The 57671-nt window shown below is 37.6% G+C and carries 49 protein-coding genes and 2 pseudogenes (1 of these 51 only partly in view); 24 read left to right on the top strand and 27 right to left on the bottom strand.

The window, feature by feature from the left end:
* The 9 genes from EV694_RS06455 to EV694_RS06415 all read left to right on the top strand — a co-directional run.
* Positions 1-98: the 3' end of an HU family DNA-binding protein gene (locus EV694_RS06455; RefSeq protein WP_132690678.1), read on the top strand. Its footprint begins 175 nt before the window's first position; only the last 98 of its 273 coding nucleotides appear in the window; its start codon lies beyond the left edge, outside the window; its stop codon occupies positions 96-98.
* Positions 99-320: 222 nt separating this feature from the next.
* Entirely contained in the window at positions 321-2159 is a 1839-nt protein-coding gene (locus EV694_RS06450) for an ABC transporter ATP-binding protein (RefSeq protein WP_132690676.1), read from the top strand.
* Positions 2160-2168: 9 nt separating this feature from the next.
* Positions 2169-4352, top strand: a complete 2184-nt coding sequence (priA, locus tag EV694_RS06445; RefSeq protein WP_132690674.1) for a primosomal protein N' — start codon at positions 2169-2171, stop codon at positions 4350-4352.
* A 249-nt stretch (positions 4353-4601) separates the two neighbouring features.
* Complete coding sequence (gene carA / locus EV694_RS06440) at positions 4602-5741, top strand: glutamine-hydrolyzing carbamoyl-phosphate synthase small subunit (RefSeq protein ID WP_132690672.1); 1140 nt, start codon at positions 4602-4604, stop codon at positions 5739-5741.
* Between the two features lie 15 nt (positions 5742-5756).
* The gene (locus EV694_RS06435; RefSeq protein WP_132690670.1) at positions 5757-5945 is read left to right on the top strand and encodes a YqaE/Pmp3 family membrane protein; all 189 of its coding nucleotides are present in this window, start codon (positions 5757-5759) and stop codon (positions 5943-5945) included.
* Positions 5946-6076: 131 nt separating this feature from the next.
* Positions 6077-9271, top strand: a complete 3195-nt coding sequence (gene carB / locus EV694_RS06430; protein ID WP_132690668.1) for a carbamoyl-phosphate synthase large subunit — start codon at positions 6077-6079, stop codon at positions 9269-9271.
* Positions 9272-9396: 125 nt separating this feature from the next.
* Positions 9397-10398 carry an ornithine carbamoyltransferase gene (gene argF, locus EV694_RS06425; protein ID WP_132690666.1) on the top strand — a complete coding sequence of 334 codons (1002 nt, stop codon included), beginning with the start codon at positions 9397-9399 and terminating at the stop codon, positions 10396-10398.
* Between the two features lie 295 nt (positions 10399-10693).
* Positions 10694-11032, top strand: coding sequence for a P-II family nitrogen regulator (locus EV694_RS06420; RefSeq protein WP_132690664.1), 339 nt, complete (start codon positions 10694-10696; stop codon positions 11030-11032).
* A gap of 27 nt (positions 11033-11059) precedes the next feature.
* The gene (locus EV694_RS06415; RefSeq protein WP_132690662.1) at positions 11060-12355 is read left to right on the top strand and encodes an ammonium transporter; all 1296 of its coding nucleotides are present in this window, start codon (positions 11060-11062) and stop codon (positions 12353-12355) included.
* Between the two features lie 644 nt (positions 12356-12999).
* On the opposite strand, the gene treB is transcribed toward EV694_RS06415, so the two are convergent.
* From treB to ilvC, 3 genes are all read right to left on the bottom strand, one after another.
* A complete protein-coding gene (treB, locus tag EV694_RS06410; protein WP_132690660.1) occupies positions 13000-15288 on the bottom strand; it encodes a PTS trehalose transporter subunit IIBC in 2289 nt (762 codons plus the stop codon).
* 169 nt (positions 15289-15457) lie between these two features.
* Positions 15458-16378 (bottom strand): DUF5655 domain-containing protein, encoded by a 921-nt coding sequence (locus EV694_RS06405; protein ID WP_132690658.1) that lies wholly within the window; start codon positions 16376-16378, stop codon positions 15458-15460.
* A gap of 124 nt (positions 16379-16502) precedes the next feature.
* A complete protein-coding gene (gene ilvC / locus EV694_RS06400; protein ID WP_132690656.1) occupies positions 16503-17978 on the bottom strand; it encodes a ketol-acid reductoisomerase in 1476 nt (491 codons plus the stop codon).
* Between the two features lie 154 nt (positions 17979-18132).
* Here ilvC and ilvY point away from each other — a divergent pair, with 154 nt between their 5' ends.
* Together ilvY and rarD are read left to right on the top strand one after the other, a co-directional pair.
* Positions 18133-19008 (top strand): HTH-type transcriptional activator IlvY, encoded by an 876-nt coding sequence (ilvY, locus tag EV694_RS06395; protein WP_132690654.1) that lies wholly within the window; start codon positions 18133-18135, stop codon positions 19006-19008.
* A gap of 169 nt (positions 19009-19177) precedes the next feature.
* The gene (gene rarD / locus EV694_RS06390) at positions 19178-20047 is read left to right on the top strand and encodes an EamA family transporter RarD (protein WP_132690652.1); all 870 of its coding nucleotides are present in this window, start codon (positions 19178-19180) and stop codon (positions 20045-20047) included.
* A 337-nt stretch (positions 20048-20384) separates the two neighbouring features.
* On the opposite strand, the gene EV694_RS06385 is transcribed toward rarD, so the two are convergent.
* From EV694_RS06385 to EV694_RS06375, 3 genes are read right to left on the bottom strand one after another with little or no spacing between them, the layout of a single operon-like run.
* On the bottom strand, positions 20385-20813 hold the full coding sequence (locus tag EV694_RS06385) for a protein-export chaperone SecB (RefSeq protein ID WP_132690650.1): 429 nt from the start codon (positions 20811-20813) through the stop codon (positions 20385-20387).
* A gap of 12 nt (positions 20814-20825) precedes the next feature.
* Positions 20826-21191, bottom strand: a complete 366-nt coding sequence (locus EV694_RS06380; RefSeq protein WP_132690648.1) for a hypothetical protein — start codon at positions 21189-21191, stop codon at positions 20826-20828.
* On the bottom strand, positions 21184-21792 hold the full coding sequence (locus EV694_RS06375) for a hypothetical protein (RefSeq protein WP_132690646.1): 609 nt from the start codon (positions 21790-21792) through the stop codon (positions 21184-21186). The genes EV694_RS06380 and EV694_RS06375 overlap by 8 nt, the downstream gene beginning before the upstream one ends.
* A gap of 225 nt (positions 21793-22017) precedes the next feature.
* Here EV694_RS06375 and EV694_RS06370 point away from each other — a divergent pair.
* Positions 22018-23092, top strand: a pseudogene (locus EV694_RS06370) (IS1595 family transposase).
* Between the two features lie 12 nt (positions 23093-23104).
* Positions 23105-23485, top strand: a complete 381-nt coding sequence (locus tag EV694_RS06365) for a hypothetical protein (RefSeq protein WP_132690644.1) — start codon at positions 23105-23107, stop codon at positions 23483-23485.
* Between the two features lie 245 nt (positions 23486-23730).
* Here EV694_RS06365 and EV694_RS06360 read toward each other — a convergent pair whose 3' ends face one another.
* Together EV694_RS06360 and EV694_RS06355 are read right to left on the bottom strand one after the other, a co-directional pair.
* Positions 23731-24264 carry a YgjV family protein gene (locus EV694_RS06360; RefSeq protein ID WP_132690642.1) on the bottom strand — a complete coding sequence of 178 codons (534 nt, stop codon included), beginning with the start codon at positions 24262-24264 and terminating at the stop codon, positions 23731-23733.
* Positions 24265-24276: 12 nt separating this feature from the next.
* Positions 24277-25779, bottom strand: coding sequence for a helicase HerA-like C-terminal domain-containing protein (locus EV694_RS06355; protein ID WP_132690640.1), 1503 nt, complete (start codon positions 25777-25779; stop codon positions 24277-24279).
* Between the two features lie 225 nt (positions 25780-26004).
* On the opposite strand from EV694_RS06355, the gene rpe reads away from it, so the two are divergent.
* The 3 genes from rpe to trpS are packed head-to-tail and all read left to right on the top strand — an operon-like array spanning position 26005 to position 28394.
* Positions 26005-26688 carry a ribulose-phosphate 3-epimerase gene (gene rpe / locus EV694_RS06350; RefSeq protein WP_132690638.1) on the top strand — a complete coding sequence of 228 codons (684 nt, stop codon included), beginning with the start codon at positions 26005-26007 and terminating at the stop codon, positions 26686-26688.
* 17 nt (positions 26689-26705) lie between these two features.
* On the top strand, positions 26706-27386 hold the full coding sequence (locus EV694_RS06345; protein ID WP_132690636.1) for a phosphoglycolate phosphatase: 681 nt from the start codon (positions 26706-26708) through the stop codon (positions 27384-27386).
* A gap of 9 nt (positions 27387-27395) precedes the next feature.
* The gene (gene trpS, locus EV694_RS06340) at positions 27396-28394 is read left to right on the top strand and encodes a tryptophan--tRNA ligase (protein ID WP_132690634.1); all 999 of its coding nucleotides are present in this window, start codon (positions 27396-27398) and stop codon (positions 28392-28394) included.
* Between the two features lie 146 nt (positions 28395-28540).
* Here trpS and EV694_RS06335 read toward each other — a convergent pair whose 3' ends face one another.
* Positions 28541-29788 carry a radical SAM/SPASM domain-containing protein gene (locus EV694_RS06335; protein WP_165865505.1) on the bottom strand — a complete coding sequence of 416 codons (1248 nt, stop codon included), beginning with the start codon at positions 29786-29788 and terminating at the stop codon, positions 28541-28543.
* A 66-nt stretch (positions 29789-29854) separates the two neighbouring features.
* A complete protein-coding gene (locus EV694_RS10895) occupies positions 29855-29992 on the bottom strand; it encodes a hypothetical protein (RefSeq protein ID WP_165865504.1) in 138 nt (45 codons plus the stop codon).
* A 125-nt stretch (positions 29993-30117) separates the two neighbouring features.
* Between EV694_RS10895 and EV694_RS06330 the strand changes: the two genes are divergently transcribed.
* The 3 genes from EV694_RS06330 (at position 30118) to glpQ (ending at position 34417) form a co-directional block, all read left to right on the top strand.
* On the top strand, positions 30118-31380 hold the full coding sequence (locus EV694_RS06330) for an MFS transporter (protein WP_132690630.1): 1263 nt from the start codon (positions 30118-30120) through the stop codon (positions 31378-31380).
* Between the two features lie 434 nt (positions 31381-31814).
* Complete coding sequence (glpT, locus tag EV694_RS06325) at positions 31815-33260, top strand: glycerol-3-phosphate transporter (protein ID WP_132690628.1); 1446 nt, start codon at positions 31815-31817, stop codon at positions 33258-33260.
* Positions 33261-33337: 77 nt separating this feature from the next.
* Positions 33338-34417, top strand: a complete 1080-nt coding sequence (gene glpQ, locus EV694_RS06320) for a glycerophosphodiester phosphodiesterase (RefSeq protein ID WP_132690626.1) — start codon at positions 33338-33340, stop codon at positions 34415-34417.
* Between the two features lie 49 nt (positions 34418-34466).
* Here the strand turns inward: glpQ and zapB are convergent, their stop codons facing one another.
* The gene (gene zapB, locus EV694_RS06315) at positions 34467-34706 is read right to left on the bottom strand and encodes a cell division protein ZapB (RefSeq protein ID WP_132690624.1); all 240 of its coding nucleotides are present in this window, start codon (positions 34704-34706) and stop codon (positions 34467-34469) included.
* 174 nt (positions 34707-34880) lie between these two features.
* Between zapB and glpX the strand changes: the two genes are divergently transcribed.
* Complete coding sequence (gene glpX / locus EV694_RS06310; RefSeq protein ID WP_132690622.1) at positions 34881-35894, top strand: class II fructose-bisphosphatase; 1014 nt, start codon at positions 34881-34883, stop codon at positions 35892-35894.
* 76 nt (positions 35895-35970) lie between these two features.
* Here glpX and EV694_RS06305 read toward each other — a convergent pair.
* Together EV694_RS06305 and EV694_RS06300 are read right to left on the bottom strand one after the other, a co-directional pair.
* A pseudogene (locus EV694_RS06305) lies at positions 35971-36293 on the bottom strand (IS1595 family transposase); the annotation flags it as partial.
* Between the two features lie 90 nt (positions 36294-36383).
* Positions 36384-38534, bottom strand: a complete 2151-nt coding sequence (locus EV694_RS06300; RefSeq protein ID WP_132690620.1) for a FepA family TonB-dependent siderophore receptor — start codon at positions 38532-38534, stop codon at positions 36384-36386.
* 366 nt (positions 38535-38900) lie between these two features.
* On the opposite strand from EV694_RS06300, the gene cyaY reads away from it, so the two are divergent.
* Genes cyaY through recQ form a run of 3 tightly spaced genes read left to right on the top strand, consistent with a single transcriptional unit; the run spans position 38901 to position 41935 of the window.
* The gene (gene cyaY, locus EV694_RS06295) at positions 38901-39215 is read left to right on the top strand and encodes an iron donor protein CyaY (protein ID WP_132690618.1); all 315 of its coding nucleotides are present in this window, start codon (positions 38901-38903) and stop codon (positions 39213-39215) included.
* Between the two features lie 25 nt (positions 39216-39240).
* The gene (gene pldA, locus EV694_RS06290) at positions 39241-40095 is read left to right on the top strand and encodes a phospholipase A (RefSeq protein ID WP_132690616.1); all 855 of its coding nucleotides are present in this window, start codon (positions 39241-39243) and stop codon (positions 40093-40095) included.
* Complete coding sequence (gene recQ, locus EV694_RS06285) at positions 40085-41935, top strand: DNA helicase RecQ (RefSeq protein ID WP_132690614.1); 1851 nt, start codon at positions 40085-40087, stop codon at positions 41933-41935. Before pldA ends, recQ begins: the two co-directional genes overlap by 11 nt.
* A 118-nt stretch (positions 41936-42053) precedes the next feature.
* On the opposite strand, the gene EV694_RS06280 is transcribed toward recQ, so the two are convergent.
* The 6 genes from EV694_RS06280 to EV694_RS06255 all read right to left on the bottom strand — a co-directional run bounded on the left by EV694_RS06280 (position 42054) and on the right by EV694_RS06255 (position 47835).
* Positions 42054-43025, bottom strand: coding sequence for a carboxylesterase family protein (locus EV694_RS06280; protein ID WP_243645985.1), 972 nt, complete (start codon positions 43023-43025; stop codon positions 42054-42056).
* Positions 43026-43250: 225 nt separating this feature from the next.
* Complete coding sequence (gene hslU, locus EV694_RS06275) at positions 43251-44585, bottom strand: HslU--HslV peptidase ATPase subunit (protein WP_132690611.1); 1335 nt, start codon at positions 44583-44585, stop codon at positions 43251-43253.
* 47 nt (positions 44586-44632) lie between these two features.
* On the bottom strand, positions 44633-45163 hold the full coding sequence (gene hslV, locus EV694_RS06270; protein ID WP_132690610.1) for an ATP-dependent protease subunit HslV: 531 nt from the start codon (positions 45161-45163) through the stop codon (positions 44633-44635).
* 127 nt (positions 45164-45290) lie between these two features.
* On the bottom strand, positions 45291-46154 hold the full coding sequence (gene ubiA, locus EV694_RS06265; protein WP_243645983.1) for a 4-hydroxybenzoate octaprenyltransferase: 864 nt from the start codon (positions 46152-46154) through the stop codon (positions 45291-45293).
* Between the two features lie 7 nt (positions 46155-46161).
* Positions 46162-46926, bottom strand: coding sequence for a DeoR/GlpR family transcriptional regulator (locus EV694_RS06260; RefSeq protein WP_132690606.1), 765 nt, complete (start codon positions 46924-46926; stop codon positions 46162-46164).
* Between the two features lie 48 nt (positions 46927-46974).
* Positions 46975-47835, bottom strand: a complete 861-nt coding sequence (locus tag EV694_RS06255) for a rhomboid family intramembrane serine protease (protein ID WP_132690604.1) — start codon at positions 47833-47835, stop codon at positions 46975-46977.
* 72 nt (positions 47836-47907) lie between these two features.
* Here EV694_RS06255 and EV694_RS06250 point away from each other — a divergent pair, with 72 nt between their 5' ends.
* On the top strand, positions 47908-48276 hold the full coding sequence (locus tag EV694_RS06250) for a DUF5389 family protein (protein WP_243645982.1): 369 nt from the start codon (positions 47908-47910) through the stop codon (positions 48274-48276).
* 107 nt (positions 48277-48383) lie between these two features.
* Here EV694_RS06250 and pckA read toward each other — a convergent pair whose 3' ends face one another.
* From pckA to EV694_RS06210, 8 genes are all read right to left on the bottom strand, one after another.
* Positions 48384-49994, bottom strand: coding sequence for a phosphoenolpyruvate carboxykinase (ATP) (gene pckA, locus EV694_RS06245; RefSeq protein ID WP_132690602.1), 1611 nt, complete (start codon positions 49992-49994; stop codon positions 48384-48386).
* A gap of 293 nt (positions 49995-50287) precedes the next feature.
* Positions 50288-51544: a heme biosynthesis HemY N-terminal domain-containing protein gene (locus tag EV694_RS06240; RefSeq protein ID WP_132690862.1), complete on the bottom strand. Its 1257-nt coding sequence runs from the start codon at positions 51542-51544 to the stop codon at positions 50288-50290.
* A gap of 14 nt (positions 51545-51558) precedes the next feature.
* Positions 51559-53082, bottom strand: coding sequence for a uroporphyrinogen-III C-methyltransferase (locus EV694_RS06235; protein ID WP_132690600.1), 1524 nt, complete (start codon positions 53080-53082; stop codon positions 51559-51561).
* 41 nt (positions 53083-53123) lie between these two features.
* Positions 53124-53888, bottom strand: a complete 765-nt coding sequence (locus tag EV694_RS06230; protein ID WP_132690598.1) for a uroporphyrinogen-III synthase — start codon at positions 53886-53888, stop codon at positions 53124-53126.
* Between the two features lie 19 nt (positions 53889-53907).
* Entirely contained in the window at positions 53908-54837 is a 930-nt protein-coding gene (gene hemC / locus EV694_RS06225) for a hydroxymethylbilane synthase (RefSeq protein ID WP_132690596.1), read from the bottom strand.
* Between the two features lie 80 nt (positions 54838-54917).
* Complete coding sequence (gene nudC, locus EV694_RS06220) at positions 54918-55694, bottom strand: NAD(+) diphosphatase (RefSeq protein ID WP_132690594.1); 777 nt, start codon at positions 55692-55694, stop codon at positions 54918-54920.
* A gap of 365 nt (positions 55695-56059) precedes the next feature.
* Complete coding sequence (gene trxA / locus EV694_RS06215; RefSeq protein ID WP_424580052.1) at positions 56060-56413, bottom strand: thioredoxin; 354 nt, start codon at positions 56411-56413, stop codon at positions 56060-56062.
* Between the two features lie 107 nt (positions 56414-56520).
* Positions 56521-57633, bottom strand: a complete 1113-nt coding sequence (locus tag EV694_RS06210) for a methionine biosynthesis PLP-dependent protein (protein ID WP_132690590.1) — start codon at positions 57631-57633, stop codon at positions 56521-56523.
* Positions 57634-57671 lie beyond the last annotated feature (38 nt).

The following is a 57671-nucleotide window of genomic DNA, read 5'->3' as shown; positions in this document are numbered from 1 at the left end:
CTGGTCGTAACCCACAAACGGGTAAAGAAATCCAAATTCCAGCATCAAAAGTACCAGCTTTCGTTTCAGGTAAAGCACTTAAAGACGCTGTTAAATAATTTTATTTAAATTATTTATTCTCTTAACCCCGCTATGATGTGAGTAGTGGGGTTTTGTTTATTAAATAATTTTATCCCCCACCGCACTTAAACTTAAAACATCTCTCAGAGGGAATATTTTTGAATATTCCCTTGTTTTCGCCTATAATAGCAACAGTTTTTAGGTAGCCAAATTTCCACTGGCTACCTTTCTTATTGCAATGAATTTCAATAGGTTTCAATATGTTTAATAAAATTTTCTCTTGGTTTGAAAATCGTCTTAATGCTTATCCCGATCAACAAGCAAGTACGCCAGAGAAAAAACTATTTGGGTTTATTTGGTCTAGCTTGCAAGGTATGAAAGGCTGGATTTTGCTGTTGACCTTGATGACCGTTGGCATTGGGATTATGGAAGCATTGTTGTTCCAATTTATGGGAACATTGGTGAACTGGCTAACGGAATTTAGTCCGCAAACTTTATGGGTGGAGAAAAAATATGGCTTAATGGCAATGCTGGCGCTGTTGTTGCTAAGTATTGCTTGGCGTTTTGTGGCATCGTTAATCCGTTTACAAACCCTGCAAGGGGTTTTCCCTATGCGGTTGCGTTGGAATTTTCATCGTTTAATGCTTGGACAAAGTTTGAGTTTTTACCAAGATGAATTTGCGGGGCGGGTTTCTGCTAAGGTAATGCAGACGGCGTTGGCGGTGCGAGATACGGTGCTAACCATTGCGGATATGATGACTTATGTGGTGGTCTATTTTGTGACTTCTGGCATTGTATTGGTTAGTTTAGATGGTTGGTTAGTTTTGCCTTTTGTTTTATGGCTAGCTGGGTTTGTGGTGATTTTGCGTTTATTTATCCCCCGTTTAGCCAAAACCGCTGAGCGACAGGCAGACGCACGTTCTTTGATGACAGGGAGAATTACCGATGCTTATGCCAATATTACTACGGTAAAACTGTTTTCTCATGGTGCAAGAGAAGCAAGCTATGCCAAGCGTTCAATGCAAGAATTTATGGTCACTGTGCATGCACAAATGCGTTTAGCCACCTCATTAGATACGGTAGTGGGGGCGTTAAATGTCATGTTGATTTTATCTACCTCAATATTGGGGATTTGGTTATGGCAGCAACATAGCGTTGATGTAGGGGCGATTGCCACAGCGATTGCTATGGCGTTAAGAGTGGCAAATTTATCCCAATGGGTGATGTGGGAATCAGCCCGTTTATTTGAAAATATTGGTACGGTAAATGATGGTATGAATACCCTGTCTAAACCTCATTCTATTGTGGATAAAGCCAATGCCAAAGAACTCGAGGTCAATCAAGGGGAAATTCAATTTAACCATGTCAGTTTTGCTTATGATCCTCATAAACCTTTGTTGCAAGACTTTAATTTAACCATTAAGGCAGGGGAAAAAGTGGGCTTAATTGGGCGTTCTGGGGCAGGTAAATCCACTATCGTCAATTTATTGTTACGTTTTTATGAGGCACAAGCAGGGCAAATTACCATTGATGGGCAGGATATTACCCAAGTGAAGCAGGAAAGTTTGCGTCGTCAAATTGGTTTAGTCACGCAAGATACCTCATTATTACATCGTTCTGTGCGAGAAAATATTATTTATGGTCGTCCACAAGCCAGTGAAGAGGAAATGATGTTAGCGGCAACCAAAGCAGAGGCGGCGGATTTTATTCCCTTATTAACCGATGCACAGGGGCGAACTGGCTATGATGCTCAAGTGGGCGAACGAGGGGTAAAATTATCAGGTGGGCAGCGACAACGCATTGCTATTGCTCGAGTGTTATTAAAAGATGCCCCAATTTTATTGCTTGATGAAGCAACCAGTGCTTTAGATTCTGAAGTGGAAATCGCTATTCAACAAAGTTTAGATAAGATGATGGAAAATAAAACCGTTATCGCTATTGCCCACCGTCTTTCTACCATTGCTTCAATGGATCGCTTGATTGTGTTAGATAAAGGGCAAATTGTTGAGCAAGGTACACATAATGAATTATTGGCGAAAAATGGCTTGTATGCCAAACTTTGGGCTCATCAAAGTGGCGGTTTTCTTAGTGAGGATTAACGAAGATTAATGAAACTGATTCGTGTCGCCTTAGCCGTTCCTTTAATGCGTTGTTTTGATTATTTGCTTGATGAACAACAGACCTTAGCCATTGGTAGCCGAGTATTAGTGCCTTTTGGAGCACAAAAAAAAGTGGCGGTGGTGGTGGATTTTCCTTCCCAATCAGATTTGCCAAGGGAACAATTAAAGCACGTTATTGAGGTATTGGATCCACAAAGCCTGTTTCAGCCCACATTATGGCAATTACTTCTTTGGGCTGCCAATTATTATCAAGCTCCCTTAGGCGAGGTATTATTGCAAGCCTTGCCTGTCAAGTTACGGCAAGGGGAAAGTGCGGTGCCAAAAGCAAAAATTTTGTTAAAACTGACCGCACTTGGTGAGCAAGCCTTGCATAATGATATGTTGAAACGTGCGCCAAAACAGCGACAAGCCCTGCAACAATTAAGCCTTTCTCAAGATCATACTTCCATTAGCCGAGCCATTTTGCAGCCTTTAATCCAAAAAGGCTTGATTATTGAGGAACAACAACAGAACAAGGAACAATCTTGGCAACAGCAATTAGCGGATAAACCGCTGGTCAATCAGGATAATCGCTTAACCCTAAATAAACAACAAGCCTTAGCTATGAGCCAATTAGTATTTCAACAAGGTTTTGCGGCATTTTTGTTGCAGGGGGTAACAGGTTCAGGCAAAACTGAAATATATTTGCAGTTGATTGAAGAAATCCTCAAAAAAGGGCAACAGGTGTTAGTGTTAGTGCCTGAAATTGGCTTAACCCCACAAACCGTCCAACGTTTTCAAGCGAGATTTAATGTGTCGATTGAGGTGCTACATTCCCATTTAAACGACAATCAACGTTTGCAGGCGTGGCAACGAGTGAGAACAGGGCAAGCGGCGATTGTAATAGGTACACGTTCGGCATTATTTAGCCAATTTGTCAATTTAGGCTTGATTATTATTGATGAAGAGCATGACAGTTCTTTTAAGCAACAAGAGGGCTGGCGTTATCATGCACGAGATTTGGCGGTGCTTTATGCTAAACTCTGTGATATTCCCATTGTGATGGGATCGGCAACCCCAAGTCTTGAAAGCCTGAATAATGTGCAAAATGGTAAATATAAGGGCATTCAACTTACCCAACGAGCAGGGCAAGGCACAGCAGTTCAACAACAACTTATTGATTTGAAAAAGCAACCTGTGCAACAAGGGCTTTCTCATCAATTATTAACCCGTATGCAAGAACATCTGCAAAAAGGCAATCAAGTCTTATTGTTTCTTAATCGGCGTGGTTTTGCCCCTGTTTTGCTATGCCACGAATGTGGTTGGATTTGCCAATGTCGCCATTGTGAAAAGCCCTATACTTATCATCAACAGCCACAGGTTTTGCGTTGTCATTATTGCCATGCTCAACGTGCCATTCCTCATCAATGTGAGTCTTGTGGCTCAACCCATTTAATTACCACAGGCTTAGGCACAGAACAGCTTGAGCAAACTTTACAACAACGTTTTCCACAATATCATATTACTCGCATAGACCGAGATAGTACCGCGCGCAAGGGTAAATTAGAAGCGCATTTAAAGGATATTCAACAGGGCAAAAGCCAAATTCTTATTGGCACACAAATGTTAGCCAAAGGGCATCATTTTCCCAATGTGACTTTAGTGGCGATTGTCAATGTGGACAGTGCCTTATTTTCCCTTGATTTTCGTGCGGAAGAACGTTTAGCACAGCTTTATGTGCAAGTGGCAGGGCGTGCAGGGCGTGCGGAAAAGCAGGGCGAGGTCTTGTTGCAAACCCATTACCCTGACCACCCTTTATTACAAGCCTTATTAACAGGCGGTTATCCTGCCTTTGCCGAGCAAGCCTTGCATTTACGCTATAGTATGGGCTTACCACCGTTTTCGGCACAAGCCTTATTTCAGGCACGAAGTCGTGATAATCACTTGGCAGAGCAGGCTTTGCAACAAGTGGCGGATTATTTTCATCAACAACAACTGACTGGTTTACAAATTCTTGGGGCGATGCCTGCTCCTCATAGTAAAAAAGCAGGGCAATATCGTTGGCAGTTATTGCTACAACACCCTTCTCGCCAAGTCTTACAGCAAATTCTACAGCAATTTCATCAACAATCCTTTGATTTACTCAACAAAGTGCGTTGGTCGTTAGATATTGATCCACAAGAATTTGCATAATTATCTTGCATTAATTAAATAATTATTCATAATAAATGAATAATTAATCATTAAGTGAATTTGCTTGAAACTACTTGCTTGCTCCTTTAAAATGGACAAGTTTAGCGCAGCTAAATTTTTCAGACACGATTTAGTAATGATAAAAGAGCGGTGGATTTTTCCACAATTTTTTATGCGAAATTACTAGGTTGTGGTTAATGAGCATTCGTAAGTGTTCAACCAAACAAACAATATTTTTAGGAGTAATCCATGTCTGAACCTGCAATTTTAGTGTTGGCTGATGGCTCAGTCTTTCACGGCACATCCATAGGCATTAATGGCCATTCTGTCGGCGAAGTGGTGTTTAATACCTCTATGACAGGCTACCAAGAAATTCTTACCGATCCCTCTTATTATCAACAATTAGTCACCTTAACCTATCCCCATATTGGCAATACTGGTACCAACAACGAAGATGTTGAATCCGACCGAATTTATGCCTCAGGCTTAATTATTCGTGATCTGCCGTTACAACATAGCAATTTTAGAGCCAATGCCAGTTTAAAAGAGTATTTAATTGCTAATCAAGTGGTGGCGATTGCGGATATTGATACTCGCCGTTTAACCCGTTTATTGCGTGAAAAAGGGGCACAAGCGGGTTGTATTATGGCGGGCAATATTGATGAACAACAAGCATTAGCCCTCGCACAACAATTTGGCTCAATGGCAGGAAAAGATTTAGCACAACAGGTAACCCGTTCTGAACCCTATGTATGGCAACAGGGCGAATGGCAATTAGGGCAAGGGTTTAGTCAGCCTGATAATGCACAATATCATATTGTGGCTTATGATTTTGGGGTAAAACATAATATTTTGCGTATGCTCGCCCAACGTGGTTGTAAGATTACGGTTGTGCCAGCCAAAACCTCGGCAGAAGAAGTATTAGCCTATAATCCTGATGGCATTTTTCTGTCTAATGGCCCCGGTGATCCAGAGCCTTGCGACTATGCAATTAACGCTATTAAAACCCTATTAGCCAGTAAAAAACCGATTTTTGGCATTTGTTTAGGGCATCAATTATTAGGTTTAGCGGTTGGGGCAAAAACCAAGAAAATGGCATTTGGTCATCATGGGGCAAACCACCCTGTGCAAGATCTTGCGAGCCAAAAAGTATTGATTACAAGCCAAAATCATGGCTTTGAGGTTGATGAAGACAGTTTACCAAGCAATGTTAAGGTTACTCATCGTTCCTTATTTGATCATTCCGTACAAGGGATTGAATTAGTGGATCAGCCAGCTTTTTCGTTCCAAGGACACCCAGAAGCCAGCCCTGGCCCGCAAGATGTGGCATATTTATTTGATAAATTTATTGACTATTTAAAGCAAGCTAAAACAAAAACATTACCTTAATAAGGAGAGTATTTTATGCGTTTATTATTAGCAATCTTTTTACCTTGGTTATCATTTTTTACTATCGGTCGCCCTTTCGCTGGGATTATTTGTTTAATTTTACAAATTACAGTATTAGGTTGGATTCCAGCAGCAATTTGGGCGGCATATTCTGTAAGTCAATATCATACTGATCAGAAAATTAAACAACATTTTAATAAGTAATTATCGTTATTTAATAAAACTATTACCTGTTTTAGTCTGCTTATTTTGGTTATTACCCTTTGTAACAAAAGAAATCGTCATAACCTGAATAAGTGAAAGCACGAAGTCAATAAATTTAATAAGAGAAAATTATGCCAAAACGTACTGATATAAATAAAATACTGATTATTGGGGCGGGACCTATTGTGATTGGGCAAGCCTGTGAGTTTGATTATTCTGGGGCTCAAGCCTGTAAAGCCTTGAGAGAAGAAGGTTATCAAGTTGTTTTAGTCAATTCTAATCCTGCCACCATTATGACCGACCCGAATATGGCGGATGTAACCTATATTGAGCCTATCCAATGGCAAACCCTCGCCAAGATTATTGAGAAAGAGCGTCCTGATGCTATTTTGCCTACAATGGGCGGACAAACTGCATTAAATTGTGCCTTAGACTTAGCCAAACATGGCGTTTTGGCAAAATACCAAGTGGAATTGATTGGGGCGAGCGAAGATGCCATTGATAAAGCGGAAGATCGTGGACGCTTTAAACAAGCCATGACAAAAATCGGCTTAAATACACCAAAATCTTTTGTTTGCCATAGCTTTGATGAGGCTTGGGCGGCACAAGCGGAAGTGGGATTTCCTACTCTTATTCGTCCTTCTTTCACTATGGGCGGTTCTGGCGGTGGTATTGCCTATAATCGTGATGAATTTCAAGCCATTTGTGAACGTGGTTTTGATGCCTCACCTACCCACGAACTGTTAATTGAACAATCGGTGCTAGGTTGGAAAGAATATGAAATGGAAGTGGTACGCGATAAAGCGGATAATTGCATTATTGTGTGTTCCATTGAAAATTTTGATCCTATGGGCGTGCATACTGGCGACTCTATTACCGTAGCACCTGCACAAACCTTAACGGATAAAGAATATCAAATTATGCGTAATGCCTCTTTAGCGGTGTTGCGAGAAATTGGGGTGGATACAGGTGGTGCGAATGTTCAGTTTGCCATTAATCCAGCCAACGGCGAAATGATTGTGATTGAAATGAATCCAAGGGTAAGCCGTTCTTCTGCCCTTGCCTCAAAAGCTACTGGTTTTCCTATCGCTAAAGTGGCAGCGAAATTGGCAGTGGGTTATACCCTTAATGAATTGCGTAATGATATTACAGGCGGATTAATCCCTGCCTCTTTTGAACCTTCTATTGATTATGTGGTTACTAAAGTGCCACGTTTTGCCTTTGAAAAATTCCCTCAAGCGGATGATCGCTTGACCACCCAAATGAAATCGGTGGGCGAAGTTATGGCAATGGGACGTACCTTCCAAGAGTCTTTACAAAAAGCCTTGCGTGGCTTAGAAACAGGGATTTGTGGCTTTAATTTAATGTCTGAACAACCTGAAAAAATCCGCCAAGAATTGGCTAACCCTGGGCCGATTCGTATTTTATATGTGGCTGATGCCTTTGGGGCAGGATTTAGCCTAGAAGAAGTCCATCATTACAGCAAAATCGATCCTTGGTTCTTAGTGCAAATTCAAGATTTGGTGCAAGAAGAATTAGCCTTAGAACAACGCCAATTAGCAGATTTAGATTATCACGAGCTACGTCGTTTAAAACGCAAAGGTTTTGCCGATAAACGTATTGCTCAACTTACTCAATCTAGCGAGGCAGAAGTGCGAGCCAAACGCCATAGTCTCAATTTACACCCTGTGTATAAACGTGTAGATACCTGTGCGGGCGAGTTTTCCTCTGATACGGCTTACTTATATTCTAGCTATGAGCAAGAATGTGAGGCTCGCCCTAGTCAACGTAAAAAAATTATGATTTTAGGCGGCGGCCCAAACCGTATTGGACAAGGGATTGAGTTTGATTATTGCTGTGTACACGCCGCCCTTGCTTTACGTGAAAGTGGTTTTGAAACCATTATGGTAAACTGCAACCCTGAAACCGTCTCTACGGATTTTGACACGTCGGATCGCTTATATTTTGAACCATTGACCTTAGAAGATGTATTGGAAATTATCCACGTTGAACAACCTTATGGGGTAATTGTGCATTATGGCGGGCAAACCCCATTAAAATTAGCCAATGCTTTACATGAAAATGGCGTAAATATTATTGGTACTTCAGCGGATAGTATTGATGCCGCCGAAGATCGTGAACGTTTCCAACAAATTTTACAACAATTACAGCTAAAACAGCCTGAAAACCGTACCGCTCGTAACAGCCAAGAGGCGTTAGTATTAGCAAATGAAGTAGGCTATCCTTTGGTGGTGCGTCCGTCCTATGTGCTAGGGGGGCGTGCGATGCAAATTGTGTATAACGATGAAGAACTTAATCGCTATATGCAAGAGGCGGTGTCCGTATCAGAAGATAGCCCAATTTTATTGGATCATTTCTTAAATAATGCCATTGAAGTGGATGTTGATTGTATTTGCGATGGCGAACAGGTGTTTATTGGTGGCATTATGCAACATATTGAACAAGCAGGTATTCACTCTGGCGATTCCGCTTGTTCCCTACCGCCTTATTCCTTAAGTCAAGCAATTCAGCAAGAAATTCGCCGTCAAACCATTGCCATGGCAAAAGCCTTGCAGGTAGTGGGCTTAATGAACGTACAATTTGCGGTGCAAAATGAGGTGGTTTATGTCTTAGAAGTCAATCCTCGAGCTTCTCGTACTGTGCCTTTTGTGAGCAAAGCTACAGGCGTACCTCTCGCCAAAATTGCCGCCAGAGTAATGGCTGGCATTTCCTTGCAACAACAGCAGATTTATCAAGAAGTTACCCCGCCATTTTATGCGGTTAAAGAAGCGGTATTCCCTTTTATAAAATTCCCGGGGGTAGATACCATTTTAGGCCCAGAAATGCGTTCAACGGGCGAAGTTATGGGCATTGGAAAAACCTTTGCCGAGGCCTTTATTAAAGCTCAAATGGGCGCTGGCGAGCGTATTCCGAAAACAGGTAAGGTCTTTGTTTCTGTTGATGACAAGGACAAACCTCGCTTATTGGCAGTGGCAAAATCCTTGCAACAACAGGGCTATGGCTTATGTGCCACTTTGGGTACTGCTCAATATCTGCGTGATAATGGGGTAAGTGTACAAACGGTGAATAAGGTGCGTGAAGGTCGTCCGCATATTGTTGATGCCATTAAAAATGGCGAAATTGCTATGGTTATCAATACGGTAGGCAACTTGCCAGAATCGGTAACAGATAGCCATTCTATTCGCCGTAGTGCCTTGCAACAAAAGATCTTTTACCAAACCACATTGGCTGGGGCTGAAGCCCTGGCGGAAAGTGTACAATGTTTAGATCAATATGATGTGTACGCTATCCAACAGCTACATTAATTGAGATAGCCACTGTTAAGCAGTGGCTATTAAGGTTCTACTTGCGTTAAAAAGTAGAAGGATTATTTTTGGTAAAAATTTTCAAAAAAGAGACCGCCCTTTTTATCTAAAATAAGGAACATACTATGCCAATCAATCTTCGTAACCGTCATTTTTTACGTTTAATGGATTTTACTCCCCGTGAAATTCAATATTTATTAGATCTGTCAAGCCAGTTAAAACAAGCCAAATATACAGGCACAGAACAACCTCGTTTAACAGGTAAAAATATCGCATTGATTTTTGAGAAAACCTCAACACGCACCCGTTGTGCTTTTGAAGTCGCTGCTTTTGATCAAGGGGCAAAGGTATCCTATATCGGTCCAAGTGGTTCACAAATTGGGCATAAAGAATCTATGAAAGATACAGCTCGTGTGCTAGGACGTATGTATGATGGTATTCAATATCGTGGTTATGGGCAAGAATTAGTAGAAATTTTAGCCCAATATTCTGGTGTGCCAGTATGGAATGGACTAACCGATGAATTTCACCCAACTCAAATTTTAGCGGACTTTTTAACCATGTTAGAGCATGGCGAAGGAAAACGCTTAAACCAAATGAAAATGGCATATTTGGGCGACGCTCGCAATAATATGGGAAATTCGTTAGTTGAGGGGGCGGCGTTAATGGGCTTAGATTTGCGTTTAGTTGCTCCAAAAGCCTTTTGGCCAGAACAAAAACTGCTTGATGAGGTGGCGGAAATTGCCCGTAAAACGGGGGCGAAAATTACTTGCACTGAACAAGTTGAGCAAGGTGTCAAAGGGGTAGATTTCCTTTATACGGATATTTGGGTATCTATGGGCGAGCCTGAACAGGCTTGGCAAGAGCGGATAAACTTAATGAAACCTTATCAAGTAAATGCACAATTATTGCAATTAACTGAAAATCCAAAGGTAAAATTTATGCACTGCTTGCCCGCTTTCCACGATGAACATACTACCATCGGCAAACAAATGGCACAGCGTTATGGAATGAATGGCTTAGAAGTAACCGATGAGGTATTTGAATCCGAGGCTTCTATTGTATTTGATGAAGCGGAAAACCGTATGCACACCATTAAAGCAGTAATGGTTGCCACTTTAGGCTAAATTTTAATCAAAATCTCCTTTTTACCTTCCGATTTTGTCCCCTTTATCAAGGGGACAGTTGTATTTTTGCTGTCTTATTTTAAATTAAAACAATTTACCTCGTATTCATCTTTTAATTCCTTAAGATAAAACTTTTCTAATACAATCTTATTTTTTATAGTTTTTATATTTTCATATAAATTATTTTATAATTTTTATATAAATATATTGCAAAAATATTAATTATGATCTAATAATAAAACCACCTTATTAGAAAGGGTTCAAAAGAAAAAATACCATAATACAGGAGGATTTTATGAAACAACTTACTGCCATTATTCAACCTTTCCGCTTAGATGAGGTGCGTGATGCGCTTTATGACATCGGCATAAAAGGAATGACCATTAGCGAAGTCAAAGGTTGTGGACGACAAAAAGGGCATACTGAGCTTTATCGTGGTGCGGAATACACCATTGATTTTTTGCCAAAAATTCAAATTGATATTGTGCTAATGGATGAAGAAATTGATCCCGCGATTGAGGCGATTTGCTCCGTTGCCAAATCAGGCAAAATTGGCGATGGCAAGATTTTTGTAAAACCTGTTGATCGTATTGTACGGATAAGAACAGGTGAAATCGATGAAAGTGCGGTGTGATTTTAGCGAAAATTTGAGGAACTAATGATGAAAAAGACAATTTTACTCGCAACCCTATTATCCCCATCAATGGCATTTGCCCAATTAACTGATTGGATAAGACCTATGTCAGAATTAAATACCGGCGACACCACTTGGGTTACTGTTGCCGCTATTCTGGTATTATTTATGACAATTCCCGGACTTGCTTTGTTTTATGCGGGTATGGTGCGTAAGAAAAATGCCTTATCCACGATGGTACAAAGTTTCGCCATTTGCTGTCTCATTGCGATTTTATGGCTTTGCTTTGGTTATAGTTTAACCTTTACGCCAAACAATGCCCTTATTGGTGGCACAGAACGTTTCTTTCTAAACGGCTTAAATGTATTTACTGAACAAGAACAGCTTACCATTTACCCCGGTGCACCAACCATTCCTGAATCCGTCTTTATGGTTTTCCAAATGGCATTTGCCATTATTGCCGCCGCCATTATTACAGGGGCATTTGCTGAAAGGATTAAATTCTCGGCATTATTGGTTTTTGTAGGATTATGGTCATTATTAATCTATGTGCCTACCGCACACTGGGTATGGGGTATGGACGGTTGGTTAGCTCAAGATGGTGTATTAGATTATGCGGGCGGTACGGTAATCCATATTAACGCAGGGGTAGCAGGTTTAGTGGCTTCGATCTTGATTGGTAAACGTATTGGCTATGGGCGTGAAACCCTTTTACCGCACAACTTAATCCTTACTTTAATCGGTACAGCGATGCTTTGGATTGGTTGGTTTGGCTTTAACGCAGGTTCTGCTTTAGCCGCTGATGGACGTGCAGGAATGGCATTAGCCACCACCCAAATAGCCGCTGCCGCTGGAGCATTAACTTGGGTACTTATTGAAGTTTTATTAAAACATAAACCTTCCGCCTTAGGCTTAGCCTCAGGTGCGATTGCAGGATTAGTTGGTATTACCCCCGCAGCAGGTTTTGTGTCAGTACAAAGTGCGTTAGCTATCGGCTTGATTACCAGTGCGATCTGTTTTGTTGCGGTAACACGCTTAAAATATTGGTTAGGCTATGATGATACTTTAGATGCCTTTGGTATTCATGGTATCGGCGGTATTGTAGGGGCAATTTTAACAGGCGTTTTTGTTTCCAGCGATATTTCTGGCACAGACACCACCCTATGGTTACAAACAGAAAGCGTATTAATCACCATTGCTTATAGCGGTATAGGAAGTTTCATCCTCCTCAAAATCATTGATAAAGTCATTGGCTTACGTGTGGAAAAAGACGACGAACGTAAAGGACTTGACCTTAGCTGCCATGATGAGCGGATTGAGTGATGGTTGTTAAGTAAATAAAAGTTGATATTTGCTATTTAATGTTTTTACTGCTTGAAAGAGAATCGTCTCTTTCAAGTGGTTTGTTATAGCGACGATCAACTAAAATGAAAATATAGTTATGGTTTAAAAAAACAGGCTCACTAGACCCATTGATAGTTAATATAGTGAAATAACAAATCAAAAACGTTAAAGTGACTGACTAATTTCTTAGAAAAATAGTAAGTTTTCCTAATACTTGCCTAGGCTTTTGTCTAAATGATTTATTATTGTTTTCAATATTAACTCTATACCTTTATCAACTGCTTTAGAATCAGCGTCAAAAGCAGTTAAAAAGCTACTTCAGTTATTACGGCAGATAAAACTGGAATTCATCGACTGCCATATTTTTGCTGTGGACTTTATCTAATGGCTAGATTAAATGAGGACATTTAAAATGTTGTGTGTTCTTGTATTCTCAATGAATATAATGTCAGCGACACGGCAGCCTCGAACAAGCATTAAACGTATTTTATAGTCATCTCACTTTAAAATGATACAGCATTGATACGCCTCACTGTATTACTTGTACTTTATTCGGCGTACCGCCTCGTCTCATTTTAATTTGAAACGACCATAAAAAAGTGCGGTAACAATTTAAAAAGTTTTTATTCCTTTTGTTTTTCCTTACGCTTTTGCTCACGCACTTTCTGCACTTTTTGTTTTACACGCTCATCAATCACTTGGCGTTTATGCTGTTCTTGCTGGCGGCGTTTATCTAAAATCACGTCTTTATTTGTAATGATTTCAATTTTCTTCGGTGCTTTTTGCTCATCTTGTTTCGCTAATTGAAGAATATTCGCTTGCCCTAATGTTACTTGCTGTAAATCAGGTTGTAACCAAATATGCTCATTATTCGGAAAAACAATCGCAATTACAGTGGATAAATTGTGTTCTTTCAGTAACTCAAAATCAACTCGGCAGAGTTTATCTCCCGCTTTTACTTGATCACCTTGTTCAACGAAACAATCAAAGCCTCGTCCATCAAGAATAACCGTATCCAAACCAATATGGATAAGCACTTCTACACCATCTTTACCACGCAAACTATAAGCGTGTTTTGTTGGATAAGTGGCAATAACTTCAGCATCAAAAGGGGCGAGAATAAAACGCTCTGTTGGAATAATGGCAAAACCTTCCCCCATATATCCTCCAGCAAAACCTTCATCTCTTACTGCACCTAAAGGAATTACCCAACCAGAGGCTGGCGAAAGGAAAGGATATTGACGATATTGTTCTGCGGCGGCTGTCATCTTATGTTCCGCTGGTGGTAAATTTTCTTCCTCTTTTAAGAAATTTTCTTCAACTTCGGCATAAATCGAGGCAATATCAATATCATCTTCATCATCTTCACTCGGCGAATTTTCATGCTTTTCTTGTTTATTCGCACCTTCCTGTTGCTCAAGAGAACTTTGTTCTGACTCATCCTCATTATTTCTGTTTTGCATACCTGTGAGATCGTAACTGGTCAGTTTTTTTAAGCCAATGAAATAAGTGAGTATAAAAGAAATTGCACCACCAATAAGACCAGCAATAATCCAAGTAAACAAAAATTGTGGCTTAATTGATATAACACCAAGCACACCCGCAACGCCAATACTTAAGGCTTCAACTCCACCACTAATGGATATCATACAGGCTATTGATGTACCTATCATACCCGCCACCATTGGGAACACATATTTCAGGTTTACCCCAAAAATGGCTGGCTCAGAAACTGCAATATAACAAGAAATCGTGGCTGGGATATTAATTTGGCTCGCTTTCACATTTTTACGTTGTAAAATGGTCATAGCTAAAATAGCGGATGCCTGACAAATACTTGATAAGGCTAACAATGGCCAAATAGGTGTGCCTCCCTTACTTGATACCAAGGTTAAATCTATCGCTGTGGCAATTTGATGTAAGCCCGTTAATTGCACAGGCACAAAAACAAAACCAAAAATACCCGCAACCAGAATTTTATAATCTGAAGCAAAACCAGCCAAAATAATATCGGCTAACCAATTCCCTACCGCTAATCCAACAGGGCCTGCAATGGCTTGAGCAATAAGAATCGCTGGGATTAAAGACACAACAGGCACAACAATCATTGCAATTAATGTTGGCGTAATGGAGCGAAAGAATCGTTCTAAACTTGTGAGGACAAAGCCTGCTAGCATTGCAGCAACCACTTGTCCTTGGTAAGAATAGTTATACACTTTAAAATACCCAAAATCCCAAGACGAAACACGATCAATGGGAATATTGGCAATATCACTAACAGGAATAAAGCCCGAATAAACAAGGGAAAGCCCTAAAACAATTCCCAAAACCTGTGATGTTCCCATACGGCGACAAATCGACCAACAAATAAATACAGGTAACGCAGGAAAAATAATATTACCAATTAACACCAATAATTGATTTAATCCATGGAAAATCAATGAAATTTCCGCTAATGATTTACTCCCGCCATCAAAAAATTTAATAACCCCAATTAAATTCTGTAAACCTAAGGTAATCCCGCCTACAATTAAAGCTGGGATAACGGGGGCAAAAATATCTCCCAATGTTCCAATAATACGCTGTAAAAATGATTTTTCATTTTTACGTTCACGCTCACTGGTAATGATCGCTTCTTTTAGTTTTTCTGGTGTTGCATTAGGTAAATGAGTACATTGTGAGAACGCCTGAAAAAAATCAGCCACATCAGGCCCAATAATAATTTGAAATTGCCCTGCACGAGTAAATGTTCCTTTTACTGAATCAAGATCTTCAATTTTATCTGTTGCAACTAACCCTGTTTTATGCAATACAAATCGCATTCTTGTTAAACAATGGGTCACCGCAGCGATATTTTCTACACCACCCACATAATCAACTAATAATTTTGCATCATTTGTATATTTAGCCATAACTACCTACCTAAATAAAAAATCAGTCTGTTATTGTAACGAGAGAGGAGGGAATTGTGAATCATAGCAAGCCCTATAAGGATATTTGCCATAAAAAATGCGGTAAATTGACCGCACTTTGGGTTATTTATAAGTTTTATTATCCTATCATATTTATCTTTTACAAAAACTAAGCTAGTTTCATAATTACCTGCTTAATTAGACTCATAATATATTCTAAGTTCTCTGTATTTGATATTGTGAGATCATAATCACCATTGCCATTATGTCCAATATTTGAAATATCCCTTGTTAACTTCTTAGGATCATCAAGCTGTCCTTTCTTCATATTTATCCATATTTTTAAATTCTTTTTCTGTGGTAAAACATCAATAACATTTGTTTTAAGTTTAAATGCAATATACATTTTAACTGGGACAATTTCTATATTATTATCTAATCTTAAAACTTCATTTTTAAAAATATCATAAAGTTCTTTAATTTCTTCACTTTTACCCTCTAAATGATCATCTTCAGTATAAGTTTTTAATTCTTTATTTAGTTCACTAATACTTGAATGAGATTCAGTTTTAATTTGTTTAAAGCTAACGGCAGATTTTGTTTTCTTAATTTGATTAAATACTATAATATTATTCTCAAAACTTTTTATTTCCCATAATTCTATGGGTAAGTCTTTGAAATTGACTGCTTGACGTTGGTAATTATTGAATGAAGGGGCGATAAATAGTACTTTACTCTGAGAGAAATCAACACTATCACGTTTTAGATTTTTTCCTGTTTTCTCGTTATACTCAATAATAAATTCCGCTTTATTCTCAAGCATAATATTTAGATAAGAAATACCTTGATCAACAACGCTATCATTTTGATTACGTTTATATTCAATAATAACAAAAGATTGGGTTTCTGGATTAAAGGCTAGCGTATCAATACGATAATTTTTAATAGAAAATTCTGAGCAAACAAATTCCAACCCTCCTGTGAGTAAATTTAAATTATTCTCTACAAGAAACTGTATATCTTTTTCTTTACGAAAAGTTTTTTCTTTTAGTTCTAAAATGGTTTGCTGTTTTTGGTGAAATAATAACATAATTTTACCCTATTTAAATATTCTAATCCCTATCCTACTATTTATAGATAAAATGCTCAATCAAGCAAATAAGCCCCATTTGCCATAAAACAAATGGGGTTTAACTTAAAAACAACAATAAGAATTAACTAAATGAAATGCGTTTCATATCTTTCATATAACCACGCAATTCTTGACCGATTAACTCAATCGGGTGGTTGCGGATTGCATCATTAACATCACGCAAAGTAATGTTATCAATGTCTACCGTTGGGGTCGGTTCGCCCAAATCACCACGTTTTAAGGTTGGTAAAATTTCTTTGGCTAAAATTGGGGCGGCCACATTAGCAAATAAATAGTTACCATATTCAGCGGTATCTGAAATGACAACGTTCATTTCATATAAACGTTTACGCGCGATGGTGTTGGCGATCAATGGTAATTCGTGTAATGATTCATAGTAAGCGGATTCTTCATAAATACCGCTGGCGACCATGGTATCAAAGGCTAATTCTACCCCTGCTTTTACCATGGCAATCATTAATACGCCATTATCAAAATATTCTTGTTCGCTAATTTTGCCATCATATTTCGGTGCGTTTTCAAAGGCTGTTTTGCCTGTTTCTTCACGCCATGTTAATAAATTAACATCACCATTTGCCCAGTCTTCCATCATCACGCGTGAGAATTCGCCACTGATAATGTCGTCCATATGTTTTTCAAATAAAAAGGCTAATTTGTCTTTAATTTGTTCAGAAAGCTCAAAGGCACGCAATTTCGCACTGTTAGATAAACGATCCATCATTAAGGTAATACCACCTTGTTTTAAGGCTTCGGTAATGGTTTCCCAACCATATTGAATTAATTTTGCCGCATAGGCTGGATCTTTGCCATCGGCAACCATTTGATCATAACAAACGATTGAGCCAGCTTGTAACATACCGCAAAGAATAGTTTGTTCGCCCATTAAGTCTGATTTCACTTCCGCCACAAATGATGACTCTAATACGCCTGCACGATGTCCCCCTGTCGCTGCTGCCCAAGCCTTCGCAATGGCTAATCCGTCCCCTTGAGGATCGTTTTCTGGGTGAACCGCAATCAAGGTTGGTACACCAAAACCACGTTTGTATTCCTCACGCACTTCCGTTCCCGGGCATTTTGGTGCAACCATTACCACAGTAATATCAGGGCGAATTTGTTCGCCAACTTCAACGATATTTAAACCGTGTGAATAACCCAATGCTGCCCCTTGTTTCATTAATGGCATCACATCGGCGACGACTTTAGAATGTTGTTTATCTGGTGTCAGGTTAATCACTAAATCAGCGGTTGGAATTAATTCATCATAAGTGCCGACAGTAAACCCATTTTCGCTAGCACGCTGGAAAGAAGCTCGTTTTTCTGCAATGGCTTCAGGACGTAAGGCATAGCTGATGTCTAAACCTGAATCACGCATATTTAAGCCTTGGTTTAATCCTTGAGCTCCACAGCCCACAATCACAATTTTTTTACCCTTGAGAAAATTGGCTTCATCAGCAAATTCTTCACGTTCCATAAAACGGCAGCGACCTAATTGATCTAATTGTTGGCGTAAGTTTAAGGTATTAAAATAATTGCCCATAATCTATTGTCCTTATTGATTGAATAATATGGTTTATAACAAAAAGACGGATTGTCTTGTTCATTTTCTGTTTTAGTATAACCGCTTTTCTTTTTGCGTAAATTGATATTATTGCGATAGAATGTTGCAAAAATTGCAACAATAATATTTCACTATGGATTTCAAAGACCTCAAACTTTTCTTGCATCTTGCAGAAAATAAAAATTTTAGCAAAACCGCCAATCAATATTTTATGTCTGCCTCCACCCTTTCACGTCAAATTCAGCGTATGGAGCAAGAACTTGGCAAGCCTTTATTTTTTCGTGATAATCGCCAAGTGGCTTTGACGGAAACGGGAGAAAGATTTATCCCTTTTGCCCAACAACAATGGCAACAATGGCAACAATTTAAGCAAAGCCTGAGCATCAATCCACAACAATTAACGGGCGAGCTACGGATTTATTGTTCAGTAACCGCCGCTTATAGCCATCTACCTAATATTCTTGAACGTTTTCGTCAGCATTATCCAAAAGTTGAAATTAAATTAACCACAGGCGATCCTGCTCTGGCTTTGCATTATATTGATAGGGAGCAAGCGGATTTAGCCTTAACAGGCAAACCTCAGCAACTCCCTAGTCATATCCAATTTCAAGTGATTGATCATCTGACAATGGCAATGATCGCCCCACGAATTGCTTGTTTATCCACCCAATTATTGCAACAAAAACCCATTGATTGGCAAACAATCCCCTTTATTTTGCCAATGGAAGGACCTGTCCGCCAACGGATTGATCAATGGTTTCGCCAGCATAAAATTAAGCACCCTAAGATTTACGCAACCGTAGCGGGACACGAAGGCATTGTGCCGATGGTAGCCCTTGGCTGTGGGGTGGCGCTGTTGCCTGAAGTGGTGATTAAACATAGCCCAATGAATAGCCAAGTGTCTTTGCTTAATCTTGATTTAGCGGTAGAACCTTTATCTCTGGGAATTTGTAGCCAAAAACGCCACCTAAGCCACCCTCTGGTTCAAGCCTTTTGGCAGATATTATAGTGGCTGCCAATTTAAAATGAGGCAAGGCGGTGCTGAAGACAGTACAAAGCGTACGGTGAGGCGTACTAACGCTGTATCATTTTAAAGTGGAACGACTATAGCTCGTTAAAGCTAGGAAAAGGAAAAAAGTGCGGTATAATATTGAAAAATTTTTACCTATGAAACGATTATGTTAAAAGGCATTGTTAGCTCCCTTATCGCCTCTTCATTATTTGGTTATTTATATTATTTTTCTACCTTATTACAACCACTAACGGGCGAGGCAATTTTTGGTTATCGTATTGTTCTAACTTACCCTTTTTTACTGATAGCCATTTTTTTGTTTAAACAAAAAGCCATTTTTATCCAACACCTTCATAACATTCGCCAACAGCCTAAACTACTCGGTATTTATGCCATTACCAGTAGCCTGATTGGCTTTCAAATGTGGTTATTTTTATGGGCCCCCAATCATGGCAGTGCTTTAAGCGTATCCTTTGGGTATTTATTATTGCCCTTAGTTTTAGTTGCCACAGGGCATTTTCTCTTTGCTGAACCTATCTCAAAAATCAAACTGCTTGCGATTTTATTTGCAGGTATTGGGGTAATTAGCAATATTTTGCTCAAAGGGGGATTATCTTGGGAAAGTATTGTGGTCAGTGTGGGCTATACTACCTACTTTTGCCTAAGAAAACATTATAACATCGCCGATCTTGCCAGTTTTTGCATTGAAATGTTGTTATTATTGCCTATTTGTGGCTATTTTATTTACCAGTCAGATTACGTTACGTTATACCAAGCAAACCCTGACTTAATCTATTTATTACCGCTATTAGGTTTAATTAGCGGATTAGCTTTAATTACCTATATTTTAGCAAGTGCATGGTTACCGATGAATTTGTTAGGTTTATTGGGGTATGTGGAAACGATTTTAATGATTGTGGTTGCCTTTATGCTTGGGGAGTCGCTTGATGCTAAAAGTTATCCATTATTAATAGGATTATCCCTTGCTATGCTATTGATTATGTTAGATGGTGTGTATCGTTTAAAAGGGCGGTAAGAAATAACACTTTTTGTCCATTACACCGCTTGTAATAAAATAAAGATAACTTGGAAAGAATCTTATCTGGAGCTATTAATGAAGTTAAGACTAATTATAAAATAGCTTATACAAATGTAAGGCTAATAGCTAAGCTACAAAACATTGTTAAAAACAGATTAATATTTTTGGAATGAATTGATTTAATCCTAAATATCACGCTATTTTATTAAAATCTTAAATTACATAGTTGTTAATCATCATTTTTTAAATTATTAGCAACTATTTTGTCCATAATACCTAAAATAGTGGAATGAAAAAGTTGCCAAAAGAAGTGGTTTTTACGATAATTGCACTACTACTTTTGGCTATTAACAAAGTTGTATGTTGGTAAATTTATAGCATTATACCCAGCATTAACAAAATAATTACATACAAAAGCTCTTAAATATGGATAAGCTATAGCTGGTGCATTTACTATTGGAAATCTTGAGTTTCTGAAATCATCAGAAATTTCACTCTCACATTTAAAATGAGCCACAAATTTTAAGGAAAATATACCAGCTTTTTCAGTTACAATATCTGAATCAGATATTTGTAAGTCAAATAGTATAAAAAAAGTCTTCTTATCACTTTCCGGATAAATAGGGGAAAAAGATAAACTATTCTTAAATTCATCTGAACAATCAATATCTTCAGAAATTGCTTCTAGCTTTGTTATTATACTTTCGGAGGGTTCAAATATAGTTTTTATAACCCTATAATCATAAAATTTAATTTTATTCATAATATTATTACTCTAAGCAGCAATTGCATATTGTTCGTCATTTGCTGCAATACTATAATTATTACTATACTCATTAATAACATGAGGCTCTTCAATAAAACTAATAGTATTAGTTCCATAATTTTCTTTTAAGAGTATATTCTTTTCTGTAAATAATTCTACAAGAAAAATCTCATCAATATCATTTTTAATTTCATTAGAATGAATAATTTGATTATCATTGATAAATGTAATGCTTTCATCAAACAATTCATTTGGCAAAGGAACACAATGACAGTTTTCCGTAATATTATCAAACATTAGATCCATTTGATTCCATTCATCATCGGACATTTTAACTAAATCATTTAACAATTTTTTATAATAAAGCTCATCCATTATTGCACTCCTGTATCTCACATATTTGATGTTTAGGATTAGAATCCTTTTTAAATTCAAATACGCATAGTTGGTTTCTTGTTATAGCAAGATTTTCTCTCGACAGAGATTTATTTTCCTTTTGCATAAAAGGAATAGAGTTTGCCCAAAAATCAGGATCTTCTTTTTTTAACACGCATCCTGTATCTGCTGCTAACACTGCTATTCCCCTAAAAATATCATCTGGTTTTTTTTTCAAAAAACTAATTATATGAGCAACAGTTCTTATGTTTTTATGTGGTTCTTTTCTCTGTTTATATGCCTGTTCTATGGTTTTTGCTACTTGTGCAAGATGTTTCAAATTTTTTGTATCTCTTAAGTCAAAAATATCTTTTTCATCATTGAATGTTAGATAAAATTTAGATACTGCATACCTTTCAAACTTCCTGATCTTTCCCCAATCTTTCGCGTGATCATCATCCAACCAAAAATAATACCCTTGTGTAAGCCACTGTTCTTTAGATTTACTTTTAAAAGGAATTATATTTTCAATATCTTTACAATTTTGTAAGTCTTTAAGAGGGCAAGTATGCCAAGCTTCCTTTACGTAATTTTTATTCATAGAATAAAGTAATTGAGTAATAAGTAAAATTTATTCTCACTATAAGAATTTTTAAAAATTTAAAAACCTAAAAAATAAGAGTTTAAACTCTTATTTTTTAGGTTTTCCAAATAACGTTGCTTCTTGGATTATACCGATATAATGAAATTTGTCAACCAGATTTCTTTGTTTCTTCAAAAAAACATTTAGAAATTTCAGAGTTTTTATAAAGGGATTTTTGTTTCTATGGCACAGCATTTTCGGTTATTAGCGGCAGCACGCCAGCTATCTTCGGATAGCTTGGTGTGTTTGTCTGATGCCGAGATTTTTGCCTTATTGAAACAGGCTCGTTGGGGAAATGTGAATGATTTCAAATGATGTCATTTGCCCACACTGCCACATCCGCCACCATGCTTACTTCATTTCTACTCGCTAACAATGGCAATGCAAACACTGTTGTTATCGTTTTTCCATTACCGCAGGCACGATTTTTCAAGGTACAAAACTGCCTTTGTGTAAAATTATATTGGCTATTTTCTATTTTGCGACTGAAAGCAAGGGATTATCCGCCATTGCCTTATCACATAAACTCAACGTGCAATATAAAACAGCTTGGGTGCTTTTACATAAATTCAGGGAAAGTTTAGAAAAAACCAAAGATTTAACACCACTGAATGGCGAGGTTCATATTGATGGGGCTTATACCAACTATTACATTCGTCCTAAAAACTTTCGCCATAAACGTATTGATAGACGAAAAAAGTGCTATCAACGTACAGATAAATCTTGTGTATTGGTATTTCGCCAACGAGCCGCCAATCAAGCCATAATAAAAGGGGCTGACCGTAGTATCGTTGCTTTAGTGAAAGAGGAAAATACGCAAGATATACTCAATTTAACCCAACGCTTAGTCAAGCCGAATAGCAAAATTTATGCCGATGAAAATCCTGCCTATGATGATTTAGCCTTTCATTATGATTTATGGCGAGTCAATCATTCACAAGCATATTGTTCGATTGACGGCATTACCAATAACCTTGCCGAATCCTTTTTCGCAAGGCTACGGCGAGCGATAACAGGTATCTATCACAAAATGAGCAATAAATACCTGATGCGCTATGCCAATGAAATAGCATGGCGAGAGGATAATCGCCGAAAAAGCGTAAAAGAGAAATTTGAGCGACTTTTAACTTGTTGCTTAAATACCTTGCCATCACGAGAGTTTACAGGGTATTGGCAAGGTAACAAAAAAGGTGATGCGGTGTTTGGCTTGGCAAGCCTCACCGCTTCGAATGATCGACACTACTTAAAGATAGCCTAATAAGGAAACATGATGAAAACATTGATTTTGATTTATACTTTGGCAGTGATTTTTATCTACCAACGATTAAAACAATTACCGCTTATGCACTCTATGATTGCAGCTTTGATGATTTTCTTGACGAGTAAAGGACTGGCGTATTTCTACCCTGATGTATTGAGTATTCAAATTATTAACATTGTTAATACCGTTCTTTTTATGCTTGAGATGACGGTGCTGTTTATCGGTATAATATATCACTTTGGCTACCTTAAAATAAAAATCAGCAATCAAGCTCAATTTGATTCATTACCCCTCATGCCAACGTTCGTGCTTTACCCAAGAATACTGTTATCTCCCTCAGAAACAGATATTCACGATGATTTTTGGCAACAGTACAAGAATCTCAAATAACCATGCTTTTTAAACTAACTTGCGGTAAGGGTAAATCTCGCTTATCCGCCAGTTATAAACGATTTATTGTGGGAAAGATCTTGCCAGTCATAAAGCATTAACAAAAGCGATTTCAACTAAAAAGCCTTTAGCGTATTATTGCGCTAAAGGCTTTTGTTTTTTACGGTTGATAGATTGATTTTTAACTTTGTGCAACTGCTACATAATACTGCATTTTTGTCCATTACACCCACTTTTTTATGCACTTAAGCAATATGGCGACAACGTACCATTCGCACAATGGTAAGTACATTCACACTCATAACCGTTAATTCTAATAATACGCCACCAATAGAACCAATCAAAATATTATTGATGAGCCAACATAATGATCCCATTAACATAAGTAAACGCATTTTTATGCCACTTAATAAGAACAAGGCTAAGGTACCAGAAGTAGAGCCAATAATAGGTAATAAGCTAAGAAAAGACGTGGCGGAATAACCCCCAATGGCAATCATGATAGCAACAAAAGAAAAGGCAACATAGGGAGAACAGACAAAAATGGATAAGAAAGTTCGGCAACTTGAAATAAAGGAAGTAAGGGCAGAAATCTGTGCGTCTAATAAGAAGAAATGTAAGGTATAAATGATACCGAGAAGCACCATATAAATTTTTAATTTCCTGTCGTTACGTTGCCAAAATACCAAAATGCCTAGCAAAAAGGCAACGATACCTAGCCATTGAGCTAAGGGCAAATTGACAACATAGTCTATGGGATCTTGCCAAAAGGTTGCCATTGTTTCTTCAACCTATTTTTTCAAGGCACCCAAAATACCACGCATAATTTGCTTGGTAATTTGATTACGCAAATTACGTCCCACTGATTTTGCCACGCTACTGACCACTTGTTCTGTTACCGTTAATTGTTCGCCACGCTTTTTCTGCCCAAAAATCAAGCGATTTAACCGCCCCATAAAACCCTCTTCCGCTTGCTGTTGAGCCTGTTCCGCTTGTTTTTCCGCGACTTCAGCTAAATTAGCCTGTTGCTGTAAAATCTCAAAAGCAGATTCATTATCTACTTCATCACGATAAACAGGGTAAAGTTCATCATCTCGCACCCAAGCCTGACGTTGCTCGGCGGTTAATGGAGTAAGCTGACTTTTCGGTGGATAAATATAAGCACGCTCTACAGGTTGTGGCATACCTTTTTCATCTAAAAAGGACACCAAGGCTTCACCCACCGCTAGTTGCGTAATGGTTTCGGTAACATTAAGTTGCGGATTGGAACGAAAGGTTTCTGCGGCGGCTTTAACGGCTTTTTGATCTCTTGGTGTAAAAGCGCGCAAGGCGTGTTGGATACGATTACCTAATTGCCCTAATACTGTATCAGGTAAATCAAGGGGATTTTGCGTGACGAAGTAAATTCCAACACCTTTAGAACGAATTAAACGCACCACCTGTTCCACTTTATCCACCAATACCGCAGGTGCGCCATCAAAAATAAGATGGGCTTCATCAAAAAACATCACAAAACGAGGCTTATCAAGATCGCCCACTTCTGGCAGTTGTTCAAATAATTCCGACATTAACCATAATAAGAACGCACTATACATTTTCGGCGAATTAATTAATTTCTCTGAATTTAAAATATTAATTACGCCCTGATCACCTCTTGTTTGTAGCCAATCTTCCAAATTTAACGCAGGTTCGCCAAAAAGATGGGTTCCCCCTTGATTTTCTAGGGTTAATAATGCTCGCTGAATCGCCCCCACACTGGCAGCAGACACATTACCATATTCAAGTTGATAACCTTTACTCTTTTCCGCCACATGCTTAAGCATCGCTCGTAAATCTTTCAAATCAATTAATAGCAGCCCTTGATCATCAGCCACCCGAAAAACCAAATTGAGCAAGCCCTCTTGGGTTGCATTTAAATTAAGTAAACGAGCTAGTAATAAAGGTCCCATTTCAGAAATCGTGGTGCGTAAAGGAATCCCCGTTTCGCCAAAAACATCCCAAAATGAAACGGGATAACCTGACAGGTAATTTTCGCCACCAAGTTGAAATTGCTCAATACGCTCGGCAATTTTTCCCTTTAATTCCCCTTTTTGCACTAAACCAGATAAATCGCCTTTCACATCCACTAAGAAAACAGGCACACCATTATCACTAAAGGCTTCCGCCATTTTGCGTAAACTTACCGTTTTTCCTGTCCCCGTTGCCCCAGCAATTAAACCATGTCGATTGGCCATTTTAGGGTTAATAGCGAGGTTTTCACCTTGGTGGGTTTGGGCTAGAAAGTATGGGGTCATAGGTTAATCCTTAATGAAAAATGATGATTAAAATTTTGTCGTTATTATAACGCAAAATAAGAAATATTGAGTGACCATTTTTATTCAATATGAATGTTGAGAGAATTATTGTTTTAAACGATTATAGAAATAAACTTATTACAAATAATCCCTTTCCTTTCTGCTTACCCCATAAACGTGTTATGATGATAACCAATTTGGCTTATTAATCTAAAGGAATTGGCTATGAAAGAATATCTTATTGCTCCCTCAATTTTATCCGCAGATCTTGCTCGTCTTGGCGAAGATGTTGAGCGGGTATTAAAGTGCGGTGCAGATGTAATCCATTTTGATGTTATGGATAATCATTATGTGCCTAATTTAACCTTTGGTCCAGCGGTTTGTCATGCGTTGCGTGATTATGGTATTACAGCGCCTATTGATGTGCATTTAATGGTAAAACCTGTGGATAGAATTATTCCTGATTTTGCCAAAGCTGGGGCAAATTATATTACTTTTCATCCAGAAGCGACGGAGCATATTGATCGTTCTTTACAGTTAATTCGTGATTGTGGTTGTAAGGCGGGATTGGTGTTTAATCCTGCTACTCCATTAAGTTATTTGGATTATGTGATGGATAAGGTTGATGTGATTTTGTTGATGTCAGTCAATCCGGGCTTTGGTGGGCAATCTTTTATTCCAGCGACCTTAGATAAATTACGCGAGGCACGCCAACGCATTGAGCGTAGTGGTTTTGATATTCGTTTAGAAGTGGATGGTGGGGTAAAAATTAATAATATTGCAGAAATTGCTCGAGCAGGGGCAGATATGTTTGTTGCAGGTTCTGCGATTTTTGATCAGCCTGATTATCAAGCCGTTATTGATCAAATGCGTAGAGAGTTAGCCAAGGTTGAAGGCGAGATTATTTAGTGTTAAGGAATGAGAAAATGAAGAAACAATTTAAATTAATTGGTTTTGATTTAGATGGTACATTAGTTAATAGCTTGCCTGACTTGGCATTATCAGTAAATTCTGCGTTAGCTGAGTTAGATTTACCTACAGCTGAAGAAGACTTGGTATTAACTTGGATTGGTAATGGTGCTGATGTATTGAGTGCAAGAGCGTTAGCTTGGGCTTCGGAGCAATCAGGTAGAACATTAACCCCTGAGCAAATTCAGCACTTCAAGCAACGCTTTGGGTTTTATTATGGTGAGAATTTGTGTAATGTTAGTCGGCTTTATCCCCATGTGAAAGAAACCTTAGAGCAATTACATCAGCAAGGTTATCTATTAGCTGTGGTAACGAATAAACCCACTAAGCACGTTAAACCAGTATTAGCCGCATTTGGTATTGATCATTTGTTTAGTGAGTTATTAGGCGGACAATCATTACCAGCGATTAAACCGCACCCTGCGCCACTTTATTATTTATGCGGTAAATTTGGTTTATATCCGAAACAAATTCTCTTTGTGGGTGATTCTAAAAATGATATTTTAGCCGCCCATAGTGCTGGTTGCCCTGTGGTGGGATTAACCTATGGCTATAACTATAATATTCCTATTGCAGAGTCACATCCTGATTGGGTAATTGATGACTTTGCACAACTTCTCTCAATTATTAATGACTAAGGAAAGAAAATGAGCAAACCTATTGTATTTAGCGGAGTGCAACCTTCAGGCGAACTCACCATTGGTAACTATATGGGAGCGTTACGTCAGTTTGTAGCTATGCAAGATGATTATGATTGTATGTATTGCATTGTGGATTTACACGCCATTACGGTACGCCAAGATCCTGCGGCATTGCATAAAGCGAGCCTAGATGTACTTGCTTTATATCTTGCTTGTGGCATTGATCCGAATAAAAGTACGATTTTTATCCAATCTCATGTACCAGAACATACACAACTTGCTTGGGTGCTGAATTGCTATACGTATTTTGGTGAAATGAGCCGTATGACGCAATTTAAAGATAAATCAGCACGCCATGCCAATAATATTAATGTGGGATTATTCACTTATCCAGTTTTAATGGCAGCGGACATTTTGTTATACCAAGCAAATCAAGTGCCAGTAGGAGAAGATCAAAAACAGCATTTAGAAATTACTCGTGATATTGCGGAACGCTTTAATAGTCTTTATGGCGATATGTTTGCCATTCCCGAAGTGTTTATTGCAAAATCAGGGGCAAAAGTTATGGCATTACAAGATCCTGACAAAAAAATGTCTAAGTCTGATGATAACCGCAATAATGTGATTACCTTATTAGAAGATCCAAAATCTGTGGCGAAAAAAATTAAACGTGCCGTAACTGATTCTGATGAGCCCCCTGTTATCCGTTATGATCGTCAAAATAAACCGGGCGTTTCTAATCTTATTGATATTTTGCATGGTATCACAGGTCAGCCTATCGCTGAGATTGAAGCGGAATTTACGGGAAAAATGTATGGACATTTAAAAACCGAAGTGGCAGAAAAAGTTTCCGAAATGTTGACCGCACTTCAAGAAAAATTCTGGCACTATCGTAATAATGAAGCACTATTAAACCAAATTGCTGCCGAGGGAGCAAAAAAAGCCAGAGAACGAGCGAAACAAACCTTAGAAAAAGTTTACCAAGCTATTGGTTTTGTTAGTTAATGGCCTGTATAAGTATAGGGCTTTTTATACCCTTTAATTTAGGTTAACGCTCATAATTAAACAAAGTAACCCAAAAAATCAGCAAAAAAGACCATTTATTCTAAGATAATGGTCTTTTTTCATTTTTATTTTAATTGACTATATATTTATAATTTATTTAATTTTATAACTTCTAGTTTATCAGTGTACTTGGGATTATATAGTGCTTTTGTATACTGATCCTTTATTTCTTTAGGAAGTAATGGTAATATTTCTTTTTCAAAAAAAGGTGAGAGCTCACAGCATATAGGATCTATAGTATATATTTTTCCATAATATGATTGGCTATTTGCTCTACACCCTCCATGAGAAATAAACTTATATTTACAATTTTTACATGGCAAGTCGTCAATTTTTAATTGGGAAAATTTATTGAAATTACTATTTTCCATGAACGAGCTTGACGATAAGGGCTTATCGTTAATATTAAATATTTTATCGCCATCATACCTCAGAGATGGGCAAAAGCGAATATCTCCATCATTTTCAGATATAATACTGCCAAATTGATAACCACAAGGGTGATAGTTATTATTCGCAACCATAATCCCTTTTGTTAATATTCCCTTTCTAAATAATTGTACTATATTAAGATCTAGCTTTTTGGTCCAAGAGTAATTCTGTATATAATGTTTTATAATTCTTTGGTAATTCCATTTTGCAATTTCTATCCATGAATCATAGTTTCTAATATTTTTATTATTAATACTTCTTCCACTTATAAATAACTGGTCTATTTGCCATCTATCAATATTCATCGATAAAAATTTTCTATACATATTATAAAGCTCATATGCAGTTTCTCTATTAGATACTACGGTATTTACCGTTGTGAAAATTCCATATTTTCCTATTAGTTCTAGCTTTCTTAATATGGAATAGTACTTTATTGGTTTTCCTTGATTATTTTTCCTAATTTTTCCATGAGAAATAAATCCATCTAGACTGATACCTATTCCAAAAGTTATTGGTTTATAATCTTTCTTATAGAAATTTAATATCAAATTTCTGAAAAAGTGTTTAGTTTTTATTTTTGCGATCCAGTTTAGAATATCTTTTGATATTGCTAATCCGTTAGATATAAAGTAAATATTGGTAAATCCAACATCAAAAATATATTTTAATATTTCTCTAGAGTCAGGTCTTGTTAGAAATTCTCCTCCTGTTAAAGTTATTCTCTTAATATTATATTTTTTAGATATTTTTATTATATTCTTTATTATATCAATAGAAGGATGAGAGAAACTATTATCTGATGAGACATAACAGTGTTCACATCTCATATTACAATATTTCGTAGTTTCTAAATGAAGCCGGTGAGGAGTATCAAGTCTTTTGACATAGGTATTATTCATTTCTATCCCCATTTATTGAAGTAGTAATAGTAGCCAAGAATCACTTGACTACTATGCTTATATATTTTACCAATCAAAACCGCCGAATCCGTCTCCCCCTATATCATCATGGCTATCTACCAAATGTCCATTTAAACAGCAATGTACTCCGAAATGATGATGAGGAGATGTTATTGATTTGGTTACATTTGATAAGAATATCATAGTATCCTCCTATAACTCAGGTTTAATAGAGAATAAATACTATTAAAATAGTATTTGCCAAATAACCATATTAGTAGTATGGTTATTTATATAACATAGTTTTCTTGACGTAAGGAATTTGATCTATGTCAAAAGATAGAGCTTTTAGTTTTAAAATATTAGGGATAAATTTCTGGCGATATAGATTGGCTTTTGTGATAACCACTATAGGCAATATGGCAGTTTCTATTGCAATAACTTGGTGGATTATTGATTTTTATCACAAAGCGATTTATGTAAGCTATGTGATGATTCCTTCTGTTATTGTTGCAATTTTAACAAATTTTCTTCTTGCCCCATTAGGTGATAAATTTGATCGGAAAAAGATTATAGAAATGGGCTTAATGATTCAATTTTTTTCTTGTTTTATTATTTTATTACCTCAGCTTTTAGATCAACTTAGCCTTTCTTTTTTCATCGTCTTTTATCTTTTATTTTCTTTAGGTGGTGGTATTGTAAGGGTTGGTAGTATGGGATTTATTGCCAATATTGTGAATAAATCACATCTTTTATTGGCAAATAATATGATTATGCGAATAAATGCGCTAGTCAGTATATTATCTGGGGTAATTGGTGGAGTATTATTTTATCAATTTGGCTTACTCTATGCGTTTTTATTATTAATGTTATTACAAATTATTGCATTAATATTAATTCATCGTATTAATATTCTTTTTGAAAAAGAAGGACACAGAAAAAATAAGATAAATTGGCTTATTGGAGATCTCTATCAAGGTATTCAATATACATTAAAAAGTAAGATATTAAGCAGTCTTTTTGTGTATAGTTTAATTGTTGGACTCGCCTTTGGACCGATGCAATTAATTATTATTTATCTTATTAAGATCAAGTTTGAGTTAAACGCTTTTTCTTATGGTATCGCAATGTCATTTATGGCAATAGGTGTTGTTTTTGGTAGTTTAATTTATCATAAAGTCGCTAGTATTTTTCAGTTAAAAAGCCGTTTTGTCTTTTTTTCTTCCTACCTTTTTTGTGTTGCTTTTATACTATTAGGCTTATTTAATTATTTAATCATTTTTAGTATTTCATTATTGCTTATTGGTATGGCAAGAAATTGGATAAATGTTACAGTAGATACAAGATTATTAACGGCATTACCTGATAAAATAAGAACTAGAGTACTCGCCAATATGTCATTTTTTGGTAATATCAGCGTACCTATAGCAAATTTATTCACAGGTTTTATTTTAGATAATAGCCATATTTTTATTATTTTATCTTTTAATTGTATTATGACTTTACTCGCTTCTTGTGTATTTGTTTTTAATCAATCCGTGATTAGGTTTATTGATTTAGAGGATGAGGATTATACACAGTTTCTTAAATAATAAAATAGATAAGGTAAATTAGTTATTATAATAAATTTTGTGGAATAGAAGTAGATTAGTAGTTATGATACTACGAATACAGTGTGATATTTAAGGATAACCTACTTCAATCCATTTTCTTTTATTGTTGTAGCCTATTGAATTACTAACCCAATACGACTATACAAAGCATGTTAATGCCCTATATAAGTATAGGGCTAATTTAAGCTAACGCTCATAATTAAACAAAGTAACCAAAAAAATCAGCAAAAAAGACCATTTATTCTAAGATAATGGTCTTTTTTGTTATTTTTCGCTCAAATAACATAACTATATTGTGATTCTTGTCACATTTAATCAACAAACTTTCCCTTCCATTTTATTTTTATGCTATCTTGCTCTCGCAAAATTACCTTATTTTACGTTTTATAAACTACATTTTATTGGAGATATTTATGTTTGGTCCATTCAAACCAGCTCCGCATATTGCGCAGCTACCTGCTGATAAAATAGATTCCACCTATAAACGCTTGCGTTGGCAAGTGTTTGCTGGCATCTTTTTTGGTTATGCAGCTTATTATTTCGTTCGTGCTAACTTTGATTTAGCTCAGCCCGGTTTAATTGCCTCAGGAATGTATAACAAAGCCGAATTGGGGATTATTGGTACTGGAGCAGGTTTAGCTTACGGTTTATCAAAATTCTTTATGGCTTCTCTTTCTGACCGTTCGAATCCGAAAGTCTTCTTACCATTTGGTCTATTATTGTCAGGTTTATGTATGACTTTAATGGGCTTAATGCCTTGGGCAACATCAGGTATTTTAGTGATGTTCACCTTAATCTTCTTAAATGGTTGGTTCCAAGGTATGGGGTGGCCACCTTGTGGACGCACAATGGTGCATTGGTGGTCTAAATCAGAACGTGGTTCAATCGTCTCTATCTGGAACTGTGCTCATAATGTGGGGGGTATGGTACCGGGTATGATGGTGTTATTAGCTGGAGCAATTTATTACTCTACTCATGGTGTTGAAGCGACCGCAAAAGATATTTGGCAACAAGCCTTATATTATCCGGGCATTGCCGCAATGATTGCCGCTGTACCTATCTACTTCTTAATGAAAGATACGCCACAATCTTGTGGTTTACCAGCGATTGAAAAATGGCGCAATGATTATCCAGAAAATTATGATGAGAAAAAATCAGAGCAAGAGCTTACCGCAAAAGAAATTTTTGTCACTTATGTCTTAAAAAACAAATTATTATGGTATATCGCCATTGCAAACGTCTTCGTCTATTTAATCCGCTATGGTGTATTAAAATGGTCGCCAGTTTATTTAAGCGAAGTCAAACATTTTAATATTAAAGGTACAGCTTGGGCTTACACCATTTATGAATTAGCCGCAATTCCGGGTACCTTATTATGTGGTTGGGTGTCAGATAAAATTTTCAAAGGCAAACGTGGGGTAACAGGTTTTGTATTTATGATCTTAACTACGATTGCGGTTGCAGCACTATGGCTAAATCCAGCAACACCTGATAATGAAATTGCTCAATATGCAGGCCATGCTTGGTATGAAAATCCATATCAATTAACAGACTTCATTTTAATGACTACAATCGGTTTCTTAATCTATGGTCCTGTAATGTTGATTGGTTTACACGCTCTTGAACTTGCACCGAAAAAAGCGGCAGGTACATCAGCAGGTTTCACAGGCTTATTTGGTTATCTTGGTGGTACAGTTTCTGCCTCTGCAGTTGTGGGTTGGGCTGCCGAGCATTACGGCTGGGACGGCGGTTTCTATGTAATGATTGGTGGTGGAGTAATCGCCGTCTTACTGATGTTAATCGTTATGATTGCAGAAGGTAAACATAAAGCCAAACTTGAAGATCATTATGGTAAATAATTAACCAAACAATCAAAAGGAAGAATAACAATATTCTTCCTTTTTTACTGTATAAACCTTAAATTACGGAGAAACTAATGAAATTAAAAACATTGGCAATATTGACCGCACTTACAACACTAACAGCTTGTACTCATCAAATGAATACTATGAATAATCAAGAAAAACTAGTGATCGCACATCGTGGTGCGAGTGGTTACTTACCTGAGCATACCCTTGAAGCAAAAGCATTAGCTTTTGGGCAACAGGCGGATTACTTAGAACAAGATCTTGTTATGACAAAAGATAATCATCTTATTGTCATTCACGATCATTTTTTAGATGGGCTTACCGATGTGGCAAAAAAATTTCCTAAACGTCATCGCCAAGATGGGCGTTATTATGTAATGGATTTTACCTTAGCAGAAATTAAGTCTCTAGAAATGACAGAAAATTTTGCTATCAAAAATGGCAAACAAGTTCAAGTTTATCCAAATCGTTTTCCAATGTGGCAATCCCATTTCCGTATTCATACTTTTGAAGAAGAGTTGGAGTTTATTCAAGGCCTAGAAAAATCGACTGGTAAAAAAATCGGGATTTACCCAGAAATTAAAGCACCTTGGTTACATCATCAAGAAGGCAAAGATATTGCATTAGCAACCTTAAAAGTGCTAAAAAAATATGGTTATACTGATAAAAATGCACCTGTTTATTTACAAACCTTTGATTTTAATGAATTAAAACGAATTAAAACAGCGCTTTTACCACAACTTGCTATGGATATTAAACTCGTACAATTAGTGGCTTATAATGATTGGCAAGAAACGCAAGAAAAAAATGCTCAAGGACAGTGGATTAATTATGATTATAATTGGATGTTTAACCAAGGTGCAATGAAAGAAATTGCAAAATATGCTGATGGTGTCGGCCCTGCTTGGTATATGTTAATTAATGATAAAACTTCACAGCCAAATCATATTATCTATACACCAATGGTTGCTGATATTGCCACTACAGAACTTGAGTTACACCCTTATACGGTTCGCCAAGATGCTTTACCTACATTTTTTGCTAATGTAGATCAGATGTATGACGCTCTATTAAACCAAGCTGGTGCAACAGGCGTATTTACGGACTTCCCTGATACGGCGGTGAAGTTTTTAGGTAAGAATAATTAATTATTAAGAAAAATAAAACCTCGTAGTGGAACGAGGTTTTTTAATTATATTAAACGTTATCAATTTTACCCAATAATGAACGCAAACGCTCTTGCCAATTTGAATGTTCATTTTTCAGGCTTTCGTTTTCACGACGTAAGTTGTCATTTGTTTGTTGCGTTTCATTTTTCTCTTGTTCTAACGCTTGAATTTTTTCATTTTTTTCTTCAAGTTCTAATTGAAGTAATTGGATGGTTTCAACAGCTTGTTTAATTTTTTCTTCAAGTTGATCTAAAATTTCTAATGACATTGCGATATCCTTTGTTAATACTTTGAAAAATTAATGACTTATTCTACCGCACTTTGGCAATGGAATTAAAGAATAAAATAAAAATTTTACTTTTCCTGATTATCAGGATGACGCAAACGTTTGCCAAATGTTAAAATAGCCGACAAATTAATCATTGAAGATAAGGATAAAACTATGAATAGAGCATTAGCCATTGAATTTTCACGTGTTACTGAAGCCGCTGCCCTTGCCAGTTTTGCTTGGCTAGGGAGAGGTGATAAAAATGCAGCGGATAATGCTGCGGTGAGTGCGATGCGTTTAATGTTAAATCTTATTGATATGCAGGGAACTGTGGTTATTGGCGAGGGAGAAATTGATCAAGCGCCGATGCTTTATATTGGTGAAACCTTGGGAACGGGAAAGGGCGAAGAAGTAGCGATTGCGGTAGATCCTATTGATGGCACAAGAATGACAGCAATGGGGCAAGCGAATGCGTTATCAGTGTTAGCCGCAGGGGGAAAAGAAACTTTTTTATCTGTCCCTGATATGTATATGGAAAAACTGGTGGTTGGTCCGCAAGCCAAGGGCATGATTGATTTAAATCTGAGCTTAGAGCAAAACTTGCGTCGTGTTGCCTCAAAAATGGGGAAATTGCTTTCTCAGTTGAATGTAATGGTGCTGGCTAAACCCCGTCATGAGCAAGTGATCGCTCAAATGCACGCTTTAGGGGTAAGGGTTTTTGCAATTCCTGATGGCGATATTGCGGGTTCGGTATTATGTTGTTTGCCAGAGGGGAATGTGGATTTATTATATGGTATTGGTGGAGCTCCTGAGGGGATTGTAGCTGCAGCGGCTGTGCGTGCTTTAGGTGGTGAAATGCAAGCAAGGCTGATACCTCGCAATCAGGTTAAAGGTGATACCCATGAAAATCAGCAAATTGCTCAGCAAGAGATTGCTCGTTGTCAGCAAGCGGGAGTAGAGGTTAATCAGGTGTTGAAATTGGAACAGTTGGTGCGTGATGATAACCTCGTTTTTGCGGCAACAGGGATTACTAATGGAGATTTACTAAAAGGTATTCAACGTAAAGGCAATTTAGCCAGTACGGAAACCTTAGTGATTCGTGGACGTTCTCGCACAATCCGCCGTATTCAATCTACCCATTATCTTGATCGTAAAGATGGAGCATTATATCGTTTGATTAATGTGTAAAAATTTTCTGAAAATAGACCGCACTTGGGAGGGGATTATGCTTTTTTGTACTCCAAAGTGCGGTAAATTTTAGATAGGTGTAAACAATACTATCAAGTTTTACTTTTTCTCGAATAATCGGCAGTAATATCGCTGATTTTGTATTAGGGACAACAACGGTATAAACTTTATACTATTATTATTCAAAAGCCCGAATACAGCGACTTTACTTGCTGTGCTACATCTTAGTTTGCCCTACAAGCGCCACTGATAAATGAATAAGCGTAAGCGATGAAAATAAAAGACTGCTGCATTTTTATTAACATTCACGAGTTCAGCGGCTGTTCGTGCCGTAATGCCTGCCATAAAAAGTTCAATAAGTTTGTATTGTTTATACGGACTTAGACGACTTTTTCTCATTGGACTATTGTATCCTAAGTAGGAAATTTGTCAGTTATCTAGTCAATCCCTTAAAATAATAAGGCTAGTTACCTATCCCTTCATCTAATATTAGAACGAAACCGTTACCCTTCCATAATAAGCACGTCCTGGTTCGTTATAAGTACTTGCTCCATCGTTTGCACGATAAAGTTTCTTATTGAATAGGTTTGAAATTCCTACACGAACACTGAGGTTTTTATTAAATTGATAGCCCGTATTCCAACCCACCAAAGTATAAGATCCCACCACTCTTGTGGATAAGCCATTTCTACTTTCAGTATTATTTTCAGCATACTGACGAGGTTTTTGGCGACCGTAGAAAGTGGCATTAAGCTGAGTATCCCATTTTTCATTAATTTGCCAATCTAAGAAAGTATTAATGGTATATTTTGGAATAATGGATAGTGGGTTACCTGTCGATTTATCTTTACTCTCAATCATATAGGTAAAGTTATTTGTCCAAGTTAATACATCACTAATCAATGGAATGGTTAAGTTCCCTTCAAGCCCTGAGACTACCGCTTTAGGGATATTTTCCCATTGTAATAAATTGTGTCCATTAACGGTTTCTAAAATGGTTGTTCCTGCTGCAATTTTATTACGATAATCATTGTGGAAATAAGCTAAAGAGGCTTTCCAGTCAGCATAGCTATATTCTAAACCGATTTCTTTATTCCAGCTGGTTTCAGGTTTGAGATTGGCATTTCCCATTAAATAACAAGATGTAATAGAACCTGATGACTGTAATGGACAGCCGTTACCACGTGTGTAGAGTAAATAACCCTCGGTGCTTTGATAGAGATTTGGTGCTTTATATGCCTGAGCAATCCCTCCTTTCAGGGTAAGATTATCGGTAATATAGTAGAACGCATTTAACGCAGGACTGATTTTACTACCTGAACGGCTATTATGGTCAAAACGTAAAGCCGGAATGAGATTAAATTGATCGCTTATTAAGATATTATCTTCAATAAAGGCAGAAAAATTATCTTGTGATTGTTTGCCTCGACTAACCCCTGTATAACGAGTGAAATTAGCCCCCGAAGCTAAGGATTGTCCCGCTATAGAGGCTGGATCATCTAAACTATCGTGGCTAAATTCAGCGCCGAGTGTCACAACATTAGGTACGGCTAAATGAAAAGGAATACTGGTTTCAAAGGCTAAACGTGAGGTTTTTAAGACACTATCTAAATATTCATCAGAATTAATACGCCCCTCAGGTCCACCAGCCAATGCCTCTTTTAAACGGCTATTGGTGGTGCGATCAAATTGTGCGACAAATTTGGTTGTTCCCCAATCCCAATCACCATTATGGGTAACCGCATAGCTTTGGCGATACATACGATTGGTTTCGGATTTATAGAGTTTTTCTGCATCAGAAACAGACATATTGCTGTTTTGTGAGTCGCCCGCAAAAATATTCCCCTGACGACTGTAACTGATATCTAAATCTACCCGTTGGCGAGGATCAATTTTCCAACTTAATTGCCCTGCAATATCTTTGTTTCTTACCCCTTCTCGTCCTGCGATAATCGTACTGTCGCTGCCATTAATATCTAACGCATCAGCCTGAGTTTTATTCCAATTACCATATAAACGGAAATAGAGTTTGTCTTGAGCTAGAGGTCCAGAAAGATTGAAGCCCACACGATTGGTCGCACCCTCTTTACTATCCTCAGGTTGGTTAGTGTAATAAGTAATTGAACCTTTAAATTCATCAGTTGCTTTCTTAGTTATGATATTGACTACACCACCCATAGAGCCAGATCCATAACGGGCTGCCGCAGGGCCTCTTAAAACTTCGATAGATTCAACATCTTCTACAGGTACCCAATTTGAATCCCCTCGAGTATCACGTTGCCCACGCCAGCTATAACGCACAGAGTTACGTGAAGTAATTGGGCGACCATCAACTAAGATTAAGGTATTTTCAGGTCCCATACCACGTATATCAATTTGACGAGCGTTTCCTCTCTCACCATTAGCTGAGTTACTGGTTAAGTTCACACCCGGCATTTTACGCACTAAATCCGAAACATCATTAACCACCGCCACTTTTTCAATTTCTTTGGCTGGTAATTGGCTTACTCCCAGAGATTGTTTTAGCTGTTGTTCAGCGGTAACGGTAATTTCTTCTAATTGTGTGCTTTCTTCGCCATAAGCAAAGGGCGTTGTCGCCAGCAAAATGGCAACGGACAACTTACTTTTTGTCAATTTCATATAGTCATTTCCTTAAGTTTTGGGTGATTCTTATAAAAAATTGAAATAACATTATCACTAATAAGAGTTATTCTCAATACTTTTTCAAGAATTATTATCATTTGAAGTATTTTTGTTTTTAGTCAATACATTAACAAATGCAATTAATATATTGATTTACTTTTTTAGTAATAAATTCTATTTATTTTTCATTATTTTGTGTTTTTATGAAAACTTGTGTTGATGAAAAAGTGCGGTACGTTTTGAAAAAATTTTTTCTTTTTTTGAAAATTAAAATTCTAGGCTATTGATGAATTTTTACTGCATAGTTAGCAAAAAATCACTATAATCTTTGCCAATTTTTGGTAATGACGATGAGGAAAGAAAATGAATTTAGCAGAATATCATAACAATATTGAAAAAGTATGGGCGGAGATTGAGCAACAATTAGAGGCTCAAGATTGTGATGTGGATTGTGATACACAAGGGGCGGTATTTTCCATTACCTTTGCGGATCGCAGCCAAATTATCATTAATAAACAAGAACCTATGTTAGAACTTTGGTTAGCTAGCCGCTTAGGTGGTTTACATTTTGCTTATCAAAATCAACAATGGATTAATAGTGATGGCGAAACCTTTTGGCATTGTTTGGAACAAGCCTGTGCCGCCCATGGTGAAACTGTCAAATTTATCGCCGCTTAAATGACGATAGTCAATAGGATCTTTTATGCGAAAAACATTAGCCTTATTTTTACTCGTATTACTCAGCCCCTCCTTATTGTTTGCCAATAGTGCGGACAATGGCTGGCAACCTTATAAAAGTAAAACAGAATTATTATTGTTGCCTCGTTCAGATAATATGATTGGATTAACCGCCTATGATCAAAATTATTTAATGGAAACCTTTTCCAATGGAAATTTCTATGATCAAAAGGATATGAAACATGATGAAGTGAAATTTCAAATTAGTTTAGCCTTACCTATTTGGCGGCATATTTTGGGTGAAAATTCGGTATTGGCAGGCTCTTATACGCAACGTTCTTGGTTCCAGTTAAGTAATACAGCAAATTCCTCGCCATTTCGTGAAACCAATTATGAACCGCAACTTTTTCTCGCTTGGGCAACCAATTATACCTTGCCTTTTGGTTGGACATTAAATGATGTGGAAACAGGATTTAATCATCAATCCAATGGTAAGAGCGATGAACAATTAAAATCTCGCAGTTGGAATCGCTTATATGCTCGTGCTTCTGCCTCAAAGGGAAACTGGATTGTGGAAATAAAACCTTGGTGGCGTATTCCTGAAAAATCTGAAGACGATGATAATCCTGATATTACGCATTATCGTGGTTACTTTGATTTGTCTGTGGGTTATCAATATCACAAACATCAGATCAAATTTACGGGGCATTATAACCCTCGCTATAATAAAGGCGGATTAGAAGTGGCGTATAGTTATCCTATTACCAAATATATCCGTTTTTATACGCAATATTACGGCGGTTATGGTGAATCGTTAATTGATTATAATCGCAATATTCAACGTATTGGGATTGGTATTTCATTAAACAATGTCTTCTAATCAAGAAACAGCGCAAAGTGCGGTGCAAAATCCAAAAATTTTTGCAAAAGACACCGCACTTCAAGTGTTACAACAGGTATTCGGTTATCAATCCTTTCGCCAAGGGCAACAAGAGGTTATTGAAGCAACATTAGCGGGGCAAGATAGCCTAATCATTATGGCGACAGGCAATGGAAAATCCCTTTGTTATCAAATCCCAGCCTTATGTTTTTCGGGATTAACGCTCGTCATTTCACCATTGATTTCCTTAATGAAAGACCAAGTGGATCAGCTTTTGGCAAATGGTATTGAAGCGGATTACCTGAATTCAAGTCAAACCTTTGAACAGCAACAACAGGTGCAAAATAAAGCCATTTCAGGTCAACTAAAATTGCTTTATCTTTCCCCTGAAAAGGTGATGACGCAAAGTTTTTTCCATTTTATTTCACAATGCCAAGTGAGCTTTGTCGCCATTGATGAAGCCCATTGTATTTCCCAATGGGGGCATGATTTTCGTCCAGAATATAGCCAACTTGGTGGACTCAAAGGCTGTTTTCCCCATATTCCCATTATGGCATTGACCGCAACAGCGGATAAAACCACCCGACAGGATATTTTACAGTTATTAAAATTTCAACAACCTCATTTATATATTGGCAGTTTTGATCGTCCCAATATACGCTATACCCTTGTCAACAAATATAAGCCTATGGAACAAATTTGCCGTTTTGTCCAACAACAAAAGGGCAAAAGTGGCATTATTTATTGTAATAGCCGTAAAAAAGTAGAGAAATTAACAGAAATTCTACGTCAACGAGGCATCGCCGTAGCAGGTTATCATGCTGGTATGGAAAATCAGGTAAGAGAGCAAGTACAGCGGGCTTTTCAACGTGATAATGTACAGGTTATTGTGGCAACTATCGCCTTTGGTATGGGGATCAATAAATCTAATGTGCGTTTTGTGGCACATTTTGATCTCCCTCGTAGCATTGAATCCTATTACCAAGAAACAGGGCGAGCAGGGCGTGATAACCTCCCTGCCGAAGCGGTATTATTCTATGATCCTGCCGATTATGCTTGGTTACAAAAAGTATTATTAGAAAAGCCCGAAACAGAACAACGTCAAATTGAGCAACATAAATTACAAGCTATGGGCGACTTTGCCGAATCACAAACTTGTCGCCGTTTAGTGTTATTAAATTATTTTGGCGAAAATCGGCAAACGCCTTGTCAAAATTGTGATATTTGCCTTGATCCACCGAAAAAATATGATGGGCTAATTGACGCACAAAAAGTCCTTTCTACCATTTACCGTCTTGAGCAACGTTTTGGGATTCACCATGTTATTGCGGTATTGCGAGGATTACAAAACCAAAAATTGAAAGGCTTTGGACATGATCAACTAAGTGTATTTGGAATTGGTAAAGAATATTCGCAAGAATATTGGGTTTCAGTTATCCGCCAATTAATCCATTTAGGCTTAGTACAACAAAATATCGCTCACTATTCTGTGTTACAACTTGCAGGTAATGCACGAGCAGTTTTGCGTGGCGACGTGGCGTTAGAATTAGCTGTACCACGTATTTCCGCTAAAATTACCCCAGCATTAACCAATAAACCTACCATTAACAACTACAATAAAGATTTATTTGCCCGTTTACGTTTTTTACGCAAACAAATTGCCGATCGCGAAAATATCCCACCATTTGTGGTATTTAGTGATGCCACCTTACAAGAAATGGCAAAATTCTATCCTACCAATGATGCAGAAATGCTACAAATTAATGGCGTTGGACTAAGAAAATTAGAACGCTTTGCTCGCCAGTTTATTCCGATTATTCAGGAATATAAATCGGCATAATGTGAGTTTATGTGAAACTTTAAACGACAAACTGGTGGCTATCAAGCGGAAATCCATCGTATTCATGGGCAGATTTGGGGGAGGTAACGCCACCATTGAGGTGGCGATAACAGTAAAATTAATTTTTCTTCTGAGCAAGTAACCAATCCCTTACCGCTGGCAATAAATAAGCATAATCAAAAGAATACATATGATCACCAGCTTTACTATTTACCTCAATATTTTCTGGCAATACACTCCCTACGGTAAATTGCACAAAATTAATCGGATAGCCCTCGGCAATTAATTGCTCTACTTTGGCATTTTGTTCCACCTCTGGTAACTTAGCAGAAAATTCAATTTCGCCATATTTTACCCCGAGCTGATGAAATAATTGCCCTAATTCCGCCATCCCCTTTGAGGCTTTCGAATCACCTGCGGACACAATATAGAAGAATTTTTCTTTTGCCAAAGGTGTTAAGACATTCACGTCCCATTGGCTTCCCACAAACAATGAAGCCGCAAATAAATCAGGGTGAGTGGCATTAAAATAGAACGACATCATACCGCCCATAGATTGCCCTGTGGTATATAAACGATTACGGTCAATATTGTAACGAGAAACCACATTTTCTAATAAATCTAAGGTTGTTGCTACCTCATCAGAGGTTTGCCAATTATCATTTACCGCCGCCTGCGGCCCAGAATAAGCAGGAACAAGCACAAAGGTCGGTTGTTTATCTTGCACTTCATCGGTTGCCCAAATAATCCCTCCATAACCTTGCATTAAAGGTGCTTTAACGCCTTTCCCCACAGTGCTTGCGTCCGCCATAAACATCACCAAAGGATATTGTTGGTTAGGATCGTAGTTTTTCGGAATATAAAGGTTATATTCCATAGTACGCCCTGTTTTTTCATCTTTAAAACTTAATTGCTGAAAACGTGGGGCAATTTGCTCACGCAAGGTTAATAACTGCTGATCATAACTTTTATCAGCACCACCATATTGTTTTGACCAAGCGGGATTTTGATTATCCGTAGTCGGCGTATCTGCCAATACTTGCCCGCCCATTAACATGGCAATTAAAGCAAAAATAAGTGTTTTTTTCATCATACTTTCCTTCTATAAGAAATAAGTTTCATTGTGGTTAAAGGTTATATTTGTCCAAAGTATAACCTTTTATGCTTTAACTAATCTCGCTTGAGGGTAAATTTTTGTATAAGTCTTAATAAGGATAGTGCAAAACTTTAAAAAAACTAACCGCACTTATCCAATAAGTGCGGTCAATTTCTCAATAATTTTTTATGCGATAAACATTATCGCCGCCATAAGAAATTATAAAATAAAACGACTTAAATCCTCATTCTCAACAATAGTGCCGAGCGCTTCGCTTACATAATTGGCATCAATAAGGACTTTTTCGCCATTCATATCGCTAGCATTAAAGGAAATTTTATCCATTAAACGCTCCATTACGGTATGCAAACGGCGCGCACCGATATTCTCGGTTTTTTCGTTTACATGGAAAGCGGCTTCGGCAATTTTCGTAATAGCATCTTTGCTAAACTCAATATTAACGCCCTCGGTTGCCATTAACGCAATATATTGTTCGGTTAAAGAGGCATTAGGTTCAGTAAGGATACGCTCAAAATCCCCAACGGTTAATGCGGATAATTCCACGCGAATAGGTAATCGTCCTTGTAATTCGGGGATTAAATCTGATGGTCGAGCCACTTGGAATGCCCCTGAACAAATAAATAAAATATGATCAGTTTTTACCATTCCATGTTTGGTATTGACCGTTGATCCTTCCACTAAAGGCAGTAGATCTCGTTGCACCCCTTCACGAGAAACATCCGCACCAGAATGCTCCCCTCGGCGACAGATTTTGTCAATTTCATCAATAAAAACAATACCATATTGTTCAACCGCTTCAATGGCTTTATCCTTTAATTCTTCAGGGTTAAGCAATTTTGCTGCTTCATCATCAATCAATGCTTTTAAGGCATCTTTGATTTTCATTTTACGTTTTTTGGTATGCCCACTGGATAAATTCTGGAACATAGACTGTAATTGATTCGTCATTTCTTCCATACCAGGGGGTGCCATAATTTCAACACCCATGGAAGGGGTTGCGGCGACTTCTATATCAATTTCTTTGTCATCTAATTGCCCTTCACGCAATTTTTTGCGGAAAATTTGGCGAGTATGGCTATGATTATCCGTATCTTCTGCTTGTCCCCATTGATTTTTGGCTGGTGGTAACAAAGCATCTAAAATGCGTTCTTCCGCCGCTTCTTCCGCACGAAAACGGTTTTTCTCAATTTCCGTTTGACGCACTAATTTCATTGCACTGTCGGTAAGATCGCGGATAATGGAATCCACTTCTTTACCTACATAGCCCACTTCGGTAAATTTGGTTGCTTCTACTTTAATAAAAGGGGCATTGGCTAATTTGGCTAGACGGCGTGCAATTTCTGTTTTACCTACCCCAGTAGGCCCGATCATTAGGATATTTTTTGGGGTAACTTCATGGCGTAAGGCATCAGGTAATTGCAATCTACGCCAACGATTTCTTAAGGCAATCGCCACAGCACGTTTGGCATCAGCTTGACCGATAATATGTTGATCTAATTCTGAAACTATCTCTCTAGGGGTCATTTCGGACATTGTTTTTTCCTTTTATTTGCTAAACTTGTTAACTTATCCAATCAGGATTAATCATTAGGTAATTCTTCAATAGTGAAGTGGGTATTGGTGTAAACACAAATATCCCCTGCAATTTTTAGTGATTTTTCCACAATATCTCGTGCGGATAATTGGGTATTTTCCACTAAGGCACGTGCCGCAGATAAGGCATAATTGCCACCAGAACCAATGGCTAAGATTTGATCTTTTTCAGGTTGTACTACATCACCATTACCTGTGATAATCAATGATTCTTCCGCATCAGCAACGATTAACATGGCTTCTAAACGGCGTAAAGCTCGATCGGTACGCCATTCTTTGGCTAATTCCACCGCACTTTTTAATAAATGCCCTTGGTGCATTTCCAATTTACGCTCAAACAGTTCAAATAAGGTAAAGGCATCCGCTGTCCCACCAGCAAATCCTGCTAGCACTTTATTGTTATAAAGTCGTCTTACTTTGCGAGCATTACCTTTCATCACGGTATTTCCTAGGGAAACTTGCCCATCGCCACCTACAACCACTTTGCCGTTACGGCGTACACTCACGATTGTTGTCATACTTTTTCCTTTATTTGTTATATCATTTTTGATAAACAGATGATGTTTATCAAAATCATTACTGCGTTTATACGCAAATGGCTATAAGGGAATATATGGTTTCAGAAATAGAAATTTCAATGCAAGATTAATAAAAAATACCGAATAAAATGGCAATAAAGGTCAACATTCCAAAATAATTGTTATTTAAGAAAGCCTTAAAACAAGCCTCTCTGGCACGAGATTTGGTCATTTTACATTGATAAACAAAGCAACAAGCTGCAATGCCTAAACCAATGAAATAACTAAAATGTAACTTGGCAAGAATACCAATACTGATTAACAGTAATAAACTGATGAATTGCAATAATGCAATAATTTTATTGTCATATTGAGCAAATAAAATGGCGGTAGATTTTACCCCAATGCGTAAATCATCATCACGATCCACCATGGCATATTGGGTATCATAAGCGACCGTCCAAGCCATATTAGCAATAAACAATAACCAACATTCTAAGGGTAAATGCTCAATGGTTGCCCCATAAGCCATCGGAATAGACCAACCAAATGCCGCACCGAGAAAAAATTGAGGTAAATGTGTGTAGCGTTTCATAAAGGGGTAAATGATGGCTAACAGTGCCGCCACAAAAGATAACGCAATGGTATAAGGATTAAGAAATAGCACCAATAGAAAGGCAATAAAAATAAGCAGAAAGAATAATCCTTTCGCTTCTTTAGCGCTGGCTCGTCCCGTAGCAAGAGGGCGTTGTGAAGTGCGTTTGACTTTGCCATCAATATGCCGATCAGCATAATCATTGATCACACAACCCGCCGCTCGCATCACAAAAACCCCCAAGATGAAAATAATGAGCGTAGAAAGCGTCGGTAGCGCTTTGTTAGCAAGAAATAATGCCCATAAGGTTGGCCATAATAAAAGTAATGAGCCAATAGGGCGATCAAGTCGCATTAGTTGTGCATAAGCCAATAATTTATCTCGAGTAAAAGCCATAACAATCTTATTTCGCTTGGCAAAGTTTAAGTTGAACTTGATGATTTGCCATTAAGTCTATAACGCTTTGAGGCGGTGTGCTATCCGTAAAAATATAATCCACATCCGCCACAGAGCCTAATCTTACAATGGCTCGTCGGGTAAATTTAGAATGATCCGCCACCAAAAACGTGGTGCGAGCATTCTCAATGATCGCACGTTTTACTTGTACTTCATGATAATCATAATCCAATAATGAGCCATCATGATCAATACTACTGATCCCCAAAATCCCAAAATCTAAGCGGAATTGCGACATAAAAGCCACCGTCGCCTCGCCCATAACGCCCCCATCTCGGCGTAATGAACCCCCAGCCACAGTAATATCAAAGGTTTCATTTTGTCTAAGCAAATGTGCAGCATTGAGATTATTTGTAACAATACGCAATTTCTTATGATTTAACAAAGCATTAGCCACTGCCTCAGGGGTTGTACCAATATCAATAAATAATGATGCCCCCTCAGGAATCATTAAGGCAACCTGTTGAGCAATTAGATTCTTCTCAAGGGAGAAAAAATCTTTACGATCGGTGTAATCACTATTTTCTGAGCTAGACGGCGAGGCTGCCCCGCCATGATGACGGCGAATTAAATCTTGTTCAGCCAATTCATTTAAATCTCGACGAATGGTTTGTGGGCTAACCTTTAACATCGCCACTAATTGTTCTGTGCTTGCATAGCCATTGAGTTTTACTTGTTCAATAATTTTTTTATGGCGAATAGACTGTTTCATTCTTTACTTCCCAAGCCTTATTGATATTTCGTCTCATTCTATCTTAAATTACTCCATAGAGGTAGCTTTTAAACGTTGATAAAATAAGGTTATTCCCCCAGCGATAAGCCCACAAATCAAGCCACTAATATGTGCCGCATTGCCCACATTGATCCCTAACCAAGGCGCAACGAAACCACTGATAAGCCCAACAATAATCATTAATGTAAATCCCGAAGGCAAGATAAACCAAGATTGTTTAGCAAAACGATCAAGCACCAAAGCATACCCCATCAAACCATAAACTACCCCCGATAAGCCAAAGAATGCGGGACCATTCGCCCAATTTTGGGCAATACCAGAAAACAGGGCAAAACTCAAATATAGGACACATAATCGCCACCAACCTAAATTTTTTTCTATGATATGCCCAAGATAAATCCAAAAGGTTAAATTGAGTAATAAATGAGGCAAGGAAAGATGTACCAACGAATGAGAAATATAACGCCATAGTTGCCATTCCTCACCAGAATAAGCCGGATAATGCATAGCCAAAAAAATCGGCTCATCGCCAATAAAGAACGACAACAGATAAAGCCCAATACACACTAAACTGATCAACAACGTAAAAGGGGGACAATATTGCCACAAAAAATTTACCAAAAACAGACCGCCCTTTTTCTGAGAAACATTAAACCCAATATCCCCCGCCTGCCAACTGGCTTGTTCATAACGAGAATCAAAAGGGTTTTGCAAAAACTGCTCACGTTCTTGCAAAATATCCGCAAAATAAGGATTATCTTCCTCAATATAAAGGCGATCCCCTTGTTCTGTTTGTTCCAATATGAGTTCAATACCATATTTATTACGAATATAATCACGAAAATGCAAGGCTAATGCCCCAATCTCACTTTGTAATAATAATTTCATATCCTTCTCTTCTCAGATTTAACACAATATAGCCGTTTTAATACGCAGAATTATCGACGATTTATTGCTATAATGCCATACCTCATTCATACCGCTCAATCAGGATACAAAGACAATATGGAAAAAGATCAGATACCACAAGGTTTTCAACCCTTTACTTGGGGATTGGCTATTTATTGCTTGCCCATTTTATTATGGCCACTTGCTCTATTAATTTCCCCCAATCTCAGTAAAAATCCCTTATTATCCCCCGGGCAAGTTGATGGAATGTCAATATTTTTATGGAGCTATCCTTTTATTTTAGCCATCACTGCAAGGCTATTATTTAAACTCAGACAACATCGTCCACAATTGGCGAAAAATGTATTAATCCTATTAGGATTAGGCTTTTATTTAGCGGTAATTTATATTGTGGTTGTTGGTTTTGTTATTAACAGCTAAATAAAATGCGGAGAAAATTCTCCGCATATTCAATTATAACTCTGTCCCTCGCTATAAAATTAATAATACATATTCCCTATTATTTTTAAATAACTAAGAAGTATCAATTAAAGTTTCGGCCCCGCACTAACAAGCGCTTTACCTTCCTCATTTCCTGTATATTTTTCAAAGTTTTTCACAAAACGTTGCGCAAGATCTTCTGCTTTAGTTTGCCACTCTGCTGGATCAGGATAAGTATTTCTTGGATCTAAAATAGCAGAATCAACATTTGGCAAAGCATTTGGAATCGCTAAATCAAAAATAGGTAAATTTCCCATTTCTGCCTGCTCAATAGAACCATCTAAAATGGCATCAATAATTGCACGAGTATCCTTAATAGAAATACGTTTACCTGTACCATTCCAACCCGTATTCACTAAATAGGCTTCCGCACCAGAGGCTTGCATTTGTTTTACTAACACTTCAGCATATTGAGTCGGATGTAAGGTTAAGAACGCCGCACCAAAACAAGCTGAGAAAGTTGGGGTTGGCTCTGTAATGCCTCGTTCTGTACCCGCTAATTTTGCGGTAAAGCCAGAAAGGAAATAATATTTTGTTTGCTCTGGCGTTAATTTTGCCACTGGCGGTAATACCCCAAAGGCATCAGCAGTGAGGAAAATCACTTTCTGAGCTGGCCCAGCTTTAGAAACAGGTTTAACAATGTTTTTAATATGATAGATTGGATAGGATACGCGGGTATTTTCTGTTTTTGAACCATCCGCATAATCAACATCACCATTTGGTAATACCACCACATTTTCTAATAGGGCATCACGCTTAATCGCCCCATAAATATCAGGTTCATTTTCTGGCGATAAATTAATGGTTTTGGCATAACAACCCCCTTCGTAGTTGAATACGCCTTCATCGTCCCAACCATGTTCATCATCACCAATTAATTGACGTTTCGGATCGGTAGAAAGCGTTGTTTTACCTGTGCCAGATAAACCAAAGAAAATTGCGACATCACCTTTCTCACCAACATTGGCAGAGCAATGCATTGATGCAATACCTTGTAATGGTAAAAAGTAGTTCATCATTGAGAACATACCTTTTTTCATTTCACCACCATACCATGTTCCCCCAATCAACTGGATACCTTCCGTAATGTTAAAGGCAACAAAGTTTTCGGAATTTAAACCTTGTTCTTGCCAATTTGGATTGGTGACTTTAGAGCCATTCATTACTACAAAATCGGGTTTAAAATTCTCTAACTCTTCCGCTGAGGGACGAATAAACATATTGGTAACAAAATGAGCTTGCCAAGCAACTTCTGTAATAATACGTACCGCTAAACGGGTATTTTTATTTGCTCCACAAAAAGCGTCCACTACAAATAAACGTTTACCTGATAATTGTTGGGTGACTAAGGATTTTAAACTTTGCCAAGTTTCTTGGTTCATTGGCTTGTTATCATTTTTTACTTTATCACTTGTCCACCAAACTGTATTTTCTGTTTTTTTATCTAATACAATATATTTATCCTTTGGCGAACGACCTGTAAAAATACCTGTATCAACCGCAACCGCCCCCTGATTTGTTACCGTACCTTTTTCATACCCTTCCAAGCCAGGTTTTGTTTCTTCTTCAAATAGCAATTCATAACTTGGATTACGAACAACTTGTTTTACATTATAGATACCAAGATCTGCCAATTCGTTAATAATTACATCAGTCATAGATTACCTCTTTTGTTGAAAATTTAAATTTACTGTTGTTATTGTATGAAAATTTCTACCTAAAAAATGTTAGGTGGATCACTAAATGAAAAAATTAGGTAGGAAAATAAAGGGGTAATAGAGAAATTTGTGATTCAGATCAAAATATAGGTGTTTCAAATTAAAACAAGACAAAGTAGTACGCTGAACAAAGTACAAACAGTACAGTGAGGCCAACCAACACCATATTATCTTAAAGTGGAACGACGATAACAAAAAATTGCCCCATATATTTTCCTATGGGGCAATAAACATTATTTTTGTGTCAATATATTCTTATCCACATCGGGTTTATCCACTGTGGTAATTAACCCTTTTAAATTTTGGTGGTTTAAGCGTTGAATTGATTCATGGTCTTTGACTTGCTCAAAAACATAAGTTGCCATAGTAATATCATCGCTTAATACACATTCCTCTTTTTCTAGCAGAGCCTTAAATGCGTTAGCGGATTTTTCAAGTTGTCCTGCTCGCACATAAAGATATGCCAATGCACGCTGATATTGACAAATGCGTTGATTATGGTGGGTTTGCTTAAGTCGTTTTTCTAATAACTTAATCAATTTACCGCTTTCTGTTGGTTGTAGTTGGCTAATTTGTTGTAATAACAACGGCATTTCAGCACTTTCATCATTAAGTTTTTTCAATAACTCTAGGCTAAATTGATAAGCGGATTGATGATCATTACAGTCAATTAAACGGGTAATTAAAGCTAATTTGGCATAAGCATTATTACGCCGTTGACGTGATTGATGTTCCCACCATGTGAGCAACCCATCTTGTCCTTCTTCTTTGAGCTTTTCATCAAGTAAACCATCAATCACTTGATGCTCTAAATGCTCAAAAGCCTGCCCTGTGTATAAATTATAACGTTCTAATCTTGGTAAAATATTGTCTAAGGCTTGGTAAGCCGAAGATTGTAAATAAATATCTACAGCTAGTTTTAGTACTTCTGTATTTTTAGGCGACATCTCTAATAAGCTATCTACCGCACTACGAGCAGCAGCTAGCTTATGTTGCATTAGCATAATACGCGTACGTGCAATTTCAACCATCAGATTATCAGAGCCTGCAAGTTCTGTTGCTTTTATTAAATACCCATTTGCCGCAAATTCATCACCTTTTTGTTGGGCTGCTTCCGCTGCTTTCACAAAATTTAAGACAGGCTCAGCCGAATGTTTAGCATTTTTACCGATTAATTTTTCTGCTTTAGCATAATCTCCTTCGTCCATACGCATTAAACCTTCTAGGGTTTGTCGTTGGGCTTTTTGACGTTTACGTCGAGAGAACCAGCTATAAGTGCCTGAGCTTAATCGACAAAATCGAGTAATAATCCATTCTAACGCATAGATAATGGCTAAACTTAATACAAAGAAAATCACCAATGTGGTTATACTCATTTCAATGGTATAACTTGCTGTTTCGATTAAAACATAACCTTGTTTGCCCGCTAAATAAGGCCCTGCGATCAATCCTGCCAATAAGATAAGCATTAAAAATAAAACGCGTAACATCACTTATCCTCCTCTTATTCTACAGGTTGAGTATCATGCTCAGTAGCAACTGGCTCGGCACTTTTTTCCGCTTCTACTGGCTGAGATTGCTCATCTTCTGCTTCGCTATGTTGTGAGGTATTCTCGGATTGCTCCTGTTCCGTCAACGCATCTTGTTCTGCTTGCTCCTCTAAAATCAGTTTATCTGCTTGTTGATCGCTATCCTCTGTTAAGGCTTTATCCGCACGAAGCTCAATACGTTGCAAATTTTGCCCTTGACGATGTAATAACTCATCAAGCAAAGTAAGGCTACTTAATTTGGTCGGAACATCAACATAAATGGATTGCTCCATTAAGTTATCCACTTGCTGTAAGAAATCTTTTGCCGCTTCAGTGTTGGTATTAAAATAACTTCTGACCCAAGCTGCTACGGCTTCAAGGGATTGTTTATATAATTCATTTTGTTGACGAGGTACAGCTAAAATCGCAATCTGTAAACGTAAACGAATATTCTCTCGTAAATAAATATCCTGATTTGGTGCAAGCAAGGCTTTATCATTTTGTGATCTTGGGGTAATGCGAATAAAATGATTTAAAAAAGACACCGCACTTTTTTTCACATTTTCTTTCCAATCTAACATGGAATCAGATAATTGCACGTTATCTGTATTATCACCAAAATTCACATTTAAAATTTCTAATTCATCAATGTTATTGGCTAACATAGACAAACGCTGCATAATGGCATTTTGATCAATATTATTTACCGCTAATAACTGCTTAAGATCATCATTTAAGGCTTTACGCACCCCCACAACTCGAGCATCAGGCACTTGCTCAAGGCTTTGTGACGCCACTTGTAATAAGGCAATAGCGGTATCCACATCGCTATCTAACACCAATTTACGTAACGCATTATTTAGCAAGAAATCAGCCTCTGATAAAATCCAATCATTAGGCTCTGCTTTAATCACGTTATTGATCTTCGCCACTTGCTCTTGCAAACTTGTTAAAGATTGTTGTTCATCACGTTGACGCTGTACAAAATCTTCAACTTGATTACTCAAACCTTGATAATCTTGCTTTAATTGTGTTAATTCATCACGCAAGCTATCATCATTTTGTTGCTCAATCACTTGCGGTTGAGGCACAGATAAGGCAGCAATTTTTTGTTCAAGGTTCGCAACTTGCTGTTGCCCCACATAATAACCGCCAGCACCAACGCCTAAGGCAATTAAAATCGCCAGTAAAGCTAACCCTGTTCCGCCTTTTTTACTTGAACTCGTTGAACCTGTTGTTGTATCCCGTTTCCCCTCAGAAGTGCGGTCAGTTTTTGAAAAATTTTTTTGCGTATTTTTTTCCACATCATTTCCTTTATTATGGGTTGAAGTTTGGCTTACGGATTGTGCTGAACTCACATATTGAGAGGTATCCGACGTTGTGGTTACCTCTGGTGATATTGCGTTATCCACTTGTTTTGTCTTGCCATTTTCCTCCTTTCCTTTCTTATTAGTTGAAACAGAAGAGGGTTGTGAAAGGTCTTTTTTATCTGTTGTCATAGGCTACTCACTTATTTGAACATAAATCACAATACCATTTTTTATGCTATGTCATTTTGCATAGCAACAAGGGTTGAAAACAATGCCCTATTATTTGGTCTTTCAGAAACTAAAATATGCTGCCAACCTTGTTGGCGTGCAAGTAAAGCAATACGCTGGCTAATGGTAATCAATCTACAACCTTTTAACCAGCCTTGTTCCTCAAGAGGGACAAACTGCAATAATGCATTTAACATTTCACCGCTGGTAACGACTAACGCATTAATTCCTGCACGTTTCCACATACTCACTTGCTCAAGATTTTCATAAGCGATGGGTTGGCGTTGATAACATTGCACAATCTCTAATTGTGCACCACGCTGTTGAATTTGCTCAGGAAAAAGTTTTCGTCCCTCATTTCCTCGCAACAATAAAACCTGTTTTCCCACAATGTTATCGGTTTGCATCGCTATCAATGCAAGCAATCCTTCGCTATTTTGTTGTGCATAAGGATAGGTAACAGCAAATCCCGTAAGCTCACAAAAACGCTCAGCACTACTTTGTCCAACGGAAAAATAGTGCAAATCATTACGCCAAGCGAACCCTGTTGAAAGCAAACTCTGATGGGCATAGTCCACCGCATTTCTTGACACTACAACCACATAATCCTGCTTTTTCATCTGTGCCAATTTATGAGGCAAGGTATTTAATTGCTCACAGGCTTGAATATCAAAAAAAGGAAAATGCAATGAGGCAATGCCTGCTTTATTTAGCATATCCACTAACATTGCCCCTTGTTGTGCGGGGCGTGCAACTAATACGCCCATCTTGATCCTTTCCCCATCATTATTGATGTAACGCCGTTAATAACTTATCTGCCCCTTGCTGTAATAAGTCCTCAGCCACCTGTACACCTAATTCTTCCGCAAATTGCACCGCACTTGTTGCACAAGCACGAATAATTTGGCTGCCATCTTCCGCACCAACTAAGGCTTGCAAATAAAGCTGCTCATTCTGTAACACCGCATAACCCGCAATCGGCACTTGGCAACCACCTTGCAAACGGTGATTCATTGCACGCTCTGCAAGCACACAAGAATGCGTTGTAGGATCAGCCAAAGGGGCTAACAAGGCTTGCACTTGATGATCATCAACTCGGCATTCAATCCCTACCGCACCTTGACCTACTGCGGGTAAACAAGTTTCTATATCAAGAAATTCCGTAATCCGATGGGCTTCGCCCAAACGAATTAGCCCCGCAGAAGCCAAAATAATGGCATCGTAATCACCATTATCTAATTTCCCCAATCTTGTACCCACATTACCGCGTAAAGAACGAATAACCAAATCAGGACGCAAGGCTTTTAACTGGCATTGACGGCGTAAACTCGATGTACCAACCACCGCCCCCTCAGGCAAGTCCTCCAAACTCGCATAATGATTAGAAACAAACACATCGCGCGGATCTTCTCTCGGGCAAATTACAGCAAGCATCAAGCCCTCAGGGAAAACCATTGGCACATCTTTCATTGAATGTACCGCAATATCCGCACGATGTTCTAATAAGGCATTTTCTAACTCTTTAACAAATAACCCTTTACCACCAATTTTCGCCAATGGCGAATCTAAAATCACATCGCCTTTTGTGACCATCGGCACAAGCTCAACATTTAATTCAGGATAATATTGTTGTAAACGCTGTTTTACATAATTGGCTTGCCACAACGCTAATAAACTTTGTCGAGTGGCAATTCTTAAGGTCTTTTTATCAGTCATAGCCTATAATTTTGTGTCAAATATTTGCCCCTATCCTATCATTGTTAAGGCAAAAAGTCAGTTGAATTCACCGAGAATATTCATTCCTGTTGACATAATAAGAGGGTTTGTTCGATTAATTTACGAGCAATCGTGCCTTGTGGTGGTAAATTAGGTAAGGTTTCCTCTACTGAAAACCACCTCGCATCATAAATTTCTGTGGGTTGAATATTAATTTCCCCCTCGGCATAGTCCGCTAAAAATCCCACCATTTGAGAATTTGGAAACGCCCAAGGTTGACTAGCTACATAACGAATATTTTTCACTTTAATACTCGTTTCCTCAAAGATTTCTCGCGCCACAGCTTGTTCAAAGGTTTCCCCTACTTCCACAAATCCCGCTAAGGTTGTGTACATCAGGCTTTCTTTATGACGCTGATGACAAGCTAACAAAATCTCTTTTCCTCGCCGTACCGCCACGATAATTGAAGGACAAATCACAGGATAAGTACGAAAATGACATTGCTCACATTCCACCGCCCATTCATCTTGTGCCAGCCCTGTTTTATGCCCACATTTACCACAAAATTGATGGGTATTAAAAAAATAATTCAGCTCAATCCCACGACTTAATAAATTAAAGGTACGCTCAGGCAAATAAAGTAAATCACGCAGCGAAAAATAAGCTCGCCGAGAGTTTGGCTCCTCTGCCACCAACCAAAGGGGTTGATGTTCTAACTCACCAATAACCATGGCTTGTAAGCCCTCTAATTGAAACTCTTTGGCATAACCATAAGGTAATTTGCCATCAATTAAATGTAAATGAGAGCCTTGCGTGAGCAGCCAAAAGCCGCTGTCTGTTGGTTTAATTTTTTGCATAAGTATACTCTTAATAAATTAATTCTCTTTTACTTATAGTAAATAATAAAGTTATATTAAACTTACATACAGTATCTATCAAGAATCTACAGTTAGTTGTGATGAAATTTCATTTAGGTTTTCTTTAACTAAGAAAATAATGGAAATATATCGTGATACCGCCAATTACCTTATGTAAAACTAAATGGCTAATATTTTTAAATATTATAATGGTGTCAATCTAAAACAAGATAGTCGTGTCAATACAATTTTATTTAAAGTTAGACGGATATATAATTTAAAAGCGCGGTCAATTTTATAATCATTTCAATAAAAAAGCGTAGTTTTTATTAAACTACGCTTGTTATTAATAGCAATTATCTTAATTAAATATGCTGTTGCACAAAAGCAGCAAGCTGGCTTTTTGGTAATGCACCTACTTGCGTTGCAACCTCTTTTCCTTCTTTAAATAACATTAAGGTTGGAATACTGCGTACACCAAATTGTGCTGCAACCTGTTCATTTTCATCAATATTAATTTTTGCAATTTTGACTTTATCGCCAAATTCTGTTGCTAATTCATCAAGTACAGGGGCGATCATTTTACAAGGTCCACACCAAGGTGCCCAAAAATCTAATAAGACAGGAACTTCTGAACGTAATACCTCTTGTTCAAAACTTGCATCACTAATATGTAAAACTTCACTCATTTTTTCTTCCTTTGTTAGATTATCATTAATTACTCTAAAATAAGTGTAATAATCCTTTTTTCAAGAGTAATACCATTTTTCCTTATTAAGAATAATAACATAAGCAAAATCACAATGTCATAAATCGCTTTAATAGCTTATTTAAATTGTGCCAATGCTTGAGTTAAATCCGCTTTGATATCATCAATATGTTCAATTCCCACAGAAAATCGTAATAAACGGTTACATACGCCTCGTGCAATACGTTCTTGTTCAGGAATATCCATATGGGTTTGAGTCGCTGGATAGGTAATAAAACTTTCTGTGCCCCCTAGACTTTCGGCAAAAGTGATAAGTTTTAAGGATTTTAAGAAAGGAATTACCCAGCTTTCTTGTTGCAAACGGAAAGAGAGCATACCACCTTTGTTAGGATAAAGCACATCACTGATTTGTGGACAAGTTGACAAAAATTGAGCAATTTGTTGTGCATTTTGTTGATGGCGTTCCATTCTTAATGCCAATGTTTTCAAACCTCGAATAGTTAAATAACTGTCAAACGGCGACAATACTGGGCCCGCACCATTTTGGATATAAAATAAACGCTCAGCCAATTCTTGCCCTTTCGTTACCACTAATCCTGCTAATACATCATTATGTCCCGCTAAATATTTCGTGGCACTATGAATAACAATATCCGCCCCGTGCTCCATTGGGCGAAATAAAACTGGGGTAAGGAAAGTATTATCAACAATCAACAACAAATTATGAGCTTTAGCAATTTTAGCGATAGCCGCTACATCTGACTCTTCCATTAAAGGATTAGAGGGTGTTTCAATAAAAATCGCTTTAGTATTTGAATTAATGGCTTGCTCAATGGCGGTTAATGAGGTGGTATCCACATAAACAGGTTTAACGCCGTGGTTATTTTTGTAAGCAAAGTCCAACAGACGATAAGTCCCACCATATACATCACTTGAAATAATCCATTCATCTGGACTACGAAATAGGCTCATCACTAATTGAATTGCCGCCATACCCGATGAACAAGCAAAACCATTATCTCCCCCTTCTAATCTTGCAATCCCCTCTTCTAGTACCGTACGAGTGGGATTTTTAGTACGAATATAATCAAACGCATCAGCAGGAGCGACACCTTTAATATCTGTATGGCTATACGCTGTTGATAAATGAATAGGTGTTGCAACCGAACCCACACGAGGATCGGAACGATTACCTAATTGCACAAGTTGGGTATCTAATTGATAAGTCATTAATCTTTGCCTTTTATTCTGAAAACAATGTCGTTATT

The sequence above is a fragment of the Volucribacter psittacicida genome (genome assembly GCF_004339025.1).
In the GTDB taxonomy this organism is placed as follows: Bacteria; Pseudomonadota; Gammaproteobacteria; order Enterobacterales; family Pasteurellaceae; genus Volucribacter; species Volucribacter psittacicida.
The sequence above is the reverse complement of the archived record's forward strand: the minus strand, read 5'-3'. Positions and strand labels throughout refer to the sequence as shown.

Coding starts and splice junctions, on each gene's coding strand:
- EV694_RS06450 (WP_132690676.1), top strand. CDS start 321: ATGTTTAATAAAATTTTCTCTTGGTTTGAAAATCGTCTTAATGCTTAT.
- priA (WP_132690674.1), top strand. CDS start 2,169: ATGAAACTGATTCGTGTCGCCTTAGCCGTTCCTTTAATGCGTTGTTTT.
- carA (WP_132690672.1), top strand. CDS start 4,602: ATGTCTGAACCTGCAATTTTAGTGTTGGCTGATGGCTCAGTCTTTCAC.
- EV694_RS06435 (WP_132690670.1), top strand. CDS start 5,757: ATGCGTTTATTATTAGCAATCTTTTTACCTTGGTTATCATTTTTTACT.
- carB (WP_132690668.1), top strand. CDS start 6,077: ATGCCAAAACGTACTGATATAAATAAAATACTGATTATTGGGGCGGGA.
- argF (WP_132690666.1), top strand. CDS start 9,397: ATGCCAATCAATCTTCGTAACCGTCATTTTTTACGTTTAATGGATTTT.
- EV694_RS06420 (WP_132690664.1), top strand. CDS start 10,694: ATGAAACAACTTACTGCCATTATTCAACCTTTCCGCTTAGATGAGGTG.
- EV694_RS06415 (WP_132690662.1), top strand. CDS start 11,060: ATGAAAAAGACAATTTTACTCGCAACCCTATTATCCCCATCAATGGCA.
- treB (WP_132690660.1), bottom strand. CDS start 15,288: ATGGCTAAATATACAAATGATGCAAAATTATTAGTTGATTATGTGGGT.
- EV694_RS06405 (WP_132690658.1), bottom strand. CDS start 16,378: ATGTTATTATTTCACCAAAAACAGCAAACCATTTTAGAACTAAAAGAA.
- ilvC (WP_132690656.1), bottom strand. CDS start 17,978: ATGGGCAATTATTTTAATACCTTAAACTTACGCCAACAATTAGATCAA.
- ilvY (WP_132690654.1), top strand. CDS start 18,133: ATGGATTTCAAAGACCTCAAACTTTTCTTGCATCTTGCAGAAAATAAA.
- rarD (WP_132690652.1), top strand. CDS start 19,178: ATGTTAAAAGGCATTGTTAGCTCCCTTATCGCCTCTTCATTATTTGGT.
- EV694_RS06385 (WP_132690650.1), bottom strand. CDS start 20,813: ATGAATAAAATTAAATTTTATGATTATAGGGTTATAAAAACTATATTT.
- EV694_RS06380 (WP_132690648.1), bottom strand. CDS start 21,191: ATGGATGAGCTTTATTATAAAAAATTGTTAAATGATTTAGTTAAAATG.
- EV694_RS06375 (WP_132690646.1), bottom strand. CDS start 21,792: ATGAATAAAAATTACGTAAAGGAAGCTTGGCATACTTGCCCTCTTAAA.
- EV694_RS06365 (WP_132690644.1), top strand. CDS start 23,105: ATGAAAACATTGATTTTGATTTATACTTTGGCAGTGATTTTTATCTAC.
- EV694_RS06360 (WP_132690642.1), bottom strand. CDS start 24,264: ATGGCAACCTTTTGGCAAGATCCCATAGACTATGTTGTCAATTTGCCC.
- EV694_RS06355 (WP_132690640.1), bottom strand. CDS start 25,779: ATGACCCCATACTTTCTAGCCCAAACCCACCAAGGTGAAAACCTCGCT.
- rpe (WP_132690638.1), top strand. CDS start 26,005: ATGAAAGAATATCTTATTGCTCCCTCAATTTTATCCGCAGATCTTGCT.
- EV694_RS06345 (WP_132690636.1), top strand. CDS start 26,706: ATGAAGAAACAATTTAAATTAATTGGTTTTGATTTAGATGGTACATTA.
- trpS (WP_132690634.1), top strand. CDS start 27,396: ATGAGCAAACCTATTGTATTTAGCGGAGTGCAACCTTCAGGCGAACTC.
- EV694_RS06335 (WP_165865505.1), bottom strand. CDS start 29,788: ATGAATAATACCTATGTCAAAAGACTTGATACTCCTCACCGGCTTCAT.
- EV694_RS10895 (WP_165865504.1), bottom strand. CDS start 29,992: ATGATATTCTTATCAAATGTAACCAAATCAATAACATCTCCTCATCAT.
- EV694_RS06330 (WP_132690630.1), top strand. CDS start 30,118: ATGTCAAAAGATAGAGCTTTTAGTTTTAAAATATTAGGGATAAATTTC.
- glpT (WP_132690628.1), top strand. CDS start 31,815: ATGTTTGGTCCATTCAAACCAGCTCCGCATATTGCGCAGCTACCTGCT.
- glpQ (WP_132690626.1), top strand. CDS start 33,338: ATGAAATTAAAAACATTGGCAATATTGACCGCACTTACAACACTAACA.
- zapB (WP_132690624.1), bottom strand. CDS start 34,706: ATGTCATTAGAAATTTTAGATCAACTTGAAGAAAAAATTAAACAAGCT.
- glpX (WP_132690622.1), top strand. CDS start 34,881: ATGAATAGAGCATTAGCCATTGAATTTTCACGTGTTACTGAAGCCGCT.
- EV694_RS06300 (WP_132690620.1), bottom strand. CDS start 38,534: ATGAAATTGACAAAAAGTAAGTTGTCCGTTGCCATTTTGCTGGCGACA.
- cyaY (WP_132690618.1), top strand. CDS start 38,901: ATGAATTTAGCAGAATATCATAACAATATTGAAAAAGTATGGGCGGAG.
- pldA (WP_132690616.1), top strand. CDS start 39,241: ATGCGAAAAACATTAGCCTTATTTTTACTCGTATTACTCAGCCCCTCC.
- recQ (WP_132690614.1), top strand. CDS start 40,085: ATGTCTTCTAATCAAGAAACAGCGCAAAGTGCGGTGCAAAATCCAAAA.
- EV694_RS06280 (WP_243645985.1), bottom strand. CDS start 43,025: ATGAAAAAAACACTTATTTTTGCTTTAATTGCCATGTTAATGGGCGGG.
- hslU (WP_132690611.1), bottom strand. CDS start 44,585: ATGTCCGAAATGACCCCTAGAGAGATAGTTTCAGAATTAGATCAACAT.
- hslV (WP_132690610.1), bottom strand. CDS start 45,163: ATGACAACAATCGTGAGTGTACGCCGTAACGGCAAAGTGGTTGTAGGT.
- ubiA (WP_243645983.1), bottom strand. CDS start 46,154: ATGGCTTTTACTCGAGATAAATTATTGGCTTATGCACAACTAATGCGA.
- EV694_RS06260 (WP_132690606.1), bottom strand. CDS start 46,926: ATGAAACAGTCTATTCGCCATAAAAAAATTATTGAACAAGTAAAACTC.
- EV694_RS06255 (WP_132690604.1), bottom strand. CDS start 47,835: ATGAAATTATTATTACAAAGTGAGATTGGGGCATTAGCCTTGCATTTT.
- EV694_RS06250 (WP_243645982.1), top strand. CDS start 47,908: ATGCCATACCTCATTCATACCGCTCAATCAGGATACAAAGACAATATG.
- pckA (WP_132690602.1), bottom strand. CDS start 49,994: ATGACTGATGTAATTATTAACGAATTGGCAGATCTTGGTATCTATAAT.
- EV694_RS06240 (WP_132690862.1), bottom strand. CDS start 51,544: ATGTTACGCGTTTTATTTTTAATGCTTATCTTATTGGCAGGATTGATC.
- EV694_RS06235 (WP_132690600.1), bottom strand. CDS start 53,082: ATGACAACAGATAAAAAAGACCTTTCACAACCCTCTTCTGTTTCAACT.
- EV694_RS06230 (WP_132690598.1), bottom strand. CDS start 53,888: ATGGGCGTATTAGTTGCACGCCCCGCACAACAAGGGGCAATGTTAGTG.
- hemC (WP_132690596.1), bottom strand. CDS start 54,837: ATGACTGATAAAAAGACCTTAAGAATTGCCACTCGACAAAGTTTATTA.
- nudC (WP_132690594.1), bottom strand. CDS start 55,694: ATGCAAAAAATTAAACCAACAGACAGCGGCTTTTGGCTGCTCACGCAA.
- EV694_RS06210 (WP_132690590.1), bottom strand. CDS start 57,633: ATGACTTATCAATTAGATACCCAACTTGTGCAATTAGGTAATCGTTCC.